40 protein-coding genes and 1 pseudogene (1 of these 41 cut by a window edge) are annotated in these 49,040 nt (G+C 30.8%); 22 read left to right on the forward strand and 19 right to left on the reverse strand.

Features of this window, described 5'->3' with window-relative positions; all coding sequences use genetic code 11:
• Nucleotides 1-441, forward strand: the 3' portion of a protein-coding gene (locus ACKTTC_RS04440; RefSeq protein ID WP_408038595.1) for a lysophospholipid acyltransferase family protein. 288 nt of this gene lie to the left of the window's left edge; 441 of the gene's 729 nt are visible here — the last part of the coding sequence; its start codon lies off the left edge, out of view; it ends in the stop codon at nt 439-441.
• Nucleotides 442-495: 54 nt separating this feature from the next.
• Nucleotides 496-1,476 (forward strand): acyl-ACP desaturase, encoded by a 981-nt coding sequence (locus ACKTTC_RS04445; protein WP_408038596.1) that lies wholly within the window; start codon nt 496-498, stop codon nt 1,474-1,476.
• Nucleotides 1,477-1,509: 33 nt separating this feature from the next.
• Here the strand turns inward: ACKTTC_RS04445 and ACKTTC_RS04450 are convergent, their stop codons facing one another.
• The 13 genes from ACKTTC_RS04450 to ACKTTC_RS04510 all read right to left on the reverse strand — a co-directional run bounded on the left by ACKTTC_RS04450 (nt 1,510) and on the right by ACKTTC_RS04510 (nt 10,978).
• Nucleotides 1,510-1,809 carry a DUF1905 domain-containing protein gene (locus tag ACKTTC_RS04450; protein WP_408038636.1) on the reverse strand — a complete coding sequence of 100 codons (300 nt, stop codon included), beginning with the start codon at nt 1,807-1,809 and terminating at the stop codon, nt 1,510-1,512.
• A gap of 6 nt (nt 1,810-1,815) precedes the next feature.
• Nucleotides 1,816-3,318 carry a T9SS type A sorting domain-containing protein gene (locus tag ACKTTC_RS04455; protein WP_408038597.1) on the reverse strand — a complete coding sequence of 501 codons (1,503 nt, stop codon included), beginning with the start codon at nt 3,316-3,318 and terminating at the stop codon, nt 1,816-1,818.
• A 110-nt stretch (nt 3,319-3,428) separates the two neighbouring features.
• A complete protein-coding gene (locus ACKTTC_RS04460) occupies nt 3,429-4,058 on the reverse strand; it encodes an acyloxyacyl hydrolase (RefSeq protein WP_408038598.1) in 630 nt (209 codons plus the stop codon).
• Nucleotides 4,059-4,117: 59 nt separating this feature from the next.
• Nucleotides 4,118-5,383 carry a gliding motility protein GldB-related protein gene (locus ACKTTC_RS04465; protein WP_408038599.1) on the reverse strand — a complete coding sequence of 422 codons (1,266 nt, stop codon included), beginning with the start codon at nt 5,381-5,383 and terminating at the stop codon, nt 4,118-4,120.
• Between the two features lie 155 nt (nt 5,384-5,538).
• Nucleotides 5,539-5,922, reverse strand: a complete 384-nt coding sequence (locus tag ACKTTC_RS04470) for a hypothetical protein (RefSeq protein WP_408038600.1) — start codon at nt 5,920-5,922, stop codon at nt 5,539-5,541.
• A gap of 12 nt (nt 5,923-5,934) precedes the next feature.
• Entirely contained in the window at nt 5,935-6,588 is a 654-nt protein-coding gene (locus tag ACKTTC_RS04475) for a DUF6796 family protein (RefSeq protein ID WP_408038601.1), read from the reverse strand.
• 179 nt (nt 6,589-6,767) lie between these two features.
• The gene (locus ACKTTC_RS04480) at nt 6,768-7,388 is read right to left on the reverse strand and encodes a hypothetical protein (protein ID WP_408038602.1); all 621 of its coding nucleotides are present in this window, start codon (nt 7,386-7,388) and stop codon (nt 6,768-6,770) included.
• Nucleotides 7,389-7,487: 99 nt separating this feature from the next.
• Nucleotides 7,488-7,928: a GNAT family N-acetyltransferase gene (locus ACKTTC_RS04485; protein WP_408038603.1), complete on the reverse strand. Its 441-nt coding sequence runs from the start codon at nt 7,926-7,928 to the stop codon at nt 7,488-7,490.
• A 68-nt stretch (nt 7,929-7,996) separates the two neighbouring features.
• Nucleotides 7,997-8,359, reverse strand: a complete 363-nt coding sequence (locus ACKTTC_RS04490) for a DoxX family protein (RefSeq protein WP_408038604.1) — start codon at nt 8,357-8,359, stop codon at nt 7,997-7,999.
• Between the two features lie 4 nt (nt 8,360-8,363).
• The gene (locus tag ACKTTC_RS04495) at nt 8,364-8,996 is read right to left on the reverse strand and encodes an NAD(P)H-dependent oxidoreductase (RefSeq protein WP_408038605.1); all 633 of its coding nucleotides are present in this window, start codon (nt 8,994-8,996) and stop codon (nt 8,364-8,366) included.
• A gap of 72 nt (nt 8,997-9,068) precedes the next feature.
• Complete coding sequence (locus ACKTTC_RS04500; protein ID WP_408038606.1) at nt 9,069-9,518, reverse strand: MarR family winged helix-turn-helix transcriptional regulator; 450 nt, start codon at nt 9,516-9,518, stop codon at nt 9,069-9,071.
• Between the two features lie 131 nt (nt 9,519-9,649).
• Nucleotides 9,650-10,438, reverse strand: coding sequence for an amidohydrolase (locus ACKTTC_RS04505; protein ID WP_408038607.1), 789 nt, complete (start codon nt 10,436-10,438; stop codon nt 9,650-9,652).
• Between the two features lie 6 nt (nt 10,439-10,444).
• Nucleotides 10,445-10,978: a DUF2199 domain-containing protein gene (locus ACKTTC_RS04510; RefSeq protein ID WP_408038608.1), complete on the reverse strand. Its 534-nt coding sequence runs from the start codon at nt 10,976-10,978 to the stop codon at nt 10,445-10,447.
• Between the two features lie 58 nt (nt 10,979-11,036).
• On the opposite strand from ACKTTC_RS04510, the gene ACKTTC_RS04515 reads away from it, so the two are divergent.
• The gene (locus tag ACKTTC_RS04515) at nt 11,037-13,790 is read left to right on the forward strand and encodes a PD-(D/E)XK nuclease family protein (RefSeq protein WP_408038609.1); all 2,754 of its coding nucleotides are present in this window, start codon (nt 11,037-11,039) and stop codon (nt 13,788-13,790) included.
• Nucleotides 13,791-14,028: 238 nt separating this feature from the next.
• On the opposite strand, the gene ACKTTC_RS04520 is transcribed toward ACKTTC_RS04515, so the two are convergent.
• Entirely contained in the window at nt 14,029-14,559 is a 531-nt protein-coding gene (locus ACKTTC_RS04520; RefSeq protein ID WP_408038610.1) for a GNAT family N-acetyltransferase, read from the reverse strand.
• Nucleotides 14,560-14,730: 171 nt separating this feature from the next.
• Here ACKTTC_RS04520 and ACKTTC_RS04525 point away from each other — a divergent pair, with 171 nt between their 5' ends.
• The 3 genes from ACKTTC_RS04525 to ACKTTC_RS04535 are packed head-to-tail and all read left to right on the forward strand — an operon-like array spanning nt 14,731 to nt 17,409.
• Nucleotides 14,731-15,918, forward strand: coding sequence for a phosphoglycerate kinase (locus ACKTTC_RS04525; protein ID WP_408038611.1), 1,188 nt, complete (start codon nt 14,731-14,733; stop codon nt 15,916-15,918).
• Nucleotides 15,919-15,924: 6 nt separating this feature from the next.
• On the forward strand, nt 15,925-16,365 hold the full coding sequence (locus ACKTTC_RS04530; protein ID WP_408038612.1) for a hypothetical protein: 441 nt from the start codon (nt 15,925-15,927) through the stop codon (nt 16,363-16,365).
• Nucleotides 16,366-16,368: 3 nt separating this feature from the next.
• Nucleotides 16,369-17,409, forward strand: coding sequence for an NADP(H)-dependent aldo-keto reductase (locus ACKTTC_RS04535; protein ID WP_408038613.1), 1,041 nt, complete (start codon nt 16,369-16,371; stop codon nt 17,407-17,409).
• A 94-nt stretch (nt 17,410-17,503) separates the two neighbouring features.
• On the opposite strand, the gene trpS is transcribed toward ACKTTC_RS04535, so the two are convergent.
• Nucleotides 17,504-18,472 carry a tryptophan--tRNA ligase gene (gene trpS / locus ACKTTC_RS04540; RefSeq protein WP_408038614.1) on the reverse strand — a complete coding sequence of 323 codons (969 nt, stop codon included), beginning with the start codon at nt 18,470-18,472 and terminating at the stop codon, nt 17,504-17,506.
• Nucleotides 18,473-18,616: 144 nt separating this feature from the next.
• Between trpS and ACKTTC_RS04545 the strand changes: the two genes are divergently transcribed.
• From ACKTTC_RS04545 to ACKTTC_RS04565, 5 genes are read left to right on the forward strand one after another with little or no spacing between them, the layout of a single operon-like run.
• Entirely contained in the window at nt 18,617-19,405 is a 789-nt protein-coding gene (locus tag ACKTTC_RS04545) for a lysophospholipid acyltransferase family protein (protein ID WP_408038615.1), read from the forward strand.
• Nucleotides 19,380-20,024, forward strand: a complete 645-nt coding sequence (gene trhA / locus ACKTTC_RS04550; RefSeq protein WP_408038616.1) for a PAQR family membrane homeostasis protein TrhA — start codon at nt 19,380-19,382, stop codon at nt 20,022-20,024. The genes ACKTTC_RS04545 and trhA overlap by 26 nt, the downstream gene beginning before the upstream one ends.
• Before the next feature lie 5 nt (nt 20,025-20,029).
• Nucleotides 20,030-21,349 (forward strand): sensor histidine kinase, encoded by a 1,320-nt coding sequence (locus tag ACKTTC_RS04555; RefSeq protein ID WP_408038617.1) that lies wholly within the window; start codon nt 20,030-20,032, stop codon nt 21,347-21,349.
• A gap of 13 nt (nt 21,350-21,362) precedes the next feature.
• Nucleotides 21,363-22,070, forward strand: a complete 708-nt coding sequence (locus ACKTTC_RS04560) for a LytR/AlgR family response regulator transcription factor (protein WP_408038618.1) — start codon at nt 21,363-21,365, stop codon at nt 22,068-22,070.
• Nucleotides 22,070-23,404: a sensor histidine kinase gene (locus tag ACKTTC_RS04565; RefSeq protein ID WP_408038619.1), complete on the forward strand. Its 1,335-nt coding sequence runs from the start codon at nt 22,070-22,072 to the stop codon at nt 23,402-23,404. The genes ACKTTC_RS04560 and ACKTTC_RS04565 overlap by 1 nt, the downstream gene beginning before the upstream one ends.
• Before the next feature lie 643 nt (nt 23,405-24,047).
• On the opposite strand, the gene ACKTTC_RS04570 is transcribed toward ACKTTC_RS04565, so the two are convergent.
• Nucleotides 24,048-24,518: a CYTH domain-containing protein gene (locus ACKTTC_RS04570; protein ID WP_408038620.1), complete on the reverse strand. Its 471-nt coding sequence runs from the start codon at nt 24,516-24,518 to the stop codon at nt 24,048-24,050.
• A gap of 69 nt (nt 24,519-24,587) precedes the next feature.
• On the opposite strand from ACKTTC_RS04570, the gene porZ reads away from it, so the two are divergent.
• The 4 genes from porZ to ACKTTC_RS04590 are packed head-to-tail and all read left to right on the forward strand — an operon-like array spanning nt 24,588 to nt 30,415.
• The gene (gene porZ, locus ACKTTC_RS04575; protein WP_408038621.1) at nt 24,588-26,909 is read left to right on the forward strand and encodes a type IX secretion system anionic LPS delivery protein PorZ; all 2,322 of its coding nucleotides are present in this window, start codon (nt 24,588-24,590) and stop codon (nt 26,907-26,909) included.
• Entirely contained in the window at nt 26,909-27,631 is a 723-nt protein-coding gene (recO, locus tag ACKTTC_RS04580) for a DNA repair protein RecO (protein ID WP_408038622.1), read from the forward strand. The genes porZ and recO overlap by 1 nt, the downstream gene beginning before the upstream one ends.
• 5 nt (nt 27,632-27,636) lie before the next feature.
• Nucleotides 27,637-30,117, forward strand: coding sequence for a TonB-dependent receptor (locus ACKTTC_RS04585; protein WP_408038623.1), 2,481 nt, complete (start codon nt 27,637-27,639; stop codon nt 30,115-30,117).
• A gap of 22 nt (nt 30,118-30,139) precedes the next feature.
• Nucleotides 30,140-30,415 carry a DUF3817 domain-containing protein gene (locus ACKTTC_RS04590; RefSeq protein ID WP_408038624.1) on the forward strand — a complete coding sequence of 92 codons (276 nt, stop codon included), beginning with the start codon at nt 30,140-30,142 and terminating at the stop codon, nt 30,413-30,415.
• Nucleotides 30,416-30,512: 97 nt separating this feature from the next.
• Here ACKTTC_RS04590 and ACKTTC_RS04595 read toward each other — a convergent pair whose 3' ends face one another.
• Both ACKTTC_RS04595 and ACKTTC_RS04600 read right to left on the reverse strand, forming a co-directional pair.
• Nucleotides 30,513-32,978 carry a DUF5686 and carboxypeptidase regulatory-like domain-containing protein gene (locus ACKTTC_RS04595; protein WP_408038625.1) on the reverse strand — a complete coding sequence of 822 codons (2,466 nt, stop codon included), beginning with the start codon at nt 32,976-32,978 and terminating at the stop codon, nt 30,513-30,515.
• A gap of 191 nt (nt 32,979-33,169) precedes the next feature.
• Nucleotides 33,170-35,797: an AsmA family protein gene (locus ACKTTC_RS04600; protein WP_408038626.1), complete on the reverse strand. Its 2,628-nt coding sequence runs from the start codon at nt 35,795-35,797 to the stop codon at nt 33,170-33,172.
• 107 nt (nt 35,798-35,904) lie between these two features.
• Between ACKTTC_RS04600 and queG the strand changes: the two genes are divergently transcribed.
• Complete coding sequence (gene queG / locus ACKTTC_RS04605; protein WP_408038627.1) at nt 35,905-36,840, forward strand: tRNA epoxyqueuosine(34) reductase QueG; 936 nt, start codon at nt 35,905-35,907, stop codon at nt 36,838-36,840.
• Between the two features lie 76 nt (nt 36,841-36,916).
• Here the strand turns inward: queG and ACKTTC_RS04610 are convergent, their stop codons facing one another.
• Nucleotides 36,917-37,552 (reverse strand): PAS domain-containing protein, encoded by a 636-nt coding sequence (locus ACKTTC_RS04610; RefSeq protein WP_408038628.1) that lies wholly within the window; start codon nt 37,550-37,552, stop codon nt 36,917-36,919.
• Between the two features lie 255 nt (nt 37,553-37,807).
• Between ACKTTC_RS04610 and ACKTTC_RS04615 the strand changes: the two genes are divergently transcribed.
• The 6 genes and pseudogenes from ACKTTC_RS04615 to ACKTTC_RS04640 all read left to right on the forward strand — a co-directional run.
• Nucleotides 37,808-40,084, forward strand: coding sequence for an NADP-dependent malic enzyme (locus tag ACKTTC_RS04615; protein ID WP_408038629.1), 2,277 nt, complete (start codon nt 37,808-37,810; stop codon nt 40,082-40,084).
• A gap of 76 nt (nt 40,085-40,160) precedes the next feature.
• On the forward strand, nt 40,161-40,742 hold the full coding sequence (gene ruvA, locus ACKTTC_RS04620; protein ID WP_408038630.1) for a Holliday junction branch migration protein RuvA: 582 nt from the start codon (nt 40,161-40,163) through the stop codon (nt 40,740-40,742).
• A 5-nt stretch (nt 40,743-40,747) separates the two neighbouring features.
• Nucleotides 40,748-48,007 carry a T9SS outer membrane translocon Sov/SprA gene (gene sov, locus ACKTTC_RS04625; protein ID WP_408038631.1) on the forward strand — a complete coding sequence of 2,420 codons (7,260 nt, stop codon included), beginning with the start codon at nt 40,748-40,750 and terminating at the stop codon, nt 48,005-48,007.
• A 31-nt stretch (nt 48,008-48,038) separates the two neighbouring features.
• Nucleotides 48,039-48,419, forward strand: a complete 381-nt coding sequence (gene gcvH / locus ACKTTC_RS04630; protein WP_408038632.1) for a glycine cleavage system protein GcvH — start codon at nt 48,039-48,041, stop codon at nt 48,417-48,419.
• Between the two features lie 43 nt (nt 48,420-48,462).
• Complete coding sequence (locus tag ACKTTC_RS04635; protein ID WP_408038633.1) at nt 48,463-48,774, forward strand: VanZ family protein; 312 nt, start codon at nt 48,463-48,465, stop codon at nt 48,772-48,774.
• Nucleotides 48,775-48,823: 49 nt separating this feature from the next.
• Nucleotides 48,824-49,040: pseudogene (locus ACKTTC_RS04640) on the forward strand (energy transducer TonB); the annotation flags it as partial.

Here is a 49,040-nt window from a genome sequence, read left to right on the forward strand (position 1 = left end):
TATTGGCCAAAATTTGTATCAAAAAAAGAATTAGGCAAAGGTATACCAAGTGTATCTTATAATTTACGACATGGAGGTGCAGCTTTAATTGATAGAAAAGACGGAAAACAAGCGTTAACAGAATTGGCAAAATTTGCTAAGAGAATAAAAGAAAATACATGGTCTGCCGTTATATTTCCAGAAGGAACTAGAAGTAGAACAGGGAAACCTAAAACTTTTGCTCCAAATGGGCTTAAAATGCTTGTTAAATACAATCCTGAAGCATATATAGTACCATTAAGTATTAATAACTCGTGGAAAGTATTTAAATATGGAAAATTCCCATTAGGAATTGGAAGTCCAATTACAATAACAACACACGAACCTGTAAAAGTAGATAGCTTACCTTTTGATGAATTATTACAAAAAATAGAAACTACAGTAAAATCAGGAATTCAATAACAAAAAGAAACAAACAACAAACAAATAACTAAATATTAATCCCTAAAAAGTCATATGTCAATACAGAACATACGAAAAGAAGTAATGAAAACTTTGGAGAGTAAAATCCATGGTTTTGTCGACGATTTTTTAATACCTATTGAAAAGATTTGGCAACCAACAGATTTTCTTCCAAATTCTCAAGACGAAAATTTTATTGAGGAGGTAAAAGAAATAAGAGAAATTTCTAAAGAATTAGACGACGATTTTTGGACCGTTTTAATTGGAGATACCATTACAGAAGAAGCATTACCTACCTACGAATCATGGTTAATGGAATTAGATGGTGTAGCACAAGATCCAGATAACGGTTGGGCCAAATGGGTAAGAGCTTGGACTGCCGAAGAAAATAGACATGGAGATGTATTAAACAAATATTTATATCTTTCTGGTAGAGTAAACATGCGAGAAGTAGAAATTTCTACTCAACATTTAATTGCAGATGGTTTCGATATAGGAACATCTACAGATCCATATAAAAACTTTGTATATACGAGTTTCCAAGAATTAGCAACTTATATTTCTCATAATAACGTAGCAAAAATAGCACGTAAAAAAGGACATAAGTTGTTAGCAAGAATGTCTAAGATTATAGCAGGAGATGAAATGCGTCATCATAAAGCATATACGGCATTTGTAAAGGAAATTTTTAGAATAGATCCAAGTGAAATGATGTTAGCTTTTGAAAAAATGATGCGTCATAAAATTGTAATGCCAGCAATGCACTTAAGAGAATCTTTTGAGGCGAAAGGAAGTTTATTTGACGATTTTTCTACTGTAGCACAACGAATAGGAGTGTATACAGGTTATGATTATGTAGATATTCTTAGAAAACTAAATGCTGCTTGGGAGATAGATAAAATTACAGGTTTAACTGCTGAAGCAGAAAAAGCGAGAGATTATTTAATGAAACTTCCAGATAGAATGTATAGAATTACGGAAAGAATTGTAATTCCAGATACAGATTTTAAATTTAAATGGATGATTCCAGCATAACAAAAAAGCAACCTATTAAGGTTGCTTTTTTGTTTAAATTTTAATTTGTACAATTATAGTATCGTTGATCGCTAACTTTTCTTTTTTTCGAACTTCAGCCTTTAATGGCAATAAATAAGTGTCTTGTTTTGTGTCGAACCAAATAGCAGTTTCCCACAAAAAACTATTAATTGTTGCCGTGGCTTTCATTCTTCCCCATCCTTCTTCTAATTGACTGTTATACATTCGTATTTCTTTTGAAATATCTTTAGGTAAAGAAACAAAATGCCAACCACCAGTTTCTCCATGTTTCCAAATTTTTGCTGAAAACTGATATGTTATTTTAGATTCTATAACTTATTATACTTTTTTTAATAAGAATTTTTTACTTATAATTCCTTTATTAGTTTGAATTTTTATAAAATAGACATTTGTATTAATAGCCTTGGTTAAATGAATTTTAGAGAAATCAGATTCTAGCACATCGACATTGATTTCTTGACCTAAAGAGTTATATAAATTAACTTTACTTATAGAAATATTATTAGATTTTATATATAATTTATCTTCATTTAAATAAAGGCTTACTTTAAATTCATTTAAATTAATAACATCTAAAGTAGAATTCATATTAAAAACTTTAAAATATTCATCAGTAGCATCATTTCTAGAAGTACCTACTCCTATTAAATTTCCTTGTTCATTAATAGTAATCGAAAGCCCTAACTTATCACCATTTGACTCTCCTATTATTGGGTTTTCTTTTAATTTCCAGTCGTTATTTGAAAACTCAAATAATTCGACCTTTCCTTTATTATTATCGAAACCAATACTACCTACTAGAATTTTACTTCCATCGTTATTTATTTGAACTGCACTTCCTAATCTATCACCATTAGAGTTACCTATGATTGAACTTCCCTTTTTTATCCATTGAGAGTTAATATAATTATAGACTTCTACTTTACCTGAATTTTCACTATTTTGATCATCTGATAAAGCACCAACAACTATAGTATTACCATCTTCACTTATAGCAACATCTCCTCCAAATAAATTTGAAGGTTGATTGCCAATAATGTCAGTTCCTTTTTGAACCCAATTATTATTGATAAAAGTAAATATTTTAACTACTCCGTTTATTCCTGAATTTCCATTTGTATATATACCAGGGCCGCCTGCAACTAAGGTGTTACCAGAACCGTTTAAAGAAACATCATATCCCAAATTAGTATAATCTTGAGTTCCATTTATAAGGCTTCCTACTTGTACCCAATCATTTGTGTTTTGGTCAAAATCGAAAATAATAATATTACCTCGATGAAAACCACTAGATTGAGAAGCTGGTGTTCCAATAGCTATTCTATCTCCAGAGCCATTAAAACTAACACTGTTTCCAGTGAAGTAGTCATCTATTCCGTTGGTTAATATACTACCTTTCTGTTCCCAAAGTTGGGAAGTATCATTATATTCAAAAACCCATACAGATCCAGATTGAAAACCATAAAAGTCACTTAATACTGCACCTATAGCGATCAAGTTACCATCAGTACTTAATGATATTGAATGTCCAAATTTGTTTCCTGTATCTCTGCCTAGAATATCGTTACCCTTTTGTGTCCATTCATTTGTGGCATTATTAAGCTCAAAAACTCTTACGAGTCCAGAACTATTCCCGTTCATTGTATCCGTTTGATCTGCAGCAACAGCAATAATATTCCCTTGAGCGTTCATTTCAATGGTAGAGCCAAATCTTTCATCATTTTGAGTACCATAAATTGTTGCCCCTAATTGAGTTTGCGCATTTGAGTATATAGAATAAAAAGCAGCCAAAAGTATGGCAAGAATTGCAGTTTTTTTCATAGCTATTTTTAAGTTTAAAAAAATAATTTTATTTGGATAAAGAGTATCTGACTTTTTCTTTATTCAAAATACAAAAATAAAAATATTATTTAAAATTAATTTTGAATAACTTATAAATTAAATAAAATACCCGATTCTATTCCAGCGCTATTATGTCCACTATTTGGAGTAGCAAAATCTAAATTAGAATTATGTCTCAATGTAAAGCGAAGATCAAAAACAATACGTTTTTGCTTCCAAGAAAAACCTAATCCCAATATGTCAGAAAAAGCAAATCCTTTCTTTAAGCGTTCAGTATCTGCTGCAGAAATCATAGGGCCAACACTACCTTGAACATATGAACTAAAGTTTTTAAAGAGTGCATAACGAACAATAATTCCTAGATTTAAAGTATACTCATTAAAGCTTCTTTTTTGTGTGTAAAGCTCGCGTAACTCTAAGTAATTTGGTGTCTCAGGACGAACAAATTGCTCATTTAACAATTGATATTTCACAAAATAAATACTAGGTTCTATAGTTAATTCGTATTTCCATCTATTTTTCTCCGAGAGTAAATAATTCACTTGAAATTTTAAAAAATGATTGTCATAAGTATAATCAGGATCGTTTAAAATAAAATTATTTTGTGAAGCTTGTCCGTAATTTAAACCAATTAACAACCTATGATTTTTACTTTCTTGAGAAGATGAAATGTGATAAATAAATAGAAAAAAGTAGAGTAAATAAACATGCAATTTCATGAAAGCAAGTAACAATTAAATTTTTAATTATCATATGATAACTTATATAGTTTGCATTATTATTTCATTGCATCTAATTTCTTCTCCCATTTACTATCAGCTAAAAATTGTTTATAATCTTGAATATGTAACATGTTGTATATAGCTTGCTTTTTATTGTTGGCATTTTCATAATAAGATTTGCATATTTGATATCCAATCCAATATCCTAAGTCAGGATAACTGTCTGCGGAAACAGTATTGTAATTGGCAATCCAATTATTATAACGATCTTTATACATGTCTTTTGTAAACTTTTCCCAGATCATTTTTTCTTTTCCTTTAGCCCATTGATATATTTTTTCATTAGCTGTTTTACCGCTAATCAACTCTCCAATAAAATCGGCCATACCTTCTTGAATAGCATACTTAAGTGTAATTTTTTCATTCTTTAAACCATCCTGTTGAAAGTGAATTAGCTCATGAGCAACTACATGGGGAAGCGTTTCAGATTTATTAATTCTCAATTTATTAACTACTTCTTCTGTATTTACACCATCTCCATCACTCATTTGGTTGGTTCCAATAAGTAATCCTTCTGGAGAAACTGTTCCTCCACTAGTAAATGCACCAATTACAAAGTATACATCAGGGAATTTCGCTTCAGCATATAATTGTTTAAAGTTTCGAAAGCTTTGTAGTATCTCATCTTTATATTCATCGACTTTTAAAGTATTTGGTCTTATGGTTTGATATAATTTTGGATGTGCATTAAGATGTGCTATAAATTGTGCTATTGATTTTACTTTTAGTCCCATATAATCTTCCATTCCATTGCTAGCCTTATCAAAATAATTCTTTTTATAGATATTATAAGCATTAGAAGTGTCTTTAGCAACTAAATCATATGCTTTCCAAAAGTTATGCACATCTTTAGTTATAATTTTAGCTAAGTTGGGGTTGTCATTTAATGATTTGGTAGTTGTCTTATTTATTAGTGTTTCCCATTTAGGATTATTATGTAAAGCTGCCAAATCAGAATCATTTATAAGATGTGTTTTATATTTAAAACCATTGGTTATTGCTTTATCTAATAAAATAAAAGAGCTGTCTACTTTATTTTGTGAAGCTAAAGCGCGAGCTGCCATATATAATGCAATTGATTTATTCCTTTTGAAATAAGAGATGTCAGCTAATTGTAGATATTTACTTGTTGCTTTTTCATAATTTTTAGTTTTATAATACTCTTTAGCTTCTTTTTCTATAGATGAAATATCTGTTTTATTTTGTGCATTTAATTGAAGTATACAACCCGTTAAGAGTAGAATGCAAATTATTTTTTTCATAAAATTGGGGTATGTTTTCTTTAAAGACCATAGCGCATTTTTTTTGTTACATATAACAATCAAAATTTAACTTTCTATTGTTAGTTTAAACTTTATAAATATAGATGTGTTTAAATTATGTGTTTGATAACTAGTTGGTAAAATGAGATGAGTGATTACTTTTCCTTTATTATTTTGTAAATAATTGCATAGTCTCCCTTTCTACTTTGCTGCAAATAATTATCATCGCAGATATCCCATACTCCATTTTTAAAAGCTACTTCAACGGTAATTTTCTTAGTTTCTTTTTTATTTTTTGCTAAGAAAGTCTCAAGATCTTGACGTCTAATTTTACTTTCACAAAACTTTACATAAAACCCTTTAGTAGCGTGTTGTATGTAGAGTTCTTTTTTGTCTGTGGTTATACCGTTTTTCTTAGTAAAGTTTTTATAAAATACTGGAACTGTAATTGTACGTTTATTCTCTTGAGATGTTGAACATGTTATGTTACAAATAACAAACAAAACAGTAAAAAAATAAATCTTGGTCATATTTTTCATAATAAAATATTCTTAAATTTTTTTGTTCCATAAAGCAATAGTAGAAGCTGTAAAAAAGAGCACTAAAATTAAGTTTAAATAGCCTCCGCATATTACAATCCATATGCTTCCAGATAAATTGTTACAGATGCTACTCTGCATTAAAAAAGGAGTTAAAGGAAAGAAGAGGATCATCCATCTAGGGTATAATGTTTTTCTCTTCCAAACTAGAATAATGAATAAGACAGATAAGATCCCGAAGATTGGATAAACAAATAACCGTAAAATGGAATTTGCTTCATTAGCAAGAGAAACGGTTTCATTAATATTTAAGTTGTTTTCTATAGCTAATTTTGCTGATGAAGCAATGGCAATATAAGCACCATGAATAACGCCATAAGCTATAAAAATAGCTCCAAAACAACCCAATACAATATTTCTAAAAATGGGTTTGCTAGGTTTAAAAGCGTGATAAACTTGTCCTACACCTAGTACTAAAAACCAAGCAGCAAATAATGCAGTAACACCACTAGCAACAATTCTATTATTAGATGCATTACCCATGTTTTCAATAAGGTTTGTATTAGAAGAATGATAATAAAACAACATATCTCCAATGAATAAGGTAAGTCCACCTAAAATTCCAAATAGCCCAAAAACTCTAACCCAAAATTGTTGTGTCTTCATTACGTTTAATTAAGAATGTTTAATAGTTACTTTGGAGTTTTAAGGTACTAATTTTTGAGTTAAAAGAAATTTTATCATTCGGAATTCAAAACTAATAACAAAGCGTAAAGCCTTTTTTTAGCGTAAAAAAGAGGGCTTTTGCCCTCCTTTGATAAAATTAATTATTCTGTATGATTTTGTTACTTTTCATTTTTTGAAGAGGTAGCAATTAAAGATTCAGAATAGTTTTCTAATCTGTTAATTTGATTAAAGAGTGTAGCTACTTTTTTAGAATGATGAATGTTTTTATTGTCAATAGATAGCTCAAAATCATCAATCCAAACTTTACCTTTTCCTTTAAGTGTTACTCCAAATGTGAAATAATCATATTTTAAAGGTTCTGTTAAATCAATCATTATTTCAAACTTAGTCCAATCATTAGTGCCAGAAATATATTTGTTTGCATATGCTCCATTATGATCAGCTCTAGTCCAAAATTCTACGTGTTTAACTCCTTTCGTTTTTATATAAGCAGTTACTTTTAGTTGTTTTCCTTTATGAATTGCTGGTATATAAGATAGTAACGATGTTTTTTTATTTCTTTTATGTTCTAAAGAAACAGCTTTATTACCATTTTTTACTATTGAATTATCAAACTCAATAAACTTTTCATTTTTATTTGGAAAAACTTTCCAGTCTTTAGGTTTTCCATTCTCTACGATTTCAAAATCAAGATTCAATTTGTCAGTAGTCGATTTTTGAGAATAAGAAAAGACGGTATTAAAAATAAACAGTGCAGATAAAATTTTATATATATCCATAATATTAATTATTTGTTATTATGGATTAAAATTGAATAAAATATAGTGTAATTAATTGTAGTATTTGGACATTAACTGTTATTAATGAGTATTTAACGTTTATTTAGTAGACATTTTCATTAAATAAAGATCGAAGTTTTTTGCCCAATAATCTTTTTCAACTTTTACGAGTTCGAAACCCATTTTTTCATAGAATTTATAAACTACTTGAGAGGTTCGAACTATTATGGTTTCAATATTTGTATGTTGTTTTATGTGATTAATTCTAAATTGAACAAGTTCTTTTCCAATTCCTTTTCCATGAGATGCAGGGTCAATCATGTCCCATGAAATTCGAGCAAGCTTTTCATCAGGGAAGTAGTTGATTCCTCCAGCACCAATAATCTCATGGTTTTGTTCGTAAACAAAATAATCCTCTAACTCGTTTTCTAAATAATCTGTATAATCAGATTGCTCAGAAGGATCAAAATACTGAGGAATGTTTTTCTTTAATAGGTCAATTACTTTTAGTTTATCGTTAGTTGAATATTTTCGGATCATGATGTTTTAATATCTCTTAATTATTGGCTCAATATCTCAAAAAAAAGGAGTTGTAAAAACTCCTTTCTTTAAGAATATAGTTTACGATTGTACACATAAGATACAATAAGTAATGTTAAAGCTACTAAAGAAGGATAATATCCACCATCATTTATATTCATATGTGCAGAAGCTCCTAATAATAAGTTAAACGTAAAACCTGCATAGGCCCATTCTTTTAATGTTTTAGATTTGTTAGACCAAATAGCAATTAAACCTAACACTTTTAGAATACCCAAAGGATATATTAAATATGTAGGGTATTTTAAAGTGGTAAACATTCCTTTTACCATTTCGTGATTAAAAAAATATTGAAATACTCCCATTAAAATCAGAGCTGATAGTATTCCTGTAACAGCTCTATAAATAATTACATCTCTTTTATTCATCATCTTATTAATTAATTTCTAATACAAAGTTTTCTCTTGTTTTACGGACTTTAGGTAAATCTGCCATTTTCTCTTCAGACGATCTATAACCTACTGGTAGTATAACAACAGGCAAAAGATTTTTATCCTTTAACTCTAATAACTCTTGATATTGTATAGGATCAAAACCTTCCATTGCACAAGAGTCTATTTTAAGATCTGCTGCAGCTGCCATTACAGTTCCTAAAGCTATATATGCTTGCTTAGTTGCCCATGTAATTTTAGCTTCTTCGTCCATCATAGTAAGATAATTTGTCATTGATTGTTTATAACCTTCTAAACTATCATTTGTTACACCTCTTACTTCTATTACTCTATTAATATAGTTATCAATAGCACTTTCATTAATATTAGTATCAACGGCAAAAACAAGTATATGAGAAGCTTGGGCAACCTGTTGTTGATTGTATGATATAGGTACTAACTTTTTTTGTAACTCTTCATTACTTAACACTACTATTTTAAAAGGTTGCAAGCCCATTGAAGTAGCTGTTAAGTTCCCAGCTTCAATAAGTTTTTCTAAATCTTGCTCTTCTATTTTTTTTGAAGTATCGTAATTTCTTACAGATGCTCTCCATTTCAATGATTCTATTAAATCCATTTTATAGTTGTTTTAATTATTTGTTATTTTTTATGTAAATATTTTTCATGAAAAATATTTGTTTAAATTTTTTTACGACCTCATTCTATCTAAAATATCACTAAAAAGTCTAGCTTCCTCTTCAGTAATTTTTTCTATAAAATCCATGTGGCTTGTATTTTCAGATTCATCTATCTCTTTTAATAATTCCAATCCTTTTTCAGTAATAGATAGAAAAACAATACGTCTGTCAGTTTCGCTTCTTTTTCTTTCTACTAAGCCTTTAGTCAATAATTTATCGGATAGTCGTGTGGCATTAGGAAATTTATCTACCATCAATGATTTAATATCATTCATGCTTACCCAATCTTTAGCGCCTCTCAAGATTCTTAAAATATTAAATTGTTGCTCAGATATTTGATAAGGTTTTAAAAACTCTATGAATTGTTTTTTAAACCAATTTGAAGTAAACATCAAATTGGCTACAAACCTATGTTTATCATTAGCAAAATTCGTTTTTATTTCTTCGTCTATACTAGCCATTATATTATTTTGACATGACAAAAGTATAAAAAATATTTTACATGTAAAATATTTTCATGTGTAATAGAAAAAAATACTAGTCAATGAAAAGAAAAAGTAAGATATTCAAGTATAGTAGGAGAGGAAAATCATTATCTGAATTCAAAAACGTCTTTATCATTTAAAAAACCTAATTTTTCTCTAATAGAATTTTGTTCGTTTTTATGTACTGTTAAAGTTATGGCAGTTTCGTCTTCGTTATTTTCTTTAGATAAAGCATTTCCTAAAGCATCAACAACAATAGAATGTCCAACATAATCGTAATCGTTTCCATCTTTACCAATTCTATTCACGCCAATAGTATAACTCATATTTTCAATAGCTCGTGCTTTCAGTAGTGCGTCCCAAGCAGCAACTCTTTTCTCTGGCCAACTAGCAATATAAATTAGCAAATCGTAGTTCTCTACATTTCTTGCCCAAACAGGAAAACGTAAATCGTAACAAATAAGCGGACAAATTTTCCAATCTTTATAAGTAACAATTAACTTTTGAGTTCCAGCAGTATAAGTTTCATGCTCTTTTGCCAAGGTAAATGTATGACGTTTATCATAAAACTCAATAGCACCAGAAGGGAAAACAAACAATAATCTATTACAATAAACAGTATTATTATTGGTAATTACTTTTATAATAATACTTCCAACTACAGCAGCCTCCTTTTGTTGTGCCATATTTTTCATCCATGCTACAGTTTCTCCATCCATTGTTTCTGCTAAAGCAGATGCATTCATAGAAAATCCAGTAGAAAACATTTCAGGAAGTATAATCAAATTTGTAGTAGAAGGTAATTCCTCAATTTTTTTTGTGAAATACGCAAGATTTTCAGTAGGATTTTCCCAAACTAAATTGGCTTGTAATAAAGAAATTTGTAGTGTGTTCATGATAGTTTATGAGTTTTTGAGCATTCTATGTATTCTTTTCTCAGCTTCTTCTTTAGTAATTCCATTGTAATAATCTTTAACAAATGGATGATCGAAATCTTCATGAGGAAAAATTTCAGGTCTTTCATTTCCAAGTTTAGTTACAACAGTAGTTGGAATATTTTCTTTGAAATTATAATCAGGTAAAAGATTGGCTAACCAACCGAAATATTTTTCCTCGTGATTTGAGTTTTTATAATTATCAGAATAATTGATAAAGCTTTTTTCACTTAATGAAACCCACAGACCATATTCCAAAGTATCATCGTAATCAATTATTCTTTGTTTTAAAACAACTCTTATAAATCTGTCAGTTTGATCAGGATAATCAATAGTGCAAAAATCACTATTAAGCGTTGCAATTGTATTTTTTTCTTTTTCATCTAAGTTGAAATAGCTAGAAGGTGAATTGTAAGCTAATGCAGGCCACACTTCATGAATTTCTCCACATTCTGAGCAAATATAATTGTCCTTTTTATTTTTCTTTTTTCTCCAAAACATGTTTTAAACTTCACTAGTCTTAATATCAAAAATAACATAATTATTGTACTTTAGACCTATGCAAACGTTTATTCAGGAAACCATTCAAGACATTTTAAAAACTACACAATCTTTCGAGAATGTAACCTTTGTGTTACCATCGAATCGTGCAGGAGTTTTTGTAAAACAAGCGCTAAAAAATGAGCGAGTTACTGGTTTTTTACCTGAAATATTAAACATAGAAGAATTCACAGAAAAAGTATCGGGAATACGAAAAGTAGATAGCATTCAATTGTTATTTTACTTCTATAAAATTTACAAAGAATTAGAGCAAAAGCCAGATACATTTGACGTTTTTTCTTCTTGGGCATTTACCGTTTTACAAGATTTTAATGAAATCGATCAGCATTTAGTAGACACTAGAGAGGTATTTGTATACATAAGAGATTTGCAACGTTTACGAAAATGGTCTGTAAAAGGAACATTTCAAGAAACGGAACTCATGAAAAATCATTTTGCTTTTACAGAAAGGCTGAATGAATATTACGATGCATTGTATGAGTTTTTAGTAGCAAATAAAATTGGATACCAAGGATGCATGTACAGAGAAGCTGTAAAAAAGCTAGATATCTTTATAGATAAAATAAAAGAAGAAAAATACTTTTTTATAGGTTTTAATGCTTTAAATAAAGCAGAAGAATTACTGATAAAAAAAATGCTAGACCAAGGAAATACAGAAGTATATTGGGATATAGATGAAGCATTTTTATATTCAAATCACCAAGCAGGAAGTTTTGTAAGGAAATATAAAACCTCTTGGAAATATTATCAACAAAACGAATTAAAACTAATAGGGAATTGGTTTGCGGGTTCTAAAAACATACAAGAAATAGGAGCGGCAAAGAATATTTCGCAAATGAAATATGTAGGTGAATTGCTTTCTAAAATGCCAAGTCATAGCAATACGGCTTTGGTGTTAGCAGATGAAACATTACTACCGATTACCTTAAATTCTTTACCAGAAAATGTAGCTTCTATAAATATAACCATGGGATATCCGTTAAAAGATATGCCATTAACCAGTTTGTTTTTAGCAGCGTTTCAATTATTTATTTCTCAAGAAAAATTACAGAAAAAAGCAACCAATCAATTTTATTATAAAGATGTAGTTAAGCTATTAAAACAACCTTTAATTCATCGCTTGTTATTAGTAGAAGAAGAATCTATTTCAGATACGATTACTACAACCATTTTTAAAGAAAATTACACGTTTGTAACTAAGGAATATCTAACACCTTTCTTAGAAAAAACGACAGCAGAAATTAAAGAGTTGGTCGAAAGTCTTTTTACAAGTTTTAAAACTATAGATGAATTTTTACAGCGAATACTACAACTAATAGATCGTTTAAAAACCATAGTAGAAGGTTTAGAAAAAGAATTTTTATTCCGTTACTATACAGCGTTTACACAATTACAAAACTTACAATTAGAATTTGGGTATTTTTCTGATTTAAAAACATTATTTCAGTTTTTTAAACAATTAATTTCTTCTGAAAACCTTTCCTTTCAAGGAGAACCGTTAGAAGGTTTACAATTAATGGGAATGTTAGAAACACGTTTGTTAGATTTCGAGAATATTATCATAACCTCTGTAAATGAAGGCGTTTTTCCCGCCAATAGCAAACAGACTTCTTTTATTCCTTTTGATGCAAAAACATATTATGGTTTGCCAACATATAGAGAAAAAGATGCTATTTTCTCGTATCACTTTTTCCGACTTTTACAAAGAGCTAAAAATGTGTATTTATTATACAATACAGAAAGTGATGCTTTTGGAGGTGGAGAAAAAAGCAGGTTTTTAACACAACTGTCTATTTTAAAAGAAGGAATAACCAATACAATTGTAAGTCCAAAAGTAATTTCTGATACTACAATTACGAAAGAAGTCAGCAAAAACGATAATGTATTAGAACGATTAAAAGAATTGGCAACCAAGGGAATTTCTCCTTCTGCATTAACCAATTATTTATACAATCCAATTGCTTTTTATAAAAGTAAAGTATTAAAAATACGTGAGTTTGACGATATAGAAGAAGAAGTTGCTTTTAATACATTAGGAACCGTAGTGCACGAAACGCTTAGAGAAATGTATGAGCCTTTTATTGGTAAATTCTTACAGCGTACAGATGTGGAAGCAATGAAGAAGGAAACAGATACGTTGGTTAAAAAATACTTCTCAGAATACTTTAGAAATGGAGATATTTCTTCAGGGAAAAACCGATTGATTTTTGAAGTAGCTGTTCGGTTTGTAAATAATTTTTTACAGCAAGAAACAACACTGCTAAAAGACGAAAACAATCAGTTGAAAATTATTGATGTAGAAAAAGATTACAAAGCGTTTATTGATATTGAAGGAATTGATTTTCCAATTAAAATTCATGGTCAGGTAGATAGAGTAGATGAATTAAACGGTGTAATTCGTATTATAGATTATAAAACAGGCTTGGTAAAAGAATCGGATTTAAAAGTAGCAAACTTGGAAGAGATCTGTGATTTTAAATACAGTAAAGCAATTCAAGTTATGTTATATGCATTTATGTATACAAGTATGGAAAAAGTACCTGAAGGGAAATCTATAGAAGCAGGAATTGTATCGTTTAAAAGATTACAATCAGGCTTTATGAAGCTAAACTTTTCTGAAAAATATAGAGGAAAAGATCATGACGTAACACCAGAAAGAATTACTGAATTCATAGATCAAATAAAGATATTGGTTAAAGAAATTTATAATCCAGAAGTAGCTTTTGTAGAGCCTAGTGAGTTACCTTTTTAAATCAATGTTTATCATCACGATTGAGGTGACTGAGCGCTCCCTGAGTTAGACCGAAGGGAAGTTGAAGGTATATAAGAAGCAATCTTTCTCTTAGAAAAATAGATTGCCACAAAAACGTCACCGTATTCCGTTTTTTCGCAATGACAATTATTTTTTACGTCATCACGAGGAATTTATGACGAAGTGATCTTTATATTTAAGAGGATATTATTCTATTTGTAATAACGTATTTTTTTAATCAAACCTCCAAACGTACAATTTTCCATAATTGATTTCCAGATTCATATTCGTAGACCTCCGTAAAACCAATTGCAGTATGTGCTTGAACAGAGCGTGTGTTTAAGGCATCAATTTCAGTAATAATACTTGAATATTTTCCTGTAAATACTTCTTTCATTTTTGCGTACAAACCTCTAAAAATCCCTTTGCCACGATATTCTTTATCAATACATACTTGTCCCATAAGTATAAAATTAGGATCCAAAGAAAGTTTCTCTAATTCTCGAAACATTGGAATTAAAACAGGAACTTCCTCTTTAAAACTTTTCGACATAGATAATGCATAACCAATAACGCTATTGTCTGATACCGCAATAATATGTGGATGTACTTCGTGCATTTTTTTCAATATTGAAAAATCGTGTTTTACCGTGACAAAACCTTGTGTTTGTTTTTCCTGTTCAGTTAGGTTTTTAGGTAAATTTTGCTGCTGTAATGCGAGGATTTCACGTAGTTCTATATCGAATGTAGTGGTTTTAAATACAGTCATTTTATAATGAATTAGGATATATTAAAGATACAAAATAGAGCAGTAGCTCTTTAATCAAACGTTTTCGTTGTTAAAATCAATAAATAAGCGTTTTTGCGAGCAATTTTTCTAATTCAGATTACTTATTTTTGTTAGCAAATCAAGGAAAAGCAAACTTCTAAAACTTAACAAATGAAAACAATTAACGATTTTAATTTTGAAGATAAAAAAGCATTAATCCGTGTAGACTTTAATGTGCCATTAAACGATGAATTTCAAGTAACAGACGATACTCGAATTCAGTCGGCAAAATCTACTATAATTAAAGTTTTAGAAGATGGAGGAAGCTGTGTGCTAATGTCGCATTTAGGCCGTCCAAAAGGAGTTGAAGAAAAATATTCTTTAAAGCATATTGTAGATAAAGTAAGTGAAGTAATAGGAGTGCAAGTAAAGTTTGTAGAAGATTGTGTAGGAGCTGTTGTAGAAGAAGTTGTGGCAAATTTAAAGAGTGGTGAAATCTTATTGTTAGAGAACTTACGTTTCCATCCAGAAGAAAAAGCAGGAGATATAAACTTTGCAGAGCAATTATCTAAGTTAGGAGATATTTATGTAAACGATGCTTTCGGTACAGCACACAGAGCACATGCATCTACAGCTGTAATAGCACAATTTTTTCCAGAGCACAAATGTTTTGGAAACCTATTAGCAAAAGAAATAGAGAGTATCGATAAAGTTTTAAATAACTCAGAAAAACCAGTAACAGCTATTTTAGGAGGAGCTAAAGTTTCTTCTAAAATTGATGTGATTGAAAATATTATTGAAAAAGTAGATCATATTATTATTGGAGGAGGAATGGCCTTTACGTTTGCAAAAGCATTAGGCGGAAGCATTGGAAACTCTTTAGTGGAGGACGATAAATTACAATTAGCGTTAGATATTTTAGAGAAAGCAAAAGCTAATAATACAGAAATTCACTTACCAGTAGATTCAGTTATTGCAGATAATTTTGCGAACGATGCAAATACGCAAATAGTAAATACTAGTGAGATTCCTGATGGTTGGATGGGCTTAGATGCTGGACCAAAAACATCTGAAAAATTTGCTGAAGTTGTAGCCAAATCAAAAACAATTTTATGGAACGGACCTTTAGGAGTTTTTGAAATGGAAAACTTTGCAAAAGGGACAATAGCATTAGGAGATGCAATTGCAGAAGCAACTAAAAATGGAGCATTTTCATTAGTAGGAGGAGGAGATTCTGTAGCAGCTGTAAAACAATTTGGTTTTGCAGATAAAGTAAGTTATGTATCTACAGGTGGTGGTGCCATGTTAGAAAGTTTAGAAGGAAAAACCTTACCAGGAATCGAAGCAATTTTGAAGTAATTTATCATGATAAAAAGATTCAGTTTTCTATTCCTTTTTCAAATTTGTTTTCATGTTTTTTCGCAAGACTTAACGTGTAAAGATTTCAAAAATGGAACATTTAAAGGAGAAACAATTGAGCCTATAAAATTAGAATGGGAAGTTATTCGTAAAGGAAATTCACAAATAGAAAAAGCAAAAGGAGTTCCTGAAGAATTCAAAAGTTTATTAGCAAAGATTCCATTAACAATGTATGGGAATCTTAAATGGGTTGGAGATTGTAGTTATATATTAACATACGATGCTTCAAAAGCTAAATTAACTGAGAGTCAAAAAACAATAAATACAATAGGAGGAGTATTTGTAGAGGTAACCAAAGTAGAAGGAAGAACTTTTTACTATAAATCTACTATGAAGTACAACGGTGAAGAAATAGTTACTACAGGGAAACTCTATAAAGAAAAATAAAAAATGAAATACACAACATTACCCAATACAGATGTAAAGGTTTCTAAAATTTGTTTAGGAACTATGACATGGGGAAGACAAAATACAGAAGCAGAAGGTTTTGAACAAATGGATTATGCCTTAGAACAAGGTGTGAACTTTTTCGATACAGCAGAATTATATGCAGTTCCTGCTACACCAGAAACGTATGGAGCTACTGAAAAAATCATTGGAAACTGGTTTAAAAAAACAGGAAATAGAGATAAAGTAGTTTTAGCTTCTAAAATTGCAGGAAGTGGAGATTATACAGCACATATCCGTTCAGGGAGATTTAGTCGAAAGAATATCTTGGAAGCTGTAGAAGGAAGTTTACAAAGATTACAAACAGATTATATCGATTTATACCAATTACATTGGCCAGATCGTGGTGTAAACTGTTTTGGAGTAAGAGATTATCCGTATAAAACATCTACAAAAGAGGTAGAAAGTCATTTAGAGATTTTAGAAACATTGAATGATTTAGTGAAAGAAGGAAAAATCAAACATGTTGGTTTATCTAATGAAACTCCTTGGGGAACGATGAAGTATTTGCAAACTGCAGAAGCGCATGGTTTACCAAGAATGGTTACTATTCAAAACTCATATTCATTAATTCACCGCGGTTATGAATATGGAATGTCAGAAGTTTCTTTACGTGAGAATATAGGATTATTAGCATACTCTCCATTAGCACAAGGAGTGTTGTCAGGAAAATATTTAAATGGAGGTCAGCCAGAAGGAGCTAGAGGAACGTTATTTCCACGTTTTATAGCACGTTATATGGGAGACGGATCTCAAGAAGCAGTAAAAGCTTATTTAGCAATTGCTGAGAAACACGGATTAACATTATCAGAATTATCTTTAGCATATATCAACCAATTACCATTTGTAACAAGTAACATTATTGGAGCTACAAAGATGGATCAGTTAAAAGAAAACATCAATTCTATTAATATTGAGTTGTCTGAAGAGATATTAAAAGAAATCGAAGCAGTACACGCTAGAATTCCAAATCCAGCGCCGTAAGGAATAGAAAGGATATAAAAACTAAAAAAACCGAAGCAATTTGCTTCGGTTTTTTTTATCTCTTCTCTAAAATCTCTTTTCTCTATTCTAAAAACTAATATCCAACTTTAGCACGTACTCTTTGTAAAACATCTTGTGCTACTTTTCTAGCTTTTTCAGCGCCAACAGCCAATGCTTCATCTATTTCATTACGATTTTCCATATAATGGTTGTATTTCGCTCTTACATCAGCAAACTTGTCAATAATCAATTCATATAAAGCTTGCTTTGCATGTCCATACCCATAATTTCCGCCTTCATAATTTGCACGCATTTCTGCAATCTGTTCTTCAGAAGCTAAAAGTTTATAAATCGCAAATACATTATCTGTATCTGGATTTTTTGGATCTTCTAATGGAGTACTGTCCGTTTCAATCTTCATAATTTGCTTACGTAACTTTTTGTCTGGTAAAAAGATGTTGATTACGTTATCGCGAGATTTACTCATCTTCTCCCCATCAATACCAGGAATTAACTGTGTAAACTCATTAATTTTTGCTTGTGGTGGTACTAATGTTTCACCAACAACATTGTTCAATCTATTAGCAACATCACGAGTCATCTCTAAATGTTGTAATTGATCTTTTCCAACAGGAACAATTTCAGCATCGTATAATAAAATATCTGCAGCCATTAACATTGGATAGGTAAATAATCCAGCATTTACATCTTCCAAACGATCTGCTTTGTCTTTAAAACTATGTGCTAAGGTTAAACGTTGATACGGATAAAAACAGTTTAAATACCAAGTTAACTCAGTTACTTCAGGAATATCACTCTGGCGATAGAAAACAGTTTTATTAATATCGATACCACAAGCCAACCATGTAGCAGCAGTACTATACGTGTTTTCGCGTAATTGATTACCATCTTTAATTTGCGTAAGCGAGTGCATATCTGCAATAAATAAAAACGATTCGTTTTCTGGCTGATTTGCCATTTCAATTGCAGGTAAAATAGCACCTAATAAATTTCCTAAGTGTGGAGTTCCTGTACTTTGTACACCAGTTAAGATCCTAGACATTTTGTAATATATTCTTTATTCGTAGGTGCTTTAAAGGAGAATCATTATCTGTTTCTAAAGCACCTTTTGTGATTTTTAAATTTATGAGCAAACAAAAGTAAGGTTTAAATCTATCAAACAAAAGAAATTACTACATTAGCCTATATGAAGTATATAAAAATTCCTTTGCTATTAATTTGGCGTGCTTGGTTTTATGTATTAATGTTTTTGGGAATTATTATCATGTCTCCCGTTTTAATAATTCTATCATCTAGCGAAAAATTATATCCTCGTTTTTGGAAGGTAGTACGTGTCTTTTCATACATCATTATTTATGGAATGGGATGCAGACTTAAAATAGAAAAAGAAGAAGAAATAGAAAAAGACCAGAGTTATGTTTTTTGCGCAAATCACACTTCATTTTTAGACATCTGGATTATGTGTATTTTGAGTAAAAACCCAGTTGTGTTTGTTGGAAAAAAGGAATTGGTTAAAATTCCAGTTTTTGGTTATTTCTATAAGCGAGTGGTTATTATGGTAGATAGAGGAGATGCAAATAGCAGGCGAAAAGTATATGGAAGAGCCAAAAAACGATTAACGAATGGAACCAGTGTTGCTATTTATCCAGAAGGATTGGTACCAGATGAAGGAGTAATTTTAGCGCCTTTTAAAAACGGAGCTTTCAGTTTAGCAATAGAACATCAAATTCCTATTGTACCTCAAGTGTATTTTGATTGTAAACGCTCTTTCTCATGGAATGTATTTAGAGGAGGGCCAGTAACGTTACGTGTTAAGCAGTGTAAGTTCATTCCAACAAAAGGCTTAACTTTAGAGAATCGTATACAACTTAAAAAAGAAGCATTTGATTTAGTGTATGAAGAATTATCGAATGACGAATTGTATATGAAACATACAAACGAGATGAAGCATGAAAGAACAAGCATTAACAGCTGATTATAGTAGAAAAGAAGAACGTTTAAATATTCTTACACACGCATTTGGGTTCTTAGCGAGCCTTGTAGCGTTTCCTTTTTTAATTATAAAATCGTACTGCTTTATTCCATTTTGGGAAAGAGCTAGTTTTATCATCTTTGGATTTAGTTTGTTATTGTTATACGCTGCTTCAACCTTATATCATAAAGCAATAGATCCAGTAAAAAGAGCTAAGCTAAAAGTATTTGATCATGCTGCAATTTTTGTGCTTATAGCTGGTACATATACTCCCTTTTGCTTAGTAGCTTTAGGAAATACTAGTATTGGTTGGAATATGTTTTTTGCCGTGTGGTCGTTTGCACTTATTGGGATTGTTTTTAAGCTTTTCTTTACAGGGAAGTTTAAACATGTATCTACTGTAATGTATGTATTAATGGGATGGTTAGTTATGTTTTTTATTAAAACTTTACTGGAAAATTTATCTGAAGAAAGTGCTTTTTATTTAATTGCTGGTGGAGTGTTTTATACAATAGGAGCTATTTTGTACTCTATTAAAAGAATTCCATACAATCATGCTATTTTCCATGTCTTTGTGTTATTAGGAAGCTTTAGTCACTTTTGGGCCATATATTCTATGTAATGTAAATGTTGTTTGAAAACATTGATTCTATTTTTTACTCTTGGATAAGGGGAGGAATGCTACTTCTCTTGTTTTATCATTTTATATTTTATATAAAGCATAAAGAAGAGGTTTATAAATATTATTCAGTTTATCTTCTAGGTGTTTTTATTTTTTTAATGAAAGATGTTTTTACCAGTGCATCAATAAGAAATGCGTATGAATATATAATTTTCCCAATTCAATTTATCTCATTTTCGTTTTACATACATTTTACTAGGAACTTGTTAAATACGCATAAAGAATATCCAAAATGGGACAAGTTATCGGTTAAAGTGTCTAAAATTCTATTTATTACTGCTGTAATTCTTATCTGGATTCAATTTTTTTGGGGATACGAAATCCAAAAAAAAGTATTGTCTTACCTAGCTCCTGTTTTAACAATTATTCTGGTTGGAGGTTTGGCTTATGTAGAAATTATAAAGACAAAACAAGGTATGTATTCACTAATTGGTACCGTGTTATTACTAATTGGAGCAAACATAACGGCATTAAAAATGATAAATGGGAATTCCTTTTTATTCGATTTGAAAGTACATAACATGTTTTATTTCTATGTAGGGTTGGTAATTCAAACAATTATTTACGCTTTTTTACTTGCCGATGTCTTAAAAAAGATAGAAGTAGAGAAGACAAAAGCAGAATTAAGCTTGGTTAAAAAGTCTTCTCAATTATACGAATTGAGGATGATAGCGTTTAAAAATCAAATGAATCCTCATTTTTTGTTTAATTCTTTAAATTCAATTAATAACTTTGTCATTCAAAATAGAAAAGAGCAAGCATCTAATTATATTGTAAAATTTTCTAGATTAATTCGTAAAGTATTACAAACAACAGATAAAATTTTTGTTACTTTAGAAGAAGAAATTAAAATAGCAGAACTTTACATTAAAATAGAACAAGTTCGATTAAGAAATTCTTTTACTTATTCAATTTGTTTAGACGACACAGTAGAGGCTTCAGAAATTGCTGTTCCCCCCCTTTATATGCAACCATTCATAGAGAATGCCATATGGCATGGCTTGCAGTATAATAAAAACAATGGAAACTTAAAGATCAGTATAATTGATAAAGGTGACTTTATCTATACTGAAATAATAGATAATGGGTTAGGGATTAATATGTCAAAACAAAATCATAAATCATATGGATTGAACATCGTAAAAAACAGATTGCAGCTTATTTATGGGGAAGAAAATATAAACATTGTTATTGAAGATTTATCAAATCTAAAACAAGGGAATGGCACAAAAGTTTCCATGCTTTTCCCTAAAAATAAAGAATAAAAGGAATTGAAATATGATGAAAATTATTCTCATTGATGACGAGAAAGATGCATTAGAAGCATTAGAATGGAAAATTAAGAGGATTATTGATAATGTTCAAATAACTAAATCTAGTTCCCCGATAATAGGAGTCGATTTAGTAAAAGAAATTCAACCAGATATTGTTTTTTTAGATATTCAAATGCCAGAAATGGATGGGTTTTCTTTTATTGACAAGTTTCAAGATAGAAACTTTGAAGTAATTTTTACTACTGCTCACGACGAGTATGGAATAAAAGCAGTAAAAGCCAAAGCATTAGATTATTTATTAAAACCAGTAGATGTTGATGAGCTAACATTGGCAATAGCTAAATTAAAAAACGAAATAAATAACAAGAAAAATAAAGAAGAGGAGAGTTTGTCTAAAATAAATATACAAGCAGACGGAAAAGTATATTTATTGGCAAAAGAAGAAGTACTGTATTTAAAATCAGATAAAAGTTACACCACAATTCATTTAACAAAAGGGAAAAAAATAATAGCAACTAAAACATTAAAACAAATTCAAAAAAAGTTTAATGCACCAGAGTTTTTAAGAGTTCATAACTCTTATGTTGTAAATCTTAAACATGTTATAGAGTATAACAAAAGCTTTAATGAATTAAAATTAAAAGATAATACGATAGTTGCGGTAAGTAGAAGTAAAAAAAATGAACTGATAAAGACATTGAACCTAGAATAATGTTATTAGATTTAAATTCACCCTTTTACTCATGGATTAGGGGAGGAGTGGTGATGTTATTCATCTATCATTTAATCATTTATTTAAGAAGTAGAGAGGAAGTACATAAATTCTATACACTATATTTATTTTGCATTACAGTGTATATTGTTAGAGATGCTTTTCCTAGTAAAACTGTACAAAACGTATATGAATACATTAGTTTTTCTATACAATACGTAGGGTATTATTTTTTTATTGGGTTTACTAGAAGTTTAGTAAATAGTAAGAAAAACTTTCCAAAATTAGATAAATGTGTAACGTATATATCTAAAGTGTTGTTGTTACTAGCTTTGTCTTTAGTTGTTGTCCAATATTTTTATGGATACGAACTACAGAAAAAAGTAGTAGCATATTCAGCATTTTTTACATCTCTTATGGCCTTTTTGGTATTTTACTTGATTTCTAAACAGAAAACAATAGATGTTTGGGCGCTTTTAACAGGATCTATTTTGTTTTTGGTATTTGCAAATATCAGTTCAATAAAAATGATTCGAGGAGATGATTATTTAATTGATTTTAATGTGAATAGATTGTTTTACTATTTTGTAGGAGCGACAATTCAAAGTATCATATTTGCGGTTTTAACGGGGAATTATATTCGAGTAATAGCTGAAAACAAAAGAGCTATGGAGATTAGTTTACTACGTAAAGAAAATCAGATCTCAAACCTTAGATTGGGCGTTTTAAAGAGTCAAATAAACCCTCATTTTTTATTCAATTCACTAAACTCAATAAATAGTTTTGTAATTCAAAATGAAAAGGAACTTGCCTCAGATTATATAACAAAATTCTCTTTACTTACTCGTAAAGTACTACAAGTAACAGATGAAAATACAATTACACTACAAGAGGAATTAGATATTTTATCAATCTATTTAAAATTAGAACAAGCTAGAATTAAAAACAAATTTGCATTTGAAATAGACATTGATAAAAAAATAGATCCAAACTTATTAAGAGTTGTACCACTATTCTTACAACCCTTTGTAGAAAATTCGATTTGGCATGGCTTAACACTTAAAGAAGGAGAAAAAAAATTGAAAATCTCTATTGTAAAAAACAAAAAAACAGTTGAAGTAAGAATCTTAGATAATGGTATAGGAATAGAAAAAAGCCAACAAATACAAAAAAGTGGATTGAGTCATAGGAAATCTTATGGAATTAATATTGTAAAAGAACGCTTAAAAATAACCTATTATCCATTCAATGTAGAAGTAACCATAACCGATAATAAAAAGCTAGGAACAGAAGTTTTAATCGTTTTTCCCTTTTTAGAAAAACTGAATATTTAATAAAAAATACAATTCATTAACCTTTTCATACCATTTATTAAAAACAAAATATGCACTTGGTTAAAAGCTATAATTTAGCTGTAAATCTAAAAACGTAATTAAGGGATTGTGTTATTGGGGATTATACAATGTTCTTATGTAAAAAGGTCTGAAGCTAGCAGTAGCTTTGGCCTTTTTCTTTTTTATACAAATTGATAAACAAAGGTTTCTATTTCATGTAAAACCAAATATTTAATAAAGAATACAATTCATTAATCTTTTCATACCATTTATTAAAAACAAAATATGCGCTTGGTTAAAAGCTATAATTTAGCTGTAAATCTAAAGCATAATTAAGGGATTGTGTTATTAGGGATTATATACTGTTCCAAAAAAGGTTTAAAGCTAACATTAGCTTTAGCCTTTTTCTTTTTATACAAATGAGTAAATGATAGTAAGTATTGTTTTAGAAAGACCAAATATTATAGAAAAAGTACAAGTTGTTTACTTTTTTCTACCAATTGTTAAAAGCAAATTAAACACGAATTAAGGATATCTATCTTAGCATCATATTAACGAATAAACGGTAGGAAGTTGTAATTCGGGGGGATGCACAATTTCTTATTTTAAAAGGTTTAAAGTCAAATTTGACTTTAGCCTTTTTTTACCAATCTTTAAAAGGTAACTTGCTTAAATTAGAATTGTAATATTTAATTTGTCCAGTTACTTCTTCACCTAGCCAAGTAGGTTTAGAAAAAGATTCGTTTTCACTAGAGAGTTCTATCTCGGCAACAAGAAGCCCCAAATTGTCTCCTAAAAATTCATCCACTTCAAATACATGATTTTCAATTTTTACCAAATATCTGTATTTTTCAATTACACCCTTTTCACACAATTGTAATAAATTGTTAGCATCCTCGAGCGAAATCTCTTTTTCCCATTCAAATCGAGTAGTTCCAGTAGTATTCGATTTTCCCTTAATCGTTAAAAAACCACTATCATCTTTTATACGAACACGAACAACACGCTCTTTATTAGAGTTTAAAAAGCCTTGTTTAATGGTCGTTTTTTGATAAGCTTGTTCTTTAAAACTATGATTCAAAACCAAGAATTTACGTTCAATTTCTACACTCATAATGCTTTATTTCAAATTTGTACGAATGTATCGCTTTTGTCGTTATTATTAAATATCTTTGGGCTGAATATGAAGAAAATCATTACTTTTTTTATACTACTTTTCTCAATAAGTTCTTTTTCACAAACCGATTTTACTGGGCAATGGGAAGACTTCTTTTCGTATAACAACATTAAAGACATAACTATATCTGGAGAAACAGTATATGCATTGGCAGATAATGCAGTTTTTACATACGATTTGCAAACGCAAGAAACACAAAAATTATCTTCTGTAAATGGACTTTCAGGTGAAACAACTTCTGCTATTCATTATAACGAAACATTCAATCGTTTAGTAATTGGATATGAAAACGGATTAGTAGAGGTAATTGATGATAATGGAAATGTAACAGTTTCACCAGATATTGTAAACTTCAATCAATCTGGATTAAAACGAATCAACGGAATTTACGAGTTCAATAATCAGCTTTTTATTGCTACTTCATTTGCGATTATTGTATATGATATTGAAAACTTAGAATTTGGCGATACATATTTTATTGGAGCTGGTTCTACTAGCGTTAATGTGAATCAAATTACAGTGGCAAATAATGAAATTTTCGCAGCTGCAAATACAGGAATTTATGTTGCCGATGTAAATAATCCAAGTTTAATAGATGCAGCGAATTGGACATTACGCTTTCCTGGGAACTATACAAAAATCACTGAATTTTCTGGAAATGTATATGCTGTTTCGAACCAAAACTTAATTCGTTTAAATGGAGCAACGCAGCAAACTGTTTTCACATACACAGAAACTATTAAAGACATAAAAGCATCTGCAACAAATTTAATTGTAGCATTAACCACAAGTGCGAATACCTACGATACTTCTTTAACCTTAGTGGGAAATAACAGTACAAATAGTACTTTCGATTTCTCTTTAAATACAGCGTTACTTAATAACGGAACGGTCTTTTTAGGAACAGAAGAATTTGGTATTTTATCTGCACAATTAGCAACCACAACATATACAGAAATTCATCCGGAAGGACCATTGTCTAACAATGTATTTTCTATCGCAGTAAATTCTAATGATTTATGGGTAGTATATGGAGGATACGATGCAACATTCACGCCTTCGCAAGTACGTCAAGGATATTCACATTTTAATGGTCAAGATTGGGTAAATGTTCCTTTTAATCCTAACAACCCTTTTGGAGATTTGGTGCATGTAACTATAGATACAAATCATGATAATAGAGTTTTTATTAGCTCGTTTGGAGATACTAGAGAAATAACAACGCGATTAACAGGAGGATTGTATGAAGTAGAAGATAATAACGTAGTACGATTTTATAATAATTTAAATAGTCCATTAGAAGATGTCGACGGTGGAGATCCTACTAGAGCAACTGTACGTATTTCAGGAACAGCTTTTGATAGAGAAGGAAATCTTTGGGTTACAAACTTATTATCTAGTACAAGACTAAAAAAACTAAGTCCTTCTGGAGTTTGGTCGAGTTTTGATATAAACGAATTGTATGTAGATAATAAACCAGGAATGGGAGAAGTAGCTATAGATAATGCCAATACTGTATGGATTACTACTAGAAGAAATGGAGTTTTTGCCTATAACGAAAATGGAGATAGAAAAAGAGCTTTAACCACAGAAGCAACAAGAGGAAGTTTACCAAATGGATATACAAGAACAATTGCAATAGATAAAAATAACAGAATTTGGATTGGAACACTTTCTGGATTAGTGGTGTTTAATAATGCAACGGGTATTTTCGATGCCAATGTGTATGATGCTGAGCCTATAATTATTCTAGATGAAGGAATTCCAAAGAGATTATTGGGAGATCAAACAATCAATTCTATTAAAGTAGACGGAGCAAATAACAAATGGTTTGGAACAGATAACGGAGGTGTTTTATATACCAATCCAAGCGGGCAATCAACATTAGCAAACTTTAATAAAGACAATTCTCCGTTACCATCTAATAAGATATTAAAAATAGGAGTAGACGAATCATCAGGGAAAGTTTACTTTGCAACAGATAAAGGAATTGTTGCCTACAATAGTAGTGTAGCACCTTTTGGAAACGAATTAGGAGAAGTGTATGCTTATCCTAACCCAGTATTAAAAAATCATGATACAGTAACCATAGATGGAAGAAATGGTACAAGCTTGCCAAAAGGAACCAATGTTAAAATATTAGACGTAGCTGGAAATTTAGTGTACGAAACTAATGTCGTAGAAGGACAACAAGTACAAGGAGGAAAAGTAGTTTGGGACAAAAGAAATTTAGCTGGACAAAAAGTAGCTTCTGGAATATATGTTGTTTTGTTGGTTACAGATGATGGAAGCGAAACTTCTACAACAAAAATTGCAATTGTAAATTAATGGGAGTAGTAACTACCAAAGCCATTGTTTTTAGCGCCATAAAATACGGAGATACAAGTTTAATTGTAAAGTGTTTTACGCAAGAAGAAGGAATTAAATCGTATTTAATTAAAGGAGTTTTAAAAACTAAAAAAGGAAGATTAAAGGCAGCTTATTTTCAACCGCTAACTCAATTACAATTAACGGCAAATCATAATAGTAGAGGAACTTTAAACTCTATAAAAGAAGCACATGTAATTCACCCATATGAAAATATTCCTATGGATATTGTGAAACAAACCATTGTGTTATTTCTCTCTGAAATACTTTCAGGAATTATTCAGGAAGAAGAAAAAAACATGGCGCTTTACGAGTATATAGAAACTGCTTTAATTTGGTTAGATACGCATACAACAATAGCAAACTTTCATCTACTATTTTTACTGAATCTTTCCCGTTTTTTAGGATTCTATCCAGACATATCGAATAAAGATGCGGGAGGGTTTAATTTATTAGAAGGAAGTTTTACAAGCCTATCATATGAAAAATTAACACTTACTGGAAGCGAATTAATGCTTTTCAAAAAGCTGTTAGGCATAAATTTTGATGGGATTCATACAATTTCTTTCAATAAAAATGAAAGACAAGTCATACTAAAGATTATAATTCGATATTTTGAATTACATTTGGAAGGTTTTAAAAAACCAAAATCTTTAGATGTTTTAGAAACAGTGTTTAGTTAACTCTTATGAGGTGGATATTTTTACTTTTTTTATGTATTTCTTCAAGTCTTTTTTCGCAACAAATTACCGTTTACGATGGTGAAACTGGTAAGGTAATAGATGCCGTTGCGTTATATAATGAAGCCAAAACAATTTCAGCAATAACAAACGAAGACGGAAAAGTAGATATTTCAGAGTTTCCTAATGAGATTATTTATTTTTCACATGTTTCGTATGCACAATTTGCGATAAAGAAACAACAGATTATTATAAACGATTATACTGTATATCTTTCTAAACAATCAGAGCAGTTAGATGAGGTAGTGGTATCTGTTTTTAAAAGTAATGCAAAAACGAATAGAATTGCAGAAGAGATTGAAGTAATTAATGCAAAAGAAATACAGCAATTATCGCCACAAACATCTGCAGATGCATTAGCAATAATACCAGGAATTAAAATCCAAAAATCACAATTTGGAGGAGGAAGTCCAATTCTTCGTGGAATGGAGAGTAACAGAGTTTTGTTGGTGGTAGATGGAGTACGAATGAACAATGCAATTTATAGAAAAGGACATTTACAAAATTCTATAACGGTTGCGCCAAGTATGTTAGATAGAGTAGAGGTTGTTTTTGGGCCTTCTTCTGTAACATATGGTTCAGATGCATTAGGAGGGGTAATTCATTACTATACTAAAACGCCAAAACTATCAGATAAAAAGAAAATCAAAACAAGCTTTTTTTCACGATATTCAACGGTAAATAACGAAACAACAAATCAAGGATCTATAGAATTACAATTTCCAAAATGGGCTAGTTTTACAAGCGTTTCACATAGTAATTTTGGAGATTTACGAATGGGAACAAATCGTTCTCATGGATTTAACGATTGGGGAAAAGTTTTCTATTATTCAGATAATCTAAATGGAAATTATTCTGCACTTCCTACACAAAATCCAGATCCAAATGTGCAACGAAATACAGGATATAACCAAACGGATATTTTGCAGAAATTTTACATGCCTTTATCTAAAAACACAGATCTTAAGTTAAATATCCAATATTCTACATCATCAGATGTACCAAGGTTTGATAGATTAACAGAATTGGGAGATGTGTCAGATCCTTCAACTTTAAAATTTGCAGAGTGGTACTACGGGCCACAAAACAGATTGTTAATTTCTCCTCAATTAAAAATTAATCCAAAGAAAAAGTGGTTAAATGAAGGAGTTTTGACTTTTGCTTATCAAAACATTAAAGAAAGCAGAATACAACGTAAGTTTGGAAGTATAAATCGTACTTATAGAGATGAGGTGGTAGATGTTTTTAGTCTAAATGGAGACTTTACAGTACCAATTGCAGAAAACAGAAATCTAGGATATGGTTTCGAAGTTGCTTATAACGATGTGAGTTCAACTCCTTACGGAAGAGAATTGGTAATAGCAAATGAAGAAATTACAGGCTTCGGAAATAGTTTTCCAGTACAATCTCGTTATCCAGATGGAGGAAGTAGTTACTTAAGTTCTGCATTGTACACTAACTATAGGCAAGATGTTTCTAGAAAGTCTACCTTAAATTTTGGAGGAAGATTAACAAACACACAATTAAGAGCCAAATGGGTAGACCATACCTTTATTACATTGCCAGATTCAGACATAAGTTTAAATAATACAGCATTAACTCTTACTGTAGGATATGTATATAAACCAGTTAAAAGCTGGCAATTTAATGCCGTACTTTCTTCTGGGTTCAGATCGCCAAATATAGACGATGTAGGAAAGATTAGAGAAAAAGGAGGAAGATTAACCATACCTAATGTCGATTTAAAACCTGAACATGCTTACAATGCAGAAATAGGAATAGAAAAGTATTTTAACAATAGAAAGTTTAGAGTTGGAGCCAATGTATATTATATGCTACTAAATAACTATATCTATAGAGTAGCTCCAGATACACCAGGATTTAGCTTAAACTATGATGGTGAAATATTTGATACTGCAAGTCAAACAATTTTAACGAACGTAAATAGAGGAACGGCATATGTAACTGGTTATACTGTTAGTTATCAAGGAAAGTTGCATAAAAACTGGACAACTTCAGGTTCTATTACCTATACAAAAGGAAGAACTTATGATACAGACGAGCCAATGTCTTCAATTCCACCATTATTCGGAAACTTCGATATAAACTATGTCCACAATCGTTTAGAAGCAGGAGTAAATTTCCGTTTCAATGCTAAAAAAGATATTACAGACTTTAACTTAGATGAAGGAATAGATAATCATGATTTAACACCAGTTGTAGATCCAAATGCTACTGAAGATGTAGATAAGTATTTTGGTTCGCCAAGTTGGGCAACTGTAGGTGTTTTTGGAAGTTATAAGTTCAATAACCATATTACGTTTCAAAGCAGATTGTCTAATATTTTCGATAAACATTATAGAGAATTTGCATCAGGAGTATCGGCCCCAGGACGTAATTTATCTTTTAGCTTAATTGCTAATTTTTAATTGAATCCAATATCGTTATAAAATGATCAATATATTTAAAATTGTAAGTTTCCTAGAAGGAATTTCCTATATCTTATTGCTATTTATTGCAACACCTATTAAATACCTTGCAGACAATCCTACCTATGTAAAATGGTTAGGAATGCCACATGGTTTATTGTTTATGATATACATTGTAATGGCAGTAATGTTAAAGTATGAACTAAAATGGAATACTAAGGAATTTATCTGGGTTTGCCTATTGTCAATACTTCCTTTTGGAACCTTTTATGTAGGAAGGTATTTAAAGAAAGATTAATAGTATTTAATTAATCTTTTAAAAATAAAATTAAAGATAAAAGCATGATAGTGTTATGTACATTATCATGCTTTTTTATATGAAATAATATTAGATATTAATCAAACAAACTAATACCAAATAAGACACTGTTTTCTTGGTTTCCATTAAAATTAGATCGAACAAAATCTACACGTAAAAAACGCCATTTTCCCCAACCAATATTGTCTAGTCCAATAGAATATTCAGTATAAGGTTTTCTACCTCCAGAGAAGTAAGCTTTTGTTCCAATTACTGTATGGAAATTAAGTTTGTTTAAAAGAGGAATCTTATTCAAGAGAAAACCTTCAAAATTGTGTTGTAAATGTACTTCTGCATATCGGTCATTTGTACTAAATTGATAATAAGGCATTGCATAAAAACTCCCTAACCTATTAGAAGGTAAAAAATCAATTTGATTAGCTAAAGGATGGTAGAAATCCATAAATGGAATATTCTTTTGTTTTAAGAAAATCCCTGCTCTAGTAAGATATTCAAAAGTACCAAGATTAGCAATCGTTGTATTTTGTTGTAATCTAGAGAAAAACAAGTCAGAATGCAATTGACTGTCTCCAGAACCAAACGTTTTTCGATATCCTAATGTTAATGATGGATAAGCATCGTTGGTTACTGTAAATCTTGAATTAGGATAGCTAATGTATTTGCTTCCAAAATTAATTGTAGTAGCAACTTGCGCTTTAAAAATGTCGTGAGGATTAAAAACAGCAGCATTACTAGTTGGATCAATTGGATTATTGGTTTGATAGGTAGCGTCTCTATTAAAAAACGAATAATCAGTAGTATTAGTTAATGGTTTACGGTCTGCATATTCAAGATCAGAATAAAGATGTATGCTAGGCGAGATTTCTTGAGAAAAACGAATATTAGCAAATGTTTTTTCAAAGTATTTAGCATAGTTTTTCTTACCTAGTAAGGAATACGCCGTATTCATAAAATTACTGATAGGATTTCGTCGATCGAATTGCACTACCTCATTTCCTCCAGAAATATATAATCTTGGCTTATTAAAGTTATTCCAAGACTTATAAAAACTAACAGTAGGACGCACTCTTTTGTCTGAAAAGCCATAAGCTAAATCAGCTCCCACACTCCATCTATTTCCCTTACCATTCACTCGCTTTGAATATGAGAAACTAGGAGTAATATTATAACCTTGAACAGTGTTAAAGTTTACATTATCTATAAAGCCACCAAAATTAAAAGACGATTTTTCATAACTATTACGATACGTATAACCGAGTATTGGAGACAATAATGTAAACTTATTATTTTTCTTGTCTATAGAATCTAAATAAGTTTTAGATTTTCGGATTACTTTAATACTGTCTTTTATAACATAATCTCTTTTTTCTTCTAATGTTAAAGGAACACTTCTTAATTCATTCCAATAAACACTATCTTTTTTAGTAGCATTTTCTTCAAAAGAAAGTATTTCTTTTCCAAAAGTATCTTCAGTAAACGCAGGTTGAAAGTTGTAATTTGAATACGAAGCAGAAAAGCGTCCGTTCACATTAAATCCTAAAAACCCTACTTTAAAATCAATTGTTTGTAAGATTAAAGCCCAAATTTTTGAAGTAGGTTCGTAGTTATAGTTTTGTTTAATGTGTAATACATCTATGGCTGGATTATTAATTTGCTCTCCAGTAATTGTTAAATCAGCACCATAAATAGCCCAATCATCTTCAACTACATAAATAAACCCACCAAAAACACGATCGTTTTCCCTTCTTGGAATCAGTTGAATTTTGTTAATCAACTTTCCGTTTTTATCATAAAATGTTCCTACAAGTTTAAATCTGTAATAACTAAAAGTATAATCAGAAATAGGAGAGAATACATTTACTTCTGCAACAGGAACTAGATTGTTGTACAAATTGAAATTTACATCAGCAGCCTGATTAAAAGAGATTCCATTATCGCGACCACTAACTTTAGAAGCAACAATTACTTCTCTAAAATTCTTTGGTCTTTTTTGAGCCCAAATTTTAGAAACGGTTTCCGACAAATAAATAATCCCACTCCTAGTAGAATCCAATCCACCGCCCAAATCACCAATGGTTTGTCCCAGTATTTTCTCTGGAGCATTTTTTATTTTAAACAATCCACGAGAGTAGAAATCAGCAGTATATTTTCCAGATTTATTAGTGTTTTGTTCTTTGCTAGCAATTACATTTCTAATAATAGTGTTTGCAGGGTTTTCTGTGCTTGAAATGGTAACTTCATCCAATTGTACTTCTTCTTCATTAAGTTGTACATTCAACTCAAAAGGAAAAGAAGTAATGTCTACTTCTTTTTTTAAAGTTTTAAATCCTAAGAATTGGAAAACAACAGTTTGTTTTCCCGTTTTCTTAGTTTCAAGAATGTAAATACCGTTGTCGTTTGTGGTAGTACCCGACAAAGAATTTTCTAAATAAACACTTACATAAGGAAGTGGTTCATTCTTTTTATTGGTAACCCGACCCTTAATTTGGGCGAGTATAGATGTAGTTAAAAAAAGACACAATAAGGTAGTATAGTTTTTCATATAGTTTGGTTGAAATAAAATCAATTTAAAAATCTACGATCCATTAATTGACGATGAAATCGTGTTGTTGTTACAGAAGTAACAAAGTCTTATGGTTGATTTTGTATGACTTACCTCGCAAACATAGGCGAAATATTAACTACTTATTATTTAAGAAATGTTAAAGAAAACAAAGTTTCTTGTTAATATGTTTATTGCTTTTTATTGTCTTTCTTTTTCTTCTTTTTACCAAATAAACCACCTAATACTCCTTTAACTTTGTCTACAGTATTTTCTTTGGTATTGGTTGCAGAAGATTTGTTGTCTTTGTTTCCGCCTAGTAAACCACCAACGGCTTTGTCTATTAAACTGTTTTTTTGTTTTTGAATTAACTGTGTAGTTAAATTACTAACTGCAGAACTCAAATCTGTTTTTACAGAAGGATTGGTAAAACTTCCTGAAAAATTAGCAGTTACAGGTACAGAAACATTTTGATCTTTACTGTTTAGTTTGGATAATAATCCAGTTACTTCAGAACCTAAATACTTCGCAGGAACATTAAATGTAGCATTATAATCCATTAATTGGTCAAAACTATGACTTCCTGCTACTTCAATATCAATGTCTTTGTATTGTAGTTTAAAAGGTTTCACATTTACTTTTCCTTTGTCAAAAGAAAGCTTAGTTTTAATATCTTTTAAGTTTAATTGTTTTAAATCTACAAAACTCAAGTTGTTACCTAATAAGCTTAATGCTTTTGATTTTTTAGGTTCTACATTTGTTGCTAATATTTCAGCCAATGCTTTTCCAGAAACCGAAGTCAAGTTTGGTGTAAAGTCATTATTTAAGTCACCAGAAAGATTGATGTTTGTATTTAACTTTCCTTGTAAAATATCAGCTATTGGCGATAGCATTTTGAAAAGCTCAATGTTTTTAAACGAGTCCCCAATATTAAAAGACTTGATCCCCATATCTACATCAAAAACAGGAGTTTCTGGTTGTGTATTTACGGCACCATTTAAAGTAATATTTCCTCCAAACATATTTCCATTAACATCTTTTAATGTTGCTTTTTCATCTTTAATAATTAAAGTACCTTTTACGTCAGATAATTTTAAATTATCGTAATACACTTCTTTAGCAGAAGCATTTACAACACAATCTAAAAATGCTGGAATCTTTAATTTTTCTTTAGGAGTTTCAGAGTCATTTATTTGTTCTTCTTTTGCAGGTTCTTCAGAAGTAGGAGTTGTGGTATCAGCAACCATAAAATCGCTAACCTTAAAAGAATCAGAATTTAAATTAAAAGTTCCTTGTAGTTTTTTGTCAGATAATATGAAACCTAGTAAATTATATAATGTTCCTGTGGCTTTTAAATCACTTGTTCCAGTAATAGCATCAAAACTAGTTAGTGATATTTTAGCAGGTTTAAAATCTACATTTGCATTGTTAATCTTAATTGGATTGGCAATATCTTTTCCGCTGAATAAGAAATCATTTAAGGCTAAATTACCATTGTTCTTAATGCGTTGGTATTTGTTGTTTTGAATGGCGTCCATATCAAAACTAGAAGTTAAATTCGCTGTAATAATTCCACTCAACTCATTTTCTAATTCTATAGGATACACTTTGTCAATATGTCCTAAATCTACTTTACCATTTATAGTGGTTTTTATATAAGGATTCTTCGTTAAATTACTGATAGTTGCATTTCCACTAAATTGATTTTCGTCAATTTTGAAAGCTAAATTCTTCACAGCAACATAAGTGTCGTCTATTTTTCCTGTAGTGTTTTTTATTTGTGTGTTTATATGAATATTCTGAACACTTTTAGGTAAGCTTGGGTATTTAAAAGACGCATTATTAGATGCGATTGTGATATCAATTTTTGGAATAGTGGTGTCTGTTACTTTACCGTCAACTTTTCCAACAATACTAAAATCTCCCGATGTTTTTACATCTGCAATGTTTTTAGCATATTCTTGTGGAATTAAAGCTAGGAAGTTTTTAAAATCAGAAGATGGAGTTTTAAAGTTTACATGCACGTCTTGACTATTGTCGTTGTTTAATTGTACATAACCATCAAATATTAAAGGTAATTGATTGATGTGCGCTTCGTTTTTTAAGAAAGCATATTTACTGTTTTCTAAATCTAAGTCTAAAACAGCTGTTAAATCTAAATGTTGATTATTTACCAATGCACTTCCATCTTTCTCAAATAGAATATTTGTAGTGGTTTTAGTATCCAATTCAGTAGTTTTTTGAGAGAAATCCCCACTACCAGAATGATTAAAATCAGATAAAACAACATTCATTTTTCCCTGTGCATCTTTATAACGTATAGTTGCATTAGAAATAGCATATGAATTCAGAGATAATTTGAAATTACTAGGAGAACTCTCTTCAGATGTTGTGGTATCTGTAGTTACTGCTGCATCTTTTTTAGCAATATCGTAATTGGCATTTCCTTTCTCATCAACTTTTACATTTACAAGAGAATTATCAATTGTAAAAGAGTTAATATTTAATTGACTATTAGCGCTTTTAAATACTTCAGTAAGTTTTAATTTTAATTCTATACGTTCACTGTATACTAAAGTATCACCTTCAAAAGGTTCAAAATTAGTAACTAAAACATCTTTTAACTCAACGGAAGCTTTTGGAAAGCTTTTTAGTAAGCTTAAATTCGCATCAGAAAATGATACTTTTGCATTTACATTATTATTGATAGTTTCTTTAACAAGAGCCACTAATTTATCTTGGAATAAAAACGGAATTGCAGCTAGAGCAACCACTAAAACAACAAAAATTATGGCTACTATTTTTAGAACTTTTTTCATATTATAAATGCTTTTTATTTGAAACGCTTATTAGGGATACTTTATTTGATATACTAAAGTTAAGTAAATGCAAATTTAAAAGTAATCAGTAATATTGTAGTTAACAAATGGTTTCTTTTTTGGAAAAAACTAAACAATACTCAGAAATTATAAAAGCACATGCTAAACGCTTGGGCTTTATTTCTTGTGGAATTGCAAAAGCAGATTTTTTAGAAGAAGAAGCTCCTCGTTTAGAGGAATGGTTAGAAAATGGTTTTCATGGAAAAATGCAGTATATGGAAAATCATTTCGATAAACGTTTAGATCCAAGACTTTTGGTAGAGGGAGCTAAGTCAGTTGTTTCACTTTCGTATAATTACTTTCCCGAGGAAACACAAAAAGATGGAGCTTATAAATTAGCTAAATATGCGTATGGAGAAGATTATCATCATGTTATTAAAAACAAACTATTTGAATTGCTATCGTGTATTCGAGAAGAAATAGGTGAAGTGGATGGACGTTGTTTTGTAGATTCTGCGCCAGTTATGGAAAGAGCGTGGGCAGAGCGTGCAGGTTTGGGATGGAATGGAAAACATACGTTGTTGATACAAAAACAACAAGGTTCTTTCTTCTTTTTAGCGGAGTTAATTATAGATTTAGAGTTGGCGTATGATGATCCATTTACAACTGATCATTGTGGAAAATGCACACGTTGTATAGATGCTTGTCCAACCGAAGCAATACTTCCAAATAATCAAATAGATGGAAGTAAGTGTATTTCTTACCTTACTATTGAATTAAAAGATAACATTCCGTCGCAATTTAAAGAGCAAATGGAAGATTGGATGTTTGGATGTGATATTTGCCAAGATGTTTGTCCGTGGAATCGTTTTTCTAAGCCCCATAACGAACCACTTTTTCAACCTAAAGAATTGTTGTTAGATATGAAAAAAGAAGATTGGAAGGAGTTAACTGAAGAAACGTTCAGGAAAGTGTTTAAAAAATCAGCAGTAAAAAGAGCAAAGTACAAAGGTCTAACAGAAAATATTCGTTTTTTACAATAAAAGCTTCTCCATATAATATATAAAGGCGGCCTAAGCAAATGCCGGCCGCCTTTTACAGTTTAGTTAAACCATTCGGTTATTCTTCATATTTACTGAAGAAAAACCAGCTTAACCCCTTTTTAAACTTGCTAATTTCTTCTTTCGGGTTTTCTTTAGCTAATTTGGCTAACTCTTCTTTTTTTAGCTCTTCTTCAAATAAATCTACAACAAAATCATTGTAGCTTTTTCCAACTTCTTCATTTAAAAAAGCATTAAAATAAAGTTCACTAGCAGCTTCACCCTTTAAAATTTCAATATCACGTAATGTTTTATAAAGCGGAGCAATTTTGTCTATAACACTGTCTGGTACAGCTTTTCTTCTTGCAGTATATCCAGTAGTCTCTCCGTTTTCATCTTTATCTATAGTGAAATCAGTAATTACCCAGTAATATTTTCCAGATTTCGTTAGATTTTTAACAATAGCATGAAAGTTTTCACCTTTTTTTAAAGCTTGCCATAAAGCTTTAAAAGCAACTTTAGGCATATCTGGATGCCTAATAATATTATGCGGTTCACCAATAAGAGCTATTTTTTCATAGCCACATGTTTCGCTAAAAGCATCGTTGGCATATAATATAGTTCCATAAACATCTGTTTTACTAACAATCGTTTTTGTTTTATCCCATTGAACTTCTTCGTTCAATACAGGAATGTTACGGGGAATTGTTTTCATTTTGTATGATTTAATTAAAACTTCTGATGCAAAGGTGTAACGGAATACGTTTTTAAAAAATGATTTTCGTCATAGCATTATAAGAAATGATTTATTAGATATTATAATTAGCATAAATATCAAGAGTATAATCCCCTGATATTGTTTATTGGCAAGATTAAAACTGTTGTAGAACTCTATTGTAAACTACAGAATATTGTTGCTCTTCGATAACAAACCGTATATTAGCAACTTCAAACAAACAACTAGAAATATATGAGTCAATCACGTAAGAGAAGAGAAGCGCTTTTGTACCATGCAAAACCTTCACCAGGGAAAATATCGGTTGTACCAACAAAGAAATACACAACACAGCATGATTTATCTTTGGCTTATTCTCCAGGGGTGGCAGAACCTTGTTTAGAAATAGCAAAGGACAAAGACAATGTTTATAAATATACAACGAAAGGAAATTTAGTAGCCGTTATCTCAAATGGTACAGCAGTACTTGGATTAGGAGATATAGGTCCAGAAGCATCAAAACCCGTAATGGAAGGGAAAGGACTGCTATTTAAAATATTTGCTGATATAGATGTGTTTGATATAGAAGTAGATGCTACAGATGTAGATAAGTTTGTAGAAACAGTTAAAGCAATAGCACCTACTTTTGGAGGAATTAATCTAGAAGATATTAAAGCACCAGAGGCTTTTGAAATTGAAAGAAGATTAAAAGAGGAATTAGATATTCCTGTAATGCACGACGATCAGCACGGAACTGCAATTATTTCTGCGGCAGCACTTAAAAATGCATTAGAAATTAATGGTAAAAAAATAGAAGAAGTACAAATTGTAGTAAACGGTGCAGGTGCCGCGGCTATTTCTTGTACAAGACTATATGTTGCATTAGGAGCAAAGCTAGAGAACATTGTTATGTGCGATAGCAAAGGTGTGATTCGAAAAAGTAGAGAGAATCTTACTCCGCAAAAAGAAGAGTTTGCTACAGATAGAGACGTAGATACTTTAGAAGAAGCTATGAATAATGCAGATGTATTTATAGGTTTGTCTAAAGGAAATGTAGTAAGTCCTAAGATGTTATTATCTATGGCAAAGAATCCTATTGTATTTGCGATGGCGAATCCAGATCCGGAAATTGCTTATGATTTAGCAGTAGCAACAAGAGATGATATTATTATGGCGACGGGTAGATCAGATAACCCAAACCAAGTAAATAATGTATTAGGTTTTCCATTTATTTTTAGAGGAGCTTTAGATGTTAGAGCGACTAAAATTAATGAGGAAATGAAAATGGCAGCAGTACATGCTTTAGCGGATTTAGCAAAAAAATCAGTGCCAGAGCAAGTAAATATTGTGTATGATGAAATAAGTCTTTCGTTTGGTAAAGATTATATCATTCCTAAGCCATTTGATCCAAGATTAATTTATGAAATTCCACCAGCTATTGCAAAAGCAGCGATAGATAGTGGAGTTGCACAACAACCTATTGAAGATTGGGATAAATACCGCGATTCCTTAATGGATAGATCAGGTTCTGGAAGTAAAGAAGTAAGATTATTACATAACAGAGCACGAACAAACCCAAAGAGAATCATTTTTGCAGAAGCAGATCATTTAGATGTATTAAAAGCTGCGCAAAGAGTGTATGATGAAAAAATAGCTGTTCCAATTTTATTAGGACATAAAGAAATTATTTTAGAGTTAAAACAAGAATTAGGTTTTAATGCTGATGTAATGATTATTGATCCTAAAACTCCAGAAGAAAAAGAACGTAGAGAGCAATTTGCCAAAGTTTATTGGGAAAGCCGTCAGAGAAAAGGAATTACTTATTTAGAAGCTCAAAAATGGATGCGAGAACGTAATTATTTTGCAGCGATGATGGTAAATGCTGGAGAGGCTGATGGATTAATCACAGGATATTCACGTCCATATCCTTCAGTAGTAAAACCAATATTAGAACTTATTCCAAAAGACAGAGGTGTATCTAAAGTAGCAGCAACAAACTTAATGCTTACGAAACAAGGACCTATGTTCTTGGCAGATACCACGATTAATATCAATCCGAATGCGAAAGAACTAGCTAAGATTACACAATACACTAGTATTTTGGCTAAAATGTTTGGTATGAAGCCAAATGTAGCAATGTTAGGATTTTCAAATTTTGGATCAACAAAATCAGAAACATCTATAAAAATTAGAGAAGCAGTAGCGTATATGCACGAAAATTATCCAGACTTAGTAGTAGATGGAGAAATTCAGGCAGATTTCGCATTAAATGCTGAATTATTATCAAAAGAATTTTCTTTTTCAAAGCTAAATGGGAAGAAAGTAAACATCCTAATTTTCCCTAATCTAGAATCTGCAAATATTACTTACAAATTAATGAAACAAGTCAATGGAGCTGAGTCTATTGGGCCTATTTTATTAGGGTTGAGTAAACCAGTTCATGTATTGCAATTAGGAGCAAGTGTAGATGAAATGGTAAATATGGCTGCAGTAGCAGTAGTAGACGCACAAGAGCGAGAAAAACGAGGTTAAGCAATTAGAAAGTAGTAAAATAACGGTTTTAGAATCGTAAAAATTTTCCTACTTTAGGCATTTGTTAAAGGAGATTATGATTACGCAGATTAAAGGGAAATTAGTAGAGAAAAATCCTACTTATGCAGTAGTAGACTGTAATGGAGTTGGATATTTTCTTCATATATCACTCAATACTTATGGAGCACTTCCATCAGATGAAAATGTGTTGTTATACACACATTTATCTATTAGAGAAGATGCACATACCTTGTTTGGTTTTATTAATAAAACGGAAAGAGAGATATTTAGATTACTTATTTCTGTATCTGGTGTTGGGCCTAGTATCGCTAGAACGATGTTATCATCTATGACTTCAGAAGAAATTCAACAAGCCATTGCTTCAGAGAATGTAAAACTGATACAATCGGTAAAAGGAATAGGTGCTAAAACAGCTCAGCGTGTTATTATAGATCTGAAAGAAAAAATACTTAAAACCTTTGATATTGATGAAGTTTCAGTTGTTGACAACAATACAAATCAAGAAGAAGCGTTATCTGCATTAGAGGTTTTAGGATTTGCTCGTAAACAAGCAAACAAGGTAGTAACGAATATTTTAAAAGAATCGCCAGCAGCCACCGTAGAGGAGCTGATTAAAAAGGCATTAAAAAGTTTGTAAAAAGGTTGAAAGAAAATTTTCGTAATAGATTCATAACAGCACTTGCTATACTAGTAAGTGTTGTTTCATTTGCTCAGAATACAACAAGTAAGGATTCAGTTTCTGTAAAAAAGGACACAATTGTCCCGTTGAAGTACAACTTTAATTTTAATCAGAAAGGAAAACTATTTCTCAACAACCCCACTACTACGGAAATTACATACGACAAATCAATTAACAAATTTGTAATTATTGAAAAAATTGGAGATTATCTTATAGGAACGCCTCTATATTTAACTCCAAGAGAATTTGATAAGTATAAATTAAAGGGCGATATAAAATCGTACTTTAAAGAAAAAATAGAAGCTACAAGTGCTAGTAAAGGCTCTGAAAAAGCACGAAAAAATTTACTTCCTAAATATTACGTAAACTCAAAATTCTTCGAATCTGTCTTTGGAGGAAATGAAGTAGAGGTGATTCCAACAGGACAAATTAGTTTGAAATTAGGAGGGATTTACCAAAATACAGAAAACCCACAAATATCTGTAGAAAACCAAAGTAGTTTTACGTTCGATTTCGATCAACAAATTAGTGCGAGTTTACAAGCAAAAGTTGGAGAACGTTTACAAGTAACAGCAAACTACGATACACAATCTACATTCGATTTTCAGAATATTATTAAAGTAGAATATACACCAACAGAAGATGATATTATTCAGAAAATAGATGCTGGTAACGTAAACTTACCAATTAAAAACTCTTTAATTAACGGAGCGCAAGCATTATTTGGGGTAAGAGCAGATTTTCAGTTTGGAAAAACTACGATTAGAACAGCATTCTCTCAACAAAACTCTCAGTCGAGAAATGTTGTAGCTCAAGGAGGAGCAGTTATAGAACCTTTTGAGTTACAAGTAACAGATTATGATAACGATCGCCACTTCTTCTTATCACAATACTTTAGAGAAAATTATGATAGAGCTTTAGCTAGTTATCCACTAATCAATAGTCCAATCAATATTAATAGAATTGAAGTTTGGATAACAAATAGAAACCAAAATGTAACCGATTATAGAAGTATTGTAGCATTCGCAGATATTGGAGAATCTAACTTCAGTGATATGGTAAGTGCAGATTTTACTTCAGGAACAGCGCAAGAAGGTTATGTAGATGTGGTAACCAATCCTATTACAGTTCAAGGAAGTAATTTACCGTATAATGGAGTAAATAATATAGATGCTTTATTAGCGAATACTACAGGAGGAATAAGAGATATTGGAACATTAGAAGGAGCTGTACCTACTGAAATGATTCAAGGAAGGGATTATTCCTACCTTCAAAATGCAAGAAAATTACAAGCAAACGAATATACACTAAACCCACAGTTAGGATATATCTCATTAAATAGAAGACTGAATGATGGAGAAGTATTAGCAGTATCTTATGAATACACTGTAGTTGGAGCTTCTAATAATGAAACTATTTTTAAAGTAGGGGAATTCTCAAACGATGGAGTAAGTCCACCAGCAAATATTGCAGTAAAATTATTACGTAGTGAAATTTTAACTACGAGAAGACAAGTTGGTACTAACTTTGTTCCGTTTCCAACTTGGCGCTTAATGATGAAAAACGTGTATGCCATAGGAGCATATCCATTAAGTCAAGAAGGATTTAGATTTGAACTGTTATATAGAGATGATGAAACAGGAACATTACAAAATACACTTCAGCAATCAAACTCATTTATAAATAACAATCCAAATGATCCTGTAAGTGATGATCCATTACTACGATTATTTGGTTTAGATAGATTAGATGCAAGTCAGCAAGTAATTTCTGAAGCCGTAACTAGTGGAGGATTAAAAATTATAGGAGATGGTTTCTTTGATTTTATTGAAGGTTCAACAGTAAATGCTAGTAAAGGACTTATTTTCTTCCCAACAACTGAGCCTTTTGGAGAATACTTGAACGATGTTTTAACAACTACACAAGATAGAAACAGATACGTTTTTGAAGAATTATATTTGACAACAAAAGTTCAAGCAAAGAACGAATATCAAAATAAAGATAAGTTCTTCTTAAAAGGATATTTTAAATCAGAAACAAGTCGAGGAATTTCATTAGGAGCATTTAACATTCCTAGAGGGTCCGTAAGAGTAACTGCAGGAGGAAGATCTTTAGTAGAAGGAGTAGATTATGTAGTCGACTATCAGTTAGGTAGAGTAGAAATATTAGATCCAGGATTAGAAGCTTCTGGTGTACCAATTAATGCTTCTGTAGAAAACAATACTTTCTTTAATCAGCAAAGAAAAACATTCTTAGGAATTGATGTAGAACATCAATTTAATGAGAAGTTTATTATTGGAGGTACTTTTTTAAATGTTAGTGAAAGACCTATTACCCCGAAAGTAAATTTTGGAGCAGAGCCTATCGATAATATCATGTTAGGTTTCAATATAGATTTCTCTTCAGAAGTACCTTATTTAACAAAATTAGCAAACAAACTTCCTTTTGTAGAAACAGATGCGCCATCTAACGTATCTGTAAGAGGAGATTTTGCATATTTATTACCAGGTTCACCAAGTGGTATCGATGTAAATGGAACAGCAACTTCGTATTTAGACGATTTTGAAGCAACACAAATTCCTATTAATTTAACATCTGCAGAGCAATGGAAACTGGCAAGTACGCCTATTCAAGATGAAAACGGGAACGATGTCTTTAACGGAGAGGTAACAGATGGATTAACGTATAATTATGATAGAGCTAAGTTAGCATGGTATAGTATCGATCAGTTATTCTATTCAAACAGTGCCAATAGACCAGCAAATATTAATGATGTTGAATTATCAAGAAATGAGGTAAGACAAATTAGTTTTTCTGAGTTATTTCCGAATACAGATTTAGATATTACGCAATTAAATTTAGTACGTACACTAGATTTAGCATATTACCCGAATGAAAGAGGGCCTTACAATTTTAATCCTACAACTGGAAACCCAGAAGATAAATGGGGAGGGATTATGAGAGCATTAACCACTACGAATAATTTTGAACAAGCAAATGTAGAGTACATCCAGTTCTGGTTAATGGATCCTTATGAAAACTATTCGATTACACAAGAAGAAGGATTACCAGCAGGAGTAGATCCACAGAGTATAAACAACCAAGGAGATTTATTTATAAACTTAGGAAACATCTCTGAAGATATTTTAAGAGATTCTCGAAAGCAATATGAGAACGGATTATCTACAACAGAAAATCCAGTTCCAGAAATTTCTACTGTTTGGGGACAAATACCTCAAAATCCATCAATTTTGTATGCATTTAGTAGTAATGCTAGTGAAAGAACACAGCAAGATATAGGTTTAGATGGTTTAACAGATGAAGAAGAATTAGAAAAGATTGTTCAGAATTTCCCAACTATTACAGATGTTGCTCAAGCAAGAAATATTTATGGAGATGATCCAGCAGGAGATAATTTCCAGTTTTTTAGAGGAAGCGATTTAGATGCTTCGAATGCCTCAGTTTTAACTCGTTATAAAAACTATAACGGTACACAAGGAAACTCACCAACAATAGATCAGTCGGAAGAAGGTTTCCCTACTTCAGGTTCTACATATCCAGATACAGAGGATATTAACCGAGATCAAACAATGAATCCGATTAGTGCTTATTTTGAATATAAAGTTTCTTTAAAGCAAAATGATTTAGTGCAAGGATCGAACTTTATTGTAGATGTAAAATCAGAACCAGTTACATTACCAAACGGAAACACAAGAAGTACTACTTGGTATCAATTTAGAATTCCTGTTCGTAACGGATTTTCACAAGCAGTTGGAGGAATCACAGATTTTAACAGTATCCGATTTATGCGTATGTATTTAACGCAGTTCCGTATGCCTGTAGTATTACGTTTTGCTGAATTAGAATTAGTAAGAGGAGATTGGAGACGTTATACAAGAACATTAGACCCTGCAATTAATCCAGAAGAAGATTTAGATAATACAGAATTAAATAATTTTGAAGTTGGAGTAGTAAGTATCGAACAAAATGACGATCGTTATGAGTTACCTCCTGGAATTCCTAGAGAGCAGTTACAAGGAACAAACAGAATTCAACGTCAGAACGAGCAATCTTCAACAATTACAGTTACAGATTTAGGTCCAAATAAAACCAGAGCGATTTTCAAAAACATTAGTATCGATTTACGACGATATAAAAATCTACGAATGTTTTTGCATGCTGAAGAAGTTCCAGGAAGACCAGTAACGAATAATGAAATGGTAGCCATTATTCGTTTAGGAACTGACTTAGATGATAACTATTATGAAATAGAAAGACCATTAACCTTATCAACCTCAAGCGCGTCATCTTTAGATGTTTGGCCAGAAGAAAATAACTTAGACGTTCCATTACCAGATTTAGCATCCTTAAAATTAACTAGAGATGGAGCAGGAGTATCACCAACAGACATTTATACAGGGACATCTTCTAATGGGTTAGCAATTAGTGTGAAAGGAAACCCAACATTAGCACAAATTAGAACGGTAATGTTAGGGGTAAAAAATAGCACAGTTAATGATAGAAGTGTTGAAGTATGGTTTAACGAATTAAGAGCTGTTGGTTTCGATAACAAAGGAGGATGGGCAGCTGTATTAAACGCAGATGCAAATTTTGCAGATGTAATTGATTTATCTTTAGCAGGAAGAATGTCTACGGTAGGTTTTGGAAATGTAGATCAAAGAGTACAAGAAAGAAGTTTAGAAGAAGCAAAACAATATAACGTAGCAACCAATGTTCAATTAGGTAAAATGATGCCTAAAAAATGGAACATGCAAGTTCCAATGAGCTATAGTTATGGTGAAGAGTTTATAGATCCTAAATTTGATCCACAGTATCAAGACGTTTCTTTAGCTGAGGCAAAAGAATCAGGATCGCCTCAAGTTAGGAGCAATGCTGAAAATGCACAAGATTATACGAGAAGAAAAAGTATTAGCTTTATTAATGTAAAGAAAAATAGAAATCCAAAGAGTGAAAAGAAACCAAAGTTTTATGATGTAGAAAACTTTGCAGTATCGTACTCTTTTAGTGAAGAGTTCCACAAAGATTATAATATAGAGCGTTTTGTGAATCAGAATTTAATGGCTGGAGTTAATTACAATTTCAATTTCACTCCTTTTGTTATAGAACCATTCAAAAAATCTGAAAAATTAAAAGGTAAATACTGGCGCTTTATAAGAGATTTAAACTTTAATCCAGTACCTAAGAATATTGCGATTAACTCAAAAATTAATAGGAATTATAATTTACAACAATCAAGAAACTTAATTGCAGGTTTAACTGCGCAACCAGAATTAATTCAGCGTAGATTCTTATTTGATTGGGATTATACAGTTGGATTTGATTTAACAAAATCATTACAACTAAATTTCAATGCAACAAACAATTATATCTACGACAGTTTTGGAAGAGATGAAGAGTTAGAAATATTTGATAAGTTCTTTACTTTTGGTCGTCGTAATCAATATCATCAGACGTTAAACTCAACTTATAAATTACCAATAAATAAAATACCATTCCTAAATTTCATTACATCAGATTACGGATATACGGCTAATTTCGATTGGCAAGCTTCTTCTAGAAGTACGGTTACAGAAGAAGTAAATGGAATTCCTGTTCAGGTAAGTATAGAGGATAAAGTTGGAAATATGATTCAAAATTCCAACAAACATAATATCAATGCTACATTAGATTTTAAACGATTCTATAAAACTTTAGGTTTAGAAAAACTATTATTAAAAGGTGGTAAAAAGAAACCTAAACCTAAGAAAGGAACGGTAACTTTAGGAGCTAAACCGAAACCAAAGAATCAAAAATTCAAGTTAAAGAAGAATGCTTCTTTTGGTAAGAAACTATTAAAAGGTACTTACGATGTATTAACCTCAGTAAAGAGAGCTAAAATAGGTTACTCTCAAGAGAGTGGAACTTTATTACAAGGATTTAGACCTTCAGTAGGTTTCCTTGGAAGAAGTAATTTTAATGGAAGCTTAGCGCCTACTTTAGGTTTTGTGTTTGGTAGTCAAACAGAAATTTTAAGAGAAGCTATTAGTAATGGTTGGTTAGTTACCAGAAACGAAGGAGATAATTACTTCAATAAAAACTATGGTAGAACGAAGAACAATAATCTAGATTACAATATTTCTATAAAACCTGTGAAGGATTTAACTATAGATTTAAGAGGAAATAGAATACGAACTTCTAGTTTAACACAACAGTTAGATATTGTAAATTATGTAGATGGAACTCGTCAGAATCCAGACTTAAGAGCTTTCGAAACAGGAAACTTCAGTACAAGTTATTTTATGTTAGGTACCATGTTTACGGATAGCGAAGAACTGTTCAGAACATTCTTAGATTATAGAAGTACTATTGCAAATAGAATAGGAAGTCAAAATCCTGCATTGCCAAATGATATAGATCCAACAAATAACAACCCAGGATTTAAAACGAATGGACAGCAAGCAATGTTACCAGCTTTTTTAGCGGCATATTCTGGAGAAAATGTAGGATCTGCAAGCACAGGAATTTTCAAGAATATTCCATTGCCAAACTGGACAATGAGATATAATGGATTAATGAAATTCAAATGGTTTAAGAAGAATTTCTCATCTTTCACCTTATCAAATAGCTATAAATCATCATATACAATAGCGAATTTTACTAATAACTTACAATATGATGGTGCAGATTTAAGCTTAACAAATAATTCAGGGAATTATCAACCAGAATTATTAATTTCGTCAGCAACTTTAATCGATGAATTTTCACCATTAATTAGAGTAGATATGAAAATGAAAAATTCATTTTCATTTAGAGGGGAAATAAAGAAAGATAGAAGTTTAACACTAAATTTTAATAACAACACGCTTACTGACCTTAAAGGAACTGAATATGTAGTTGGATTAGGATATAGAATTAAAGATGTAAAATTAATTACACGTATTACAGGGAAGAAAGAAACATTAAGAGGAGATATAAACATTAGAGCAGATATTTCTTTAAGAGATAACCTTACATTAATACGTTCAATAGACGAGGATAATAATCAAATTACAGGAGGAGAGCGATTATTTGGATTAAAGTTTATTGCAGATTATAATTTAAACAGCAATTTAAGAGCATCGTTTTATTATAATCACAATACATTCGAATATGCAATCTCAACCAATTTCCCAAGACAATCTATTAATGCAGGATTTAACTTGGTATACAACTTAGGAAACTAAAATTTTAAAAACATATTAAACAAAATTACAAATGAATATTCCAGCTGAATTAAAATATACAAAAGACCACGAGTGGATTAAAATTGAAGGAGATACAGCTACTATTGGTATTACAGATTTTGCACAAAGCGAATTAGGAGATATTGTATATGTAGATGTAGATACGTTAGATGAAACGGTGGAAGTAGAAGCGGTATTTGGTTCTGTAGAAGCTGTAAAAACAGTTTCAGACTTATTCATGCCATTAACGGGAGAAGTTATTGAATTTAATGAAACACTAGAAGACGAACCAGAGTTGGTAAATTCTGATCCGTATGGAAAAGGATGGATGATCAAAGTGAAGATAGAGGATACGAGTCAGATAGAAAATTTAATAGATGCTGAAGCTTATCAAAAGCTTATTGAAGGATAAAGCCATTTATATTGCGATAAGTATTACAATAATTATCGCAATTTTGAGTTTAATAAAAGTAGGGAGTCAGCCTATTTATATTAAGTACTTAGATAAGATTGAACATACAACCGCCTATTTTGTACTTACTTTTTTCTGGTTATTAGCATTTTTTAAAAAAGAAAAAATAAGAACAATCATAATTGTACTTAGTATTTCTTACGGAATTCTTTTAGAAGTATTACAAGGTACAATTACAACGTATAGGACTTTTGATTATGTAGACATGATTGCTAACACATTAGGTGTGCTTATTGCCTTTTTAGTGTTTAAGATAATTGAAAAAAAGCAATTCAATTTGTTAAATAGCTTGTAAAAGTCAAAATAAATTAGTTAAATTAGCAGACCTTATAAAAACATTTAGGATGGAAATAAAGAAAAATCCAAAATTTAACCTTGAAAATTACAGTAAGTTGTTCATTCAGCTTGGGTTAGTTTTGGCTTTGTTTGTTACTTACATTGCAATAGAGCACAAAACTTACGATAAAAATTACGGTGATTTAGGTGTAGCAGACTTAGGATCAGAAGTTGAAGAAGAGTCTTTGGTGATTAATGCACCGCCACCACCGCCACCGCCACCTG

The organism is Tenacibaculum amylolyticum (assembly GCF_964511145.1).
GTDB classification, from domain to species: domain Bacteria; phylum Bacteroidota; class Bacteroidia; order Flavobacteriales; family Flavobacteriaceae; genus Polaribacter; species Polaribacter amylolyticum.

Coding starts and splice junctions, on each gene's coding strand:
- ACKTTC_RS04445 (WP_408038596.1), top strand. CDS start 496: ATGTCAATACAGAACATACGAAAAGAAGTAATGAAAACTTTGGAGAGT.
- ACKTTC_RS04455 (WP_408038597.1), bottom strand. CDS start 3,318: ATGAAAAAAACTGCAATTCTTGCCATACTTTTGGCTGCTTTTTATTCT.
- ACKTTC_RS04460 (WP_408038598.1), bottom strand. CDS start 4,058: ATGAAATTGCATGTTTATTTACTCTACTTTTTTCTATTTATTTATCAC.
- ACKTTC_RS04465 (WP_408038599.1), bottom strand. CDS start 5,383: ATGAAAAAAATAATTTGCATTCTACTCTTAACGGGTTGTATACTTCAA.
- ACKTTC_RS04470 (WP_408038600.1), bottom strand. CDS start 5,922: ATGAAAAATATGACCAAGATTTATTTTTTTACTGTTTTGTTTGTTATT.
- ACKTTC_RS04475 (WP_408038601.1), bottom strand. CDS start 6,588: ATGAAGACACAACAATTTTGGGTTAGAGTTTTTGGGCTATTTGGAATT.
- ACKTTC_RS04480 (WP_408038602.1), bottom strand. CDS start 7,388: ATGGATATATATAAAATTTTATCTGCACTGTTTATTTTTAATACCGTC.
- ACKTTC_RS04485 (WP_408038603.1), bottom strand. CDS start 7,928: ATGATCCGAAAATATTCAACTAACGATAAACTAAAAGTAATTGACCTA.
- ACKTTC_RS04490 (WP_408038604.1), bottom strand. CDS start 8,359: ATGATGAATAAAAGAGATGTAATTATTTATAGAGCTGTTACAGGAATA.
- ACKTTC_RS04495 (WP_408038605.1), bottom strand. CDS start 8,996: ATGGATTTAATAGAATCATTGAAATGGAGAGCATCTGTAAGAAATTAC.
- ACKTTC_RS04500 (WP_408038606.1), bottom strand. CDS start 9,518: ATGGCTAGTATAGACGAAGAAATAAAAACGAATTTTGCTAATGATAAA.
- ACKTTC_RS04505 (WP_408038607.1), bottom strand. CDS start 10,438: ATGAACACACTACAAATTTCTTTATTACAAGCCAATTTAGTTTGGGAA.
- ACKTTC_RS04510 (WP_408038608.1), bottom strand. CDS start 10,978: ATGTTTTGGAGAAAAAAGAAAAATAAAAAGGACAATTATATTTGCTCA.
- ACKTTC_RS04515 (WP_408038609.1), top strand. CDS start 11,037: ATGCAAACGTTTATTCAGGAAACCATTCAAGACATTTTAAAAACTACA.
- ACKTTC_RS04520 (WP_408038610.1), bottom strand. CDS start 14,559: ATGACTGTATTTAAAACCACTACATTCGATATAGAACTACGTGAAATC.
- ACKTTC_RS04525 (WP_408038611.1), top strand. CDS start 14,731: ATGAAAACAATTAACGATTTTAATTTTGAAGATAAAAAAGCATTAATC.
- ACKTTC_RS04530 (WP_408038612.1), top strand. CDS start 15,925: ATGATAAAAAGATTCAGTTTTCTATTCCTTTTTCAAATTTGTTTTCAT.
- ACKTTC_RS04535 (WP_408038613.1), top strand. CDS start 16,369: ATGAAATACACAACATTACCCAATACAGATGTAAAGGTTTCTAAAATT.
- trpS (WP_408038614.1), bottom strand. CDS start 18,472: ATGTCTAGGATCTTAACTGGTGTACAAAGTACAGGAACTCCACACTTA.
- ACKTTC_RS04545 (WP_408038615.1), top strand. CDS start 18,617: ATGAAGTATATAAAAATTCCTTTGCTATTAATTTGGCGTGCTTGGTTT.
- trhA (WP_408038616.1), top strand. CDS start 19,380: ATGAAAGAACAAGCATTAACAGCTGATTATAGTAGAAAAGAAGAACGT.
- ACKTTC_RS04555 (WP_408038617.1), top strand. CDS start 20,030: ATGTTGTTTGAAAACATTGATTCTATTTTTTACTCTTGGATAAGGGGA.
- ACKTTC_RS04560 (WP_408038618.1), top strand. CDS start 21,363: ATGATGAAAATTATTCTCATTGATGACGAGAAAGATGCATTAGAAGCA.
- ACKTTC_RS04565 (WP_408038619.1), top strand. CDS start 22,070: ATGTTATTAGATTTAAATTCACCCTTTTACTCATGGATTAGGGGAGGA.
- ACKTTC_RS04570 (WP_408038620.1), bottom strand. CDS start 24,518: ATGAGTGTAGAAATTGAACGTAAATTCTTGGTTTTGAATCATAGTTTT.
- porZ (WP_408038621.1), top strand. CDS start 24,588: ATGAAGAAAATCATTACTTTTTTTATACTACTTTTCTCAATAAGTTCT.
- recO (WP_408038622.1), top strand. CDS start 26,909: ATGGGAGTAGTAACTACCAAAGCCATTGTTTTTAGCGCCATAAAATAC.
- ACKTTC_RS04585 (WP_408038623.1), top strand. CDS start 27,637: ATGAGGTGGATATTTTTACTTTTTTTATGTATTTCTTCAAGTCTTTTT.
- ACKTTC_RS04590 (WP_408038624.1), top strand. CDS start 30,140: ATGATCAATATATTTAAAATTGTAAGTTTCCTAGAAGGAATTTCCTAT.
- ACKTTC_RS04595 (WP_408038625.1), bottom strand. CDS start 32,978: ATGAAAAACTATACTACCTTATTGTGTCTTTTTTTAACTACATCTATA.
- ACKTTC_RS04600 (WP_408038626.1), bottom strand. CDS start 35,797: ATGAAAAAAGTTCTAAAAATAGTAGCCATAATTTTTGTTGTTTTAGTG.
- queG (WP_408038627.1), top strand. CDS start 35,905: ATGGTTTCTTTTTTGGAAAAAACTAAACAATACTCAGAAATTATAAAA.
- ACKTTC_RS04610 (WP_408038628.1), bottom strand. CDS start 37,552: ATGAAAACAATTCCCCGTAACATTCCTGTATTGAACGAAGAAGTTCAA.
- ACKTTC_RS04615 (WP_408038629.1), top strand. CDS start 37,808: ATGAGTCAATCACGTAAGAGAAGAGAAGCGCTTTTGTACCATGCAAAA.
- ruvA (WP_408038630.1), top strand. CDS start 40,161: ATGATTACGCAGATTAAAGGGAAATTAGTAGAGAAAAATCCTACTTAT.
- gcvH (WP_408038632.1), top strand. CDS start 48,039: ATGAATATTCCAGCTGAATTAAAATATACAAAAGACCACGAGTGGATT.